Source organism: Streptomyces sp. NPDC029466, assembly GCF_055574515.1.
On sequence record NZ_JBVHZH010000059.1, the window covers coordinates 1 to 46,918 of the forward strand.

Consider the following 46,918-nt stretch of genomic DNA (forward strand, 5'->3'; position numbering starts at 1 on the left):
GGCCGGACGAACTCCCACTCAGCATCGGACAGTTCATGGCGACGTATCACCCGACCATGATCCACCACCCGAGATCATTTGAAGACACTCCCTAGTCGCCGCGGGCCGTCGTCGGGCACGCCTTTGCCGATCTGAAGAATGGGCAGGTCTGCACAAAGCTGCGGCTCCTTGCGATGCTGTGACAGCACGACCTTCGGGCCCTGCGTGAGCGAGTGCCGGCCCGCGCGGTCAGTCGTCAAAGAAACGGACTACAGGGCCCGTTACGCTGTCGAGTGCGGGCCCTGACCGCCGTCGGATCCCACGACGCTAGACGAAGCCAGCACCTCTTCGCTGTCTGCCGTCTACGGCTGCACCCAGGTGCCACAACTCGCCATAGGACCTGTATGGAGTCGCAGCAAGGCCGCGTCAACCACCACCTACCGGGCCCGCCCCCAAACGCAGGAGCCCCCGCCGGCGCCAGCCGACGGGGGCTCCTCACCTCTCACGCGGTATCACACGCATATCACCAACAGGGGCGACGCTCCTGGACTCCAAGCGTCTGACCTGCGCTTACGCGGCCTCGCGTGGACCAGCTGGACCCCACAGGACGCTATTTACCACCTGTGCCAGGTGGGACCGTCAGCTCGGAGCGGGCGGCTGCAGCCAATCCAACAGAGCCGCAGCCCTAAGGTCTGCATCAGCCAAGATCCGGACCATTCCCGGGCCAGCGGTCCCGGCAACGTCCCCACCGCTGCCGTACCCGCAGGTCAGCGAGCTGCATGCGCTGTACCACCAGCAGACGAAGAACCTGCTGGGTGTTCCGCACGCGTGGATCGGCGACACCACTTAAAGAGCGTTTGGTCCTGGCGAGGTTGTTTGGTGGCACTTTGGGCGGTGAGTGGGCCTGAGGCTGCTGAGGCGATAGTGCTCCACGCGGGCCGTGCGACAGGTGGCGCCGCACCTCGGCCCGTTTCGGTCGTGTCGCTCCCGTCTGATCCCAAGGCGCCCCTGATTGACGCCGTTTGCGCCCTGTGAACGTGCCGTGCCCGACGGTACTACCGAAACATGACGCGCCAACGCCCGTATCCCAGCGACCTGTCTGATGCCCGCTGGGAGTTGATCGGACCCACGCTCACCGCCTGGCGGGCCAAGCGCCGGGGCAAGGGCCTGGACATCGGCCGCCCGCCCGAGCACGACCTGCGCCGCATCATGAACGCCATCCTGTACGTTGACCGCACCGGCATCCCCTGGCGTTTCCTGCCACACGACTTCGCTCCATGGGAGACGGTCTACGGATACTTCGCCGCGTGGCAGAAGGAAGGCATTTTCGACCACCTCAACGGCCTGCTGCGACGTCTGGTACGCGAAGCCGAAGGCCGGGAGGCCAAGCCGAGTGCCTGCGTGCTCGACGCGCAAAGCGTCAAGACCTCCGCCAACGTGCCCGCAGCCGGCCAGGGCATCGACGCCGGCAAGAAAATCGCAGGCCGCAAGCGCCACCTCGGCGTCGACACCCTCGGCCTCCTCCTGGCCGTCTGGGTGACCGCGGCCGGCGTCTCCGACAACGCAGGCGGCATCCACCTGCTGTCCCAGATCTCCACCACAAGCCCTCGCGTGACCAAGGCTTGGACCGACACCGGCTACCGCACCAAGGCCATCGACCACGGCGCCCACCTCGGCATCGACGTCGAAGCCGTCCGCAAAGACCCCGGCGTCAAAGGGTTCAAGGTGATCCCGCGACGTTGGGTGGTGGAGCGGACCTTCGGCTGGCTCATGCACCACCGCCGGCTCGCTCGCGACTACGAGACCCACGCCCACCGCTCCGAAGCCATAATCCACATCGCGATGATCGACCTCATAAGCCGCAGACTCACCCGCGAATCCACTCCGAACTGGCGCGACACCTGAACCTCGAACCAAACAACCTCGCCAGGACCAAACGCTCTTTTAGATCCCGCCATGGCGCCCCTGTGCGCAGTCGGTACAGGACCTCGTTGATGACCCTGCGGTGTCCGGTCTCAACGGCCGCCCTATCTATTGGACTTCGGCAAATGCGGCTTCAGCCGGGCCCACTCCTGATGCGTTAAATCTCTCCGCCCCATGCTCATGCCAACGATCCAAAGTCACGACGGTCACAAGATCCGCCGGACAGGCCCTACTAGTCGTAATCGCCGTGGAGGGCAGCTTCTGCGACCTCTAGGGATATGTCCAGGTCGGCGTCCGATGCCTCTATCTCCGCAAGGCCGTTGAGATGAAGCTGGCACCACGGGCATGTCAGAGCCACAGCGATCGCGCCCTTGTCTGAGGAGGGCTCCACGGTCACCTGCGCCTCCCTGCCCCAGGCTGGGCAACCCGCACCACCGGTCACGGAAACGATGTCTCCGTCAGCATCGGGATCTACCGCTCCGAAGAAGAAGTTGAAGCCGGACATCTTGGGCCGCAGCCGGATCTCGTTTGGCAAGGGCAGTCCCTCAAGGCGATCCTCTAGACGGTGTCGAGCCTGACTGATGCGGAGCTGGACGTCCTGGAAGACCGCGTCCCTCTGCTCGTCCACTGCGTCCTTGACTGCCTTCGTCCACCGCCCCCAGAAGTCGTCCAGTGGCCTGCTGACATCGCTAAGCAGCGTCTCGATCGTCCGGGCGAGCGGAGAGATCATCCCCTTGGCCAGGGTGCTGTCCGGGGCGGCATGGGCCGCGCCGTTGCGCATCTCGATCAGCAGGTCGAGATCGGGATCGGCCTTGAGCACACCGATCTTCCGGAGCCGCTTGATGGCCTCTGTGGCCCCGACGGTGCGGACCTTCTCCTCGCCCAACTGAACATGCCCGCCGAGATGCATGACCACGTCCGCGCTGTTGTTGCGGATCTCCGCAACGTAGACCGGATTTTTCGCGGCGAGGGCCGCCTTGGCAAGCTTCTCGACCGCAACACCAGCGTGGAGCGCGAACTCTTCATACTCCGGGCGGCCATGGTCGTCCATAGCCTTGTGAGCCGCCTTCTTGGCCCCCTGGTAAAAGCTCTCATACGAGAGCGAGTCGTCCATGTACAGGACGGTAACCGCTTCTGTAGTGCAGGACGATCGATTTCGGAGAGCAACTGACCGCACTGGGCCACTACTCGGGGAGCGGTCGGCTCACTTGCCTGAGCGGATCGGCGAAGACGTTGAACTCCTTAAGTGTCTTCAGAGCACGAGGAGGCCAGGAGAACGTCTCCCGCACGGGCCACAATGGCTCGACGTAGGAGCCTTCGAATCCGAGTTCATACCGCAGTCCTTTCGGACCTGCGCTCACTAGTTGAACCACTGCGTAGCCGATCCGTATGGTGACCACTGTGGCCCAGGCCTCGTACGCCTGCCCATCCGCCCTTCGGTGGCGAATCGTGCGGGGGACGGAGCGGTTCTCCATGGGGCTCGGTCCGTTGAGGTACTGCGGCGGCATCATGTAACCGCAGAACACCTTCATCTCCTCGGCCGGCTGACGGTCCCGGTACAGATCCGTGAAGAGTTCAGCCGGTAGGTTCGGCTGGGCCTGCGGAAGCATAACTTGGCACATCAGGGCGGTCTTGAGAGTCCAGGTGGCCAGGATCTCCTGTGCCTCGGGCACCAATTCTACGATCTCGCCCTTGATCATCGGTAGCAGGTAGGGCTTGACTCGCCCTTCGAGGGCACTCATCCAGCCGCTGTTGCAGGGCTCGCATACCGCCTTGACCTGCGCCGTGAACATTCGCCCGGAGTGGCGTCGGAGGCTGCCTTTGTCAGAGTACGAGCCCATGATGGCTCGGCCGGTACGCATCTTCTCGGGGAACGCCTCGGCCAGCCACTGAGGGTAGACATGCTCGTTGGTGACCGGCGTACCGCCACAGAACACGCAAGATCGGGCCATGCAGCTGACGATAGCGCGACCTGCCCTGTAGAAAACCAGGGCTAGTGGAGCCCGCCTCTCGTCTAACAGGCAAGGTCCCGGCGGCGTGGCGCGGGCCGACGTTACATGCTGAGGCGCCTTCGGCATCCGGCCGGTCGCCGGGGGGCCAGAGCTGCTGCCGGATCAGGTAGAAGGCGAGGCCGACGAGGCCGGCGCCGGTGGTGTAGGCGGCGCCGCGCAGGGCACTGGAGAGCAGGGCGGTGCGGCGGCGGACGATCCACTGCCAGGTGCGACGGATTCGCGCGGTCCGGTCCACGAGGCGGGTGCGGCGGCTACTGTGCATGGTGGGCGCTCCGTTCTTCGGGGTGCTGTTGATGGTCCGGCGGGGGCTGGGCGGCGTAGGAACCCTCGGCCCCACGCCGGACCTGTTGTGTGTTCAGGGACGGCCGGCGAGTTCGTGGATGCGGGCGGCCAGGCGGGCGTCGGGGCAGACCAGGCCGTCGTCGGTGTGCTGGTCGGTCAGCCGGTCGAAGGCGGCCTCCATCCCTCCGGTGGGGACAGTCCGGCTGATGTGGTGGCGGGCGGAGTAGCCGGTGAAGCGCTCCAGGGCCCCCAGGAATTTCTCCGGGTCGAACTCGGAGCCCCGGCCGGGAGTCGAGCGGGCCACCAGGGAGGTGACCTGCCGCTTCCAAAACCGGGCGTCGCAGTCGTCGCCGAGGGAGAGGTGGTCGAGGTAGAGGCAGTAGGCCGCACCGCTGTTGCCTGCGCCGGCGGCGAACTTCCACCAGAAGCGGGCGCTTTCGGGGTGGTGGGCGAGGTAGAGCATGCACGCGAAGACCTGGACGCCCTCGATGTCGACGCCTTCGGTCCAGCCGTCGAACTGGGCGACGTCGCCGTCGCCCAGGAGCGCGATCAGGTCTTCCACGTGGGAGGCTGCCCCGGCCTGGGTGACCGTTACGCGGGCCATCGCTCCGAGCCGGTGACGGGCGCTGGGCCGCCTGGGCGATCCGACGGGGGGCGACTGCGCGTATCCGGCGTCCTGGGCGAGGCGGCGCAGGCCCGCTCCGACGTCGAATCTGCGGCGCGGTTCGTGGACGGCCGCATCGACGCCGGGGGCGCGGTGGAGTTCACAGACGGAGACCTCGGTGTCGGCATTGGCGTCGGCGAAGAGCTTCTCCCAGGTGCTCACCGGGTGTACTCCTTGTTGATGGGCCGCGTGGTGCGCTGGTAGACGGGAGCGAGACGCTCCTGGGCCTTGCGCAGGTGGTGGGTGACGGTGCTGGGGGTCAGGCCCATGTACCAGGCGATGTGCTTGGTGTCGTACTCGCCGATGTGGCGGAGGACGATCACGTCGAACTGCCGGGCGGGCAGGCGGGCGAGGGTCGCGTTCAGCTCGGTGTCGCTCTCTCTGGCCAGCAGTTCCTCGCGCAGGCCCCCGATCAGCTCGCCGATGATGACCCGGCGCATGATCTGCCAGGTCTGCTCCTGCAGGTTGGGGTCGGCGAGCAGGGCGTCCCAGTGCCGCAGTATCTCCAAGAAGCAGCGGTGGACGGCCTTCTCCGCCCGCTCGTTCGTACGCAGGATGAACAGGGCGTACTCGTGAAACGCCTCCTGGTTGGTGAGGTAGTGGGCCTCGAACTCCAGCGGGAGTGGGGCCTCGGCGGCCACGGGGGCGCGGCCGTCTTCCTCACGAACGTCGTCGTTCATGAATCCTCTTCGTTGAGGGCTGACAGAGTGTCCGGCACCTGGAGTGCCGTTGTGGGTCACTCAACCGGCCCAAACGGCCGAACACGCATGCGCGGCCGGACGAATATCACGCGACGAAACTAGATGGAAGCGGAAAGTAGTCGGATCGAGACCCTGACCTGCACCCTTTCGACACTCCAAGTACCCACGCATGTGCGATGCGTGACTGATGTCACAATTGTGGCCAGGGGTGCTATCGATTTCCCGCCACCATCGGGTGACCTCCCCCCTCCCCGCGATACAAGCCAGAGCGGGGACATCCCATGCCCCGCTCACACAGGTGAAGTTGAGGACGGCACGGACCACAACAGCGCCGTTGGGCCGATCATCGGCGCCTATCCGGACGAGTCCCACCTCGCCCTGCTCACCACCGTCAAGGCCCGCGAGGCGATCAGGCACCTCCAGCTCCTGGAACGCCTCGCCCCGGACGGGCGGGGCCCGGTGGCCGGGCAGCTCGCCGCCGACCCCGCCCGCCGCCTGCCCGCCCGTAACGGCGGCGGAATCCGACGGCCCGACTTAGGCGGAATACTCCGAGCCCTCCGTCGATTGGTCTTCATGCGGAGATCATGGGAGGGGTGCTGGTGGCTGAGCTGATGTTGTTCCGGCGGGACGCGGATGGGCGGGACGTGGAGTTGTCCGGTTCGACGGTGGCGCTGGAGGTGGAGCTGCAGCGGCGGGTGGAGGCCGGTCTGGCGCAGATGCTCGGCATCCGGTACCTGGCGTCGGAGTACCCGACCGGTCCGTGGCACCGGGGGCGGATCGACACCTTGGGGCTGGATGAGAACGGCAGCCCGGTGGTGATCGAGTACAAGAAGGGCTCCGACAGCGGCGTGTTGTCGCAGGCTGTCTCCTACATGTCCTGGCTGGATTCGGCGCACCACGAGTTCGAGGCGCTCGTCCGGAGGGTGCTGGGTGCGGAGGCTGCCGGGTCTATCGACTGGCGTCGTCCGCGGACGGTCTGCATCGCGGCCGGCTTCTCCCATCACGACCGCGTGGCCGTGCAGCGGTTGCCCGAGCGGATCGACCTGCTGCGCTATCGCGTCTTCGAGGGTGGCCTGCTGAGCCTGCTGCTGGTGGACTCCTCGCCCGGTTTGCCAAGCGCCGCTTCGTCTCGGCGGAACCGGGAGCGGGACGCGGCTATCGACAGCGCGCCGGCGGCACCGGATCTGGTGGGTCCTGGTCTCGTCCCGGAGTGTCTGCGGGACCTGTACGCGGAGTTGGACGACGCTCTGACGGCGTGGGGCGAGGTCGAGGTGGCGGTTCTGCGGCACTACATCGCCTACCGGCGGCTGGTGAACGTGGCGTCGGTGGTCTTCCGTCCGAAGCACGAGGCGATCCTGGTCTATCTCAGACTCGACCCGGACACCGTCACGCTGGAGGAAGGCTTTACTCGGGACATGCGCGGCATCGGGCACCTCGGGACCGGGGACTTGGAGGTGCGCCTTGCCTCGGCGGCCGGTCTGGAGAAGGCGGCGCCGGTGATCCGGCGGGCATTCGAGGCGGCCTGACGCAATGAGAAGGGCGGCTGGCGCATCGGTTACTCGATGCGCCAGCCGCCCTTTCGGCGTCTGCGGCGCGCTGAACCTGGGCTTTCCGCTCTCATGGTTACGCCTCCGGTCCGGCCAAGGTGAAGTCGTCCTGCGTCAGCTCGGCGTGGAGGCGCTGCTCGGCCACGTCGGCGTAGTGGGAGGACAGCTCGACGCCGACGAAGTGTCGGCCTTCGCGAAGGGCGGCAACGCCGGTGGACCCGCTTCCGGTGAAGGGGTCGAGGACGGTGCCGCCTTCGGGGCAGATCTGTACGAGCTGCTGCATGATCTCGACCGGCTTCTGGGTGATGTGCACCCGGTCCTTGCGGGGCTGGGAGGCGATGTAGTGGCCGGGCAGGTACAGGTCCCGGTCCTTGTCCAGGCTGCCCTTGACGCCCCACAGGATGTACTCCGAGTCCTGCTTGAACCCGCCCTTGCGGGGCCGGCTGGCGGGCTTGATCCACGGGATCGTGCCGCTCCAGGTCCACCCCGCCATCTGCAACGCGTCGGACGTGGTCGGGTCCTGGCGCCAGTCGGAGAAGACCATGACGACCGCGTGCTCGGTCGATGCCCGGTACGCCTCGGTGAGCAGTTCGGTCAGCCAGGCTCGGTAGGAGCGCTGGTCGCGGTTCTCTCCGGGGAAGTTGGCGAGGTCGTGCGCGGAGCCGCTGGTGACGTACTTGGCTCGCGCGGTGCGGCCGGTGCGGTCCGAGCTGGTACGTCCGCCGGAGTTGTACGGGGGGTCGGTGATCACGGCGTTGACGCTCTCGTCCGGGAGGGTCTTGAGCACGGTGAGGGCGTCGCCTCGATGCAGCGTGTAGCTCATGTGGAGGGCCTCTTTCAGGGCATGGCGGGGCGTGGAGCCGCTCCGGACAGCGTTCAACAACGCTCATCGGGGCGGGTGGTGCCGGATATTAGGCGTGATCTCCGGCCGGGCCTAACGAGGTGGGTCGTGATCCGGGCGCGGGTCCGGGAGTCGTTTGGTGCGGCCGGAATCCCGGTCTACCTTCTCGCCCTGTCACCGGGCCGAAGCCTCGCTTCACCCCGTTGACCTGTGCTTATCCGTGTCATCTCGTCCAAGCGAGCTGCGCGGAAGGCGCGTTTCCCCTCGTTACCCACGCCGTCAGGAGAGCCGGTGTACTGCCTGAGATTACGAGCGCGGCTGGCTGCCGCGCGTGACCTGAGACCGGCGTCCGGGAGCTACCAACTCCTCTGACCCGGGCCGCCCTTCAGGCGGATTTATATCGGCGCGGTGCCGACGGCTTTGCACGAGAAGTCGGCACCGCGTCTCCTGCGAACACCGAGGAGCCGCTGCGATGCAGCATGCCCTGACACCCCCACGCCCCGACCCTCCACCGACACCCGGCTGGCACCGACACCTCGGTGAATGGCGGCGGCGATGAAGAAGACCACCGGAGCCGTTGTCGGCCTCTGCGCAACCGGTCCGCTGCTGCTGGCCGTTCCCGTCCTCGCCTTCGGCGCCGAGACCGCTTCGGCCTCGTGCTCCACCGACGGTGCACAGCCTGCGGACACAGCAGCCGTCGCCTCTCAGGTGAAGGCCATCCTGGACGGCGGCGACAAGGGCTCGGTCCACGTGCCGGGGCTGAACGATCCGGCTGAGCAGGTGCCCAACGCCAAGACGATCCAGGCCACCGGCGTCGCGATGCACATTCCGGCCCGGGGGCAGGTCGTGGCCCTGGCGACCGCCCTGCAGGAAAGCGGCCTGCGGAACCTGACCTACGGCGACCGCGACAGCATGGGGTTGTTCCAACAGCGTCCGTCGCAGGGCTGGGGCACGGCCAACGAGATCCTCGATCCGGTGCATGCCTCGACCAAGTTCTACGAGGGGCTGAAGAAGGTCTCAGGCTGGCAGTCGTTGTCCGTCGCTCAGGCTGCTCAGGCGGTGCAGCGGTCGGGCTTCCCGGAGGCGTATGCCAAGTGGGAGCCCCTGGCCACCGCACTGCAGAAGGCCATCGAGCCCGTGCTGTTGAAGGCGGGTGACGCGTCACCGAGCCCTTCGCCGTCCGGCCCGACCGGCACCGGCACGGGCAGGCGTTCGCCCGGTACCGCGGGCAGCTGCACGGCCGACGGGGACGGGACCGGCTTCGGCGCCATTCCCCCCGGTGCGATGCCGGCCGGGTACAAGATCCCCGCTGATGCTCCGCCGAAGGTCCGGACGGCGATCCGGTGGGCGCTCGGCCAGCTCGGCACGCCGTATCAATGGGGCGGGCACTGTACTGCTCCGCACGGCAAGGTGCCGATGCGTCGGTGTGACTGCTCGTCCCTGATGCAGCAGTCGTACAAGGCCGCCGACGTCGCCCTGTCTCGGACGACGTACACGCAGGTCAAGGACGGCAAGCCGGTCTCGGTCGGCGCGCTGGAGCCGGGCGACCTGGTGTTCACCGAGGGCACTGCGTCCCGTCCGGAGCACGTCGGCATGGTCATCGGCCGCGGTCTGGTCATCAACGCCCCGCACACCGGCGACGTGGTCCGTATCGCGACCCTCGCGTCCTGGAGGCCGCAGATTCTCGCGGCCCGCCGAGTCGTCTGACCGGCGCTTCTCCCCCTCCCCCTCTCCCCTCATCTCGCACCGCCGCTCCGCCCTCGTGGGCTTTGGCGTGCGTTAAATCGTACTGGAGTTCGTAATGTATCTCGCTGACCAGGTCATCCAGCTCGCCTACGACCCGGGCATCAAGCCGAACGAGGGCGGGCTGCCCGGCCTGTCCGTCCTCAAGCACGTGATGGGCTCCATCAACCTCTACGGCATCATCGCCGCGGTCGGCTCGCTCGCCGTCAGCGCGGGCGTCTGGGCCTGGGGACACCACTCGGGCGGCCACCAGGCAGAGGCCAACGGCAAGAAGGGCGTGCTGGTGAGCGCCGGCGCGGCGCTCCTGCTGGGTGCCGCAAACGGTGTGGTGGCGTTCTTCAGCAGCCTGGGAACGCAGGTCCACTGATGCCTTCCCGCCCGATGAACCCCGGCGGCGACTCCCCCGTGCGCCGCCGGGCGCTGCTCGGCACCGCTGTCCTGGTGGTACTTGTCGCCCTCGCCGGCCTGGCCGCGTACCTCACCCGCGATGCCAGGAGCCCCTCCAAAGCCCCTGCTGTCCAAACGAGTTCGCCCACGGCCACCGCGACCACCCCGTCCACACCGCGCACCCAACCTCGTGCCCTGCCGGTTCCTCCGAAGACTCACGACCCGATCGCGTTCGGGAAGGCCGCCGCGGCAGCGCTGTGGTCCTACGACACCCGCGCGTACTCGCGGGCGGAGCTGCGGACCGCTCTGCGCGCGTGGCTGACCACCGAAGACAAGTACGCCGATCCGGCTTCGGCCGACAAGGTCGTTCCCTCGACCGTGCTGTGGAAGGAGATGGCCGCCAACCGACAGTTCGCCACCGCCAAGGTGTACGAGGGGCACTTCCCGGACTCCTTCACCCGGGCTCTTCAGGCCGATCCCGGGGCGATCACCCAGGCGTACATCTACGCCGTCACGGTCTCCGGCAAGCAGTCGATCGCCTGGAAGGGCTCGCACGCCGGCGGTGCGGAGAGCCGTACCACCACCCTCGCGGTCCAGTGCCGCCCCCACCAGCCCTGCGCCCTGGTCGGCGTCATGCCGTCCGTCGCGCCCTGACCCCAGGAAGGAGGTGCCACCATGGCAGTCTGCGACTTGCCGCTGATGGACAAGGTGTGCGGCGCCGTCGACTTCGCCGCCAACCCCGCAGGAGCCGTCACCGACGGCATCGGGGCATGGATCGCGAAATCGGCAGGTGAACTGGCCGCCAGCGCGGCGGACCTCGCCGCCAAGGCCGTCAACGAGACGACCGCCATCGACCTCAATGCCGGATGGTTCCGGGACAACTACGAACTGCTGCTGCCCATCGGGCTCGCGCTGACCGTCGGCACGTTCTGCCTCCAGCTCATGTTCGCGGCCTGGCGGCGAGACGAACGTGCCCTGGCGCAGGCCGCGATCGGCACCATGACCGGCGTCCTGTTCAGCTTCTGCGCCATCGCCTTCACCAGCGTCGCCATCACCGTGGTCGAAGCCTTGTCGAACGGCCTTTTCCAGGCAGCCAACACCTCGGTTGACGACGCGATCCGCCGCGTGATCAAGGTCAACGAGCTGGGGGCGATGTACGGTCTCGGCTGGGGCGTCCCCAGCCTGGTCGCACTCGGCTGCGCGATCGGGGCGTTCCTGTACTGGGGCGTGATGGTCGCCCGCAAGGTCGGCGTCCTGGTCCTGGTCGCACTCGCCGTCTTCGCCGGCGCCGGGGGCGGCTGGGAGGTGGCCAAGCGATGGCGGCGTGGCTGGATCGAGGCCACCGCCACCCTGGTCGTCTCCAAACTCCTGATGACCGTGGTCTTCCTCATCGGCGTCTCGGCGATGGGCAAGCCGGATGCCCACAACGGCATGGCCGCGCTCTCCGACGCGCTGGCCGGCATCGTCGTGATGGTGCTGGTCCTGTTGTGCCCGTACGCCACGTACAAGTTCGTCCGCTGGGCCAGCGATGGCGGCGGCCACGACGATCTGCACCGCACTGGTGTTGCTGGCATGGCGGTCGCCGCAGGGGCCGCGAAGACCGCGGGCACCCTGGCGATGCAGGCCGGCACCGGAACCCCCGCTCCACAGGGGCCGAATCAGGTTCCCGGCGCCGGTGCCGATGGCGTCGCCTCCGGCATCAACCCCTCCGGCGGCACTCTCAGCAAGGAGGGCATCGACGCCGGGCCGCCCCAGCAGCAGGCCCGGTTCCGGTACGACGAGGATCCGAACGCTCGGGGCGACAAGGGCCGGTCCCTGATTCAGCGACCCGGCATCCCACCGCTCATCACTCGCCCCCACGAGGACGAAGCAGGGCCTGCCGGCGTGCCTGTCCAGGGCACCGTCAGCGTCGCCGGCGCGTCGGCTCCGGGCGGCAGCGTGACCTACGTGGGCACGGGCGATCCGGCCGCACCGCCGCCTTCGGGCACCTGACCGATCACATCCGGGGGCGGGCTGCATACCCAGCCCGCCCCACCCCACCTGACCGACCATCAGAGGAGTCTCGCCATCACCTCCAGAAGAGCGCCGCACACCCCTTCCACCGCCCGCTCCCACCGTCTGGAACCACCATGTCCGGCAAGCACCAGGCCGAAGCCGCCACGGCCACGGCCACCGTGAAGTTCCCCCACCGCAGCAGGCGCGGCATCCTGCTCGGCCTGACAGCCCCACAACTGATCGTCGCGAGCCTGACCGGCCTCCTTCTGCTCGCCGTGGTCATCACCCGCGGCGTGGCCGGCGCCCTCGAACTCATCCCCCTGTGGGCCGCCACCGCCCTCCTCGTCTTCGTCCGCCACCGCGGCCGCGCCTTGGCCGACTGGGTTCCGATCGTCACCCGATACGCCCTGCGCCGGACGCGCGGCCAGCTCGTCTGGCTCACACGGCCCTCCCGCCGACCGTCTCGCGAAGGGCTCCTCCATCTGCCCGGCACCGCGGCCAGCCTGCGCGTGGTCACCGCTCCCGACCGTCGATACGGTGCGGTGCACGACCCCCATGCCGGCACGCTGACCGCCGTGGTCAAGGTCGCCTCCCGCGCCTACGCCCTGCTCGACCCGGGCACCCAGCAGGCCAACGTGGGCGGCTGGGGACGCGCGCTGGCCGCGCTCGCCCGGACCGGGCAGATCGCCCGCATGCAGGTGATCGAGCGCACCGTCCCGGACTCCGGCGACGCCCTGCGCCGCTACTGGAAGGAGCACGGCCAGCCCCATGCCCCTGCGGCCGGCGCGATCTACAGCGAGCTGGTCCGGAGCGCGGGCCCGGCCGCGGCGCCGCACGAGGCGTACGTGGCGGTGTCGCTCGACATCAAGGCGGCGCGACGTCTGATCAATCAGGCCGGAGGCGGTCTGACCGGGGCCTTCAGTGTTCTGGCACAGCTGACCTCCACCTTCGACCAGGCCGCGCGGACCGCCGGGCTCCACCCCGCCGGCTGGCTCACCGCCCGTGAGATCGCGGCTGTCGTGCGGACGGCGTACGACCCGAAGTCCCTCGCAGCGCTGGACCGTTGGTCCACCACTGGTCGCTCCGAGGCCGAGCCCGCTGCTGCCGGCCCCGTCGTGGTCGTCGAGAAGTCGGACCACATCGCGACCGATACGGCCGTCCACAAAACGTATTGGGTGGAGAACTGGCCCAGGACAGATACCAGCGCGGGCTTCCTGCATCAGCTCCTGTTCACCGGCGGGGTCCGGCGCACGCTGTCGCTCTCGTACGAGCCAAAGGGGCTGGACGCAGCCCTGCGCGACGTCCAGCGCAAGAAGGCCAGCGTGATCGCCGATGCCGCCGAGCGGGCCCGGCGCGGCCAGGTCGACTCCGAGGCGGACTCGATCGAGTACCAGGACATCAAGTCGCGGGAACGTCAGCTCATCGCGGGCCATGCGGATGTCGCCCTGACCGGCCTGTTGACCGTCTCGGCCGATTCCGAGGAAGAACTGCGTTCCGCCTGCGCGGTCGTGGAGACCGCCGCGGTCGGGGCACAGCTCGACCTCCGGCCGCTGACCTGGCAGCAGGCCGAGGCGTTCACCACCGCCGCCATGCCGCTCGCTCTCGCCGCCTGATCCCGGCCGTCCCTCCCCGAAAGAACACCCTCATGTCCCGCACCACCGTCCCGACCGCGGAGGACTTCGTGCCCTTCGCCACCGCCGCGCTCGACTTCCACCGCGCGCTCAACCTCCCGGGCGGTCCTCTCGTCACCACCCGGGCGGAGCTGGATGCCCTGCACTCCCACCTCGTCTCGCTGCACGGGCTGCTCGACGCCCATGCTGTTCGTGTCGGGCAGCTCGTCCCGGCCGAGAGCGACCCGCTCCGCGCCGCCCGCACCCGCATCTGGCAGGCCGCCGACCACGTCCACGCCGCCTACCACGCGGCCCCCCGGCCGGACTCCGGCGAGGTGCCCGATCGCGAAGCGTGCCAGGCCGGCCTGCCCGAAGGGGCTCCGGAGCTGACCATCTGCCAGCGCCACCAGCGCACCGCGCACCTGGTGCGCCGCCGCACCACCCCGGCCGACCTGCGCGCGCCGTTCACCGGCCTCGTCCGCCGCTGACCGCCTTCCGTTCTGGAGAAATGTCCATGCCCCGCACCCGCGCCAGCGCCTCCCCCCTGTTCGTCCCCCGCAAGGCACCGCGCGCCCGGCGGAGGGCCGCCCGCGCCAGCTTCGCCGAGGCCCGCCGCCAGGCCCGCCTCGCCGACACACCGCCCAAGCGCCGCGCCGAGGAGACCTTCGCCCCGGAACTGCGGCCGACCTACCCGCTCTCCGGACGCCCCGGCCCCTCCTCCGCCCGGGGCGGCAAGCTCAACCTGCCCGCTCACCGGATGACCACCGCGACGGCCTCCGGGGCCTATCCCTTCGTGGCCGAAGGGGGGCTGGGGGCGGAGGGCATCTTCATCGGTCGCGATGTCCACGCCGAGGCCGCGTTCTGTTTCGACCCGTTCTCGCTGTACGGGCGGATCGAGGGCTTCACGAACCCCAACGCGGTCCTCGCCGGAATCATCGGCATGGGGAAGTCGGCGTTGGCGAAGTCCATCGCCACCAGGTCGATCGCCCACGGCTACCGGGTCTATGTGCCGTCTGATCCCAAGGGCGAGTGGACGGCCGTGGCCCAGGCCCTCGGCGGCTACACCATCGCGCTGGGGCCGGGGCTGCCGGGCCGGTTGAACCCCCTGGACGCCCCGGCCCGGCCCGCCTCCGTCAGCGAGGACGACTGGGCGACCGAAGTCCGAAAGCGCCGCCTGCTGCTCCTGGCCAGCCTGGCTCGCACCGTGCTCAAGCGCGACCTCCAGCCGAGGGAGCACACCGCCCTGGACCTCGCCCTCGACCTGGTCGTCACCGAGGCGACCGCCAGCGGCACGGTGCCGCTGCTCGGCGACATCGCGCACGCCCTCGGCTCACCCGAGCGCCTCGACCGAGCCCTCGGCAACCAGACCGGACACCTGGGGCCGGCCGCCCAGGACCTCGCGCACGCCCTGCGCCGACTGGTGCACGGCGACCTGAGCGGCATGTTCGACGCCCCGAGCACCGTGGAGTTCGACCCGACCACGCCGATGCTGTCCATCGACCTCTCCCGCCTCGGCGGCTCCGGTGACGATACGGCCTTGGTGCTGGCGATGACCTGCGCGAGCGCGTGGATGGAGTCCGCCCTCGCCGACCCGGCCGGTGGCCGACGCTGGGTGATCTACGACGAAGCGTGGAGGTTGATGCGGCACGTCGGCCTCCTGGAACGGATGCAGAGCCAGTGGAAGCTCTCCCGCGGCCTCGGCACCGCGAACTTGATGATCATCCACCGGCTGTCGGACCTGCTCTCGGCAGGTGATGCCGGCTCGCGCGGCCGGGTACTGGCCGAGGGCCTCCTGGCCGACTGCTCCACCCGCATCATCTACCGCCAAGAGCCCGACCAGCTCACCGCCGCCGCTGCACTGCTCGGCCTGACCGGCGTCGAAACCCAAGCCGTCTCCGCCCTGACCAAGGGCCGGGGCCTGTGGAAGGTCGCGGGCCGCAGCTTCATCACGCAGCACATCCTGCACCCCGCCGAGCGCAAGCTGTTCGACACCGACGCCCGCATGTCCGCCTAGCCCAACCAACCTTCCTTTAAGGGGAGTTACCCCATGTCGTCCACCGTACCGCGGGCACAACGCCGCATGCTCGAAGAAGTCCGCATCTCGGCCGTGAGTCCGGGCGCCGGCGGCCCGACCATCTGCTGGCGCGACCGCCTTGCCGCCGCTCGACCCGAGGAGTTCGACGAGCTGTTCTCCTCGGCTGTCACGGGGGATTTCGGCAGGGTGGCCGGGCTGCACCAGATGCTCGAAACCGCCTCGCAGTGGTGCCGCGCTCACGGCGCCCGCAGCAGCGCCGCCGAGCTGGACGTCCTCTCAGGGCGCCTGGCCGACCTCGGAGAGGAGCTGCACCTCGTGAGGGAGGGCATGTCCCACGAGATCCACTCCGGCTCGCATCGAACGGCAGCGGCAGCCCGTGCCTCCCCGGCCGTCTCAACACGAGGGGCTTGCGTCGGTCCGACCGAGGCACCTGCTCCCCTGCCGTCGGCCCTCGTCCGTTCGCTGCCGTGTCCGCTGTGAAGACCGGCACAGAACAAGGAACGATCATGTCCACCTCTTCCAGTTCTCCCGCATCGGCTGCGAACCGGTCACCGGCGATCACCGATCACCTGGCGTGGCGACGGCACGTCCCGGCGCTGGCCTCGGCCGCTGCCGGCATCGAGCGGGCGTCCGACGCCTGGGACGCAGTCTCGGGCTCGTTCTGCGACCACGACGGCTGGTCCATCGACAAAGAGGGCTATGCGAACGGCATGGCGAAACGCGACTCCGAAGCGTGGCAGCACGTCGAGGTCTTCCTCGCCCACGGTCCCGAGGTGCTGGCCGGTGTCCGCGCCACCGCCAGCGGTGCCGACTACGTCGAGGGGCTGATCAGCGAAGACCTCCGACGGCTGCACGGGATCGACACCACGCTGGAGCGAGCAGGCCGGCTCCAGCACGAGTGGGACCAGATCATGGCGCTCATGGACGCCTCCCTTCCGGGCTCGCGGAAGATCTACGAGAGCCGAGCGGAGCGAATGCGAAATGCCGACGGCTGGCCGTACGCGGACGAGCTGTCATTCCAGGGTCCAGCGCTGGTTCGAGCTGCCGACTACCTTGCGAGCCGGGCGGATTCCGATCAGCCCTCGCAGACCGAACGTGCACGGGTGGCCCTCGCTCGATCCACCGCCGGCAACCGCGGGGCCCCACCCGCTTCGCCCTCTGCACCCCCGGCGCCGACTCCGATGACCCCAGGTCGTTCCCGCTGACGCGCGTATCACCGACTTGCGGCGCGGCCAAACCGGCCGATCCCCGGATCCTCATCTCAACGCGGCCGGATAGCTCTCGGCCTGCCAGCGGCTTCGGCCGCGCCCCTCGCTGCCGCCCGGCCCTCATTCCTTCTTCGGAGTACCCCATGTCCCGCACCAGCAGAACCATCCCGGCCCTCGACCGCCCCTCTGTACGAGCCAGCACCGGATGGATCCGCTATGCCCGCCCCCGATCACGATTCGCTTCCCGATGTCGCATTCGGCCGTCACCCCGACTACGGCATCGTCGCCGCGAACCCGAAGCACCTTGCGGCCAGCGCGTGGATGCTGAACGGGTTCGGCTTCCTCCCCGTCCCAGGTCACCCGAAGCTCTACGCACTGGCCGATCAACAGCGTGACGGACAGGTGCGCGTCTCCCAGGCCGTCGCGCTGCTGCGCAAGGCCGGCTACCAGGTCGACGTGGATGCAGCGTTCGACCCCTCACTGGCCCCCGAAGCGGCTCCTGCCCGTGACCGGCCATCGCTGATCGAACCCGACGTCGCGTTCGCCGAGCATCCGCAGCTCGGCATCGTCGCGGCCACCGATGACCGCTCCCGCGCGCTCGGCGGTCGGCTCCTGGAAGAGCACGGCTGGCGGCACGACCAGGCCCTGGACATCTACACGCTGCCCATCACCATCGACCGCAGCGACGCCCTGGGGAAGGTCGCCAACGCGACGGTGTCGATGCACCGATCCGGTCTCCAGGTCGCGGCCCAGCCCGCCCTCGCTCAGGACGCAGCAACGCGCCGCCTCCCGACGCCCGCAACGGCGGCGAACCACGGGCGCGACCAGGGCTTCACCACCCGCGCATCCCCCATCAGCGCCGCCGCGCTCGCCGCCGGCCCAGCCCGTGCCGGCCTCCCGGGCACGGCGCCAGTTCCCCAACCCGCCACCTCTGCTGCGGCGGCCAGGCCGGTCGACCCGCGCATCGCCTTCTCCCGCACCCGCTGAACCCAACTCCCGTAAGAAACAGTTCCCATGGCCGTGAAGACCATCTGGCAGATCACCCACCGCCCTGCGGCCACCAAGCCAAGCGCGACCTGTCCGACCGGGCGGCCGACCGTCGCGCTGGTTTCGCCGAGTGGCTCTCCAAGCAGGCGTGCACCGACTGCTGGCGGGCCTCCAAGGAGGACGACGAGCAGGACAAGGCCACCTGGCTGAAGGCCAAGCGGGCCGAAGAGCAGGCCAAATCCGAAGCCTGGTCGCAGCGGTACCGGAGGCCGCCTCTGGAGGGGACCGAGCGAGCCGTCGCCTGGGGTGTGTGCTGTCGCCATCAGGTCCTGGCCGCCGCCTACACCACCCTGGTCCTCGAAGGCGCGACCAGCGAGACGGAGTGGGAGGAGATCGAGGAGGCCGCTCGCACCGTCACCCGCGCCAGGTGGTGGTAGACCAGCGCTCCTCCGAGCCCGACGACCTCGCCGAGCTGCTCCAGGCCGCAACCAAGGTCGACCGGTCGACCGAGAACCCCCACTTCTGACCGCCCGGTGTCCCGCTGCGGCGGCACACCGACTCCACTTGCCGGCGTACTCGCGTATATGCAGAGGTGTGTACGGATGAACGTGCAGAGCAAGTAGCCGCCGCTGCGCTCACTGCCATGCGAGAGGAGGGGACGGTGGGCCTTCGTTACCTCAATCAGACCGGCTGGACCGCCATCTTCAATGGGACCGAAACCGAGACCGGCCGCATGGTGCGGGTGGAGGCATGGGACCCGGCAACTGGAACGGCATTTGTGGTCGACCCGAAGCTAGGAGCTATGCGTCCCGCCACGGCCTACGAAGGCTTCTCCCACCTTGAGAAGGCCGACCAGGTCGTAGCGGCAGTGCCTGGTGGCGGGCGACGGCGGGCCCACTGGAAAGACGCGGGCCGGGGGAATGCCGCGCCCCGGAACGGGTACTCGCGTGGTTGATCGACTCGCAGGGCCGGGCACCGGCCATCACGATCGACGCGCATGGGCATGGGCATGGGCATGGGCATGTTGACGATGCCGCAGTGGCGACGCCTTCATTCCCCCGGGCGAGGAGCTGGGTCACGATTGAGCCCCCGGATCAGGCGACTTTCCGTCTCACACTCGATGGCTTTGAGGCGGTTCTTCAGCAGGTGGCTGGGACCGTTGATGGCGACCCGTCCGGCCCGTGGGTGTCCTGCTTTCTGGTCGTCGAACCTCCGGCGCTCGCAGGCGCGTGCTGCGCGCGCCGGAGTCTTCATCCTCACGCCGCTGCCGGGTACGGGGCCGCCAACCAGCGGGCTCAACCCCCAAGGTGACGGAGACGCTCTCCAGCCAGCGGGCGGGACGGTTCCGCCGGGACGGATGCAGGGGTCAGTGCTCGGTGAGGTCCCGGACGTCCCAGCCCGCGTCGATCATCACCTCCGCGTACCGCTTGCCGCGGTCGCGGTGGGCGGCGAGCACCAGCAGGTGGGTGGGGCGCGTCGCCCCGACGAAGACGAGCTGCACAGCGGCCTGGATACTCTTCAGCTCCCGCTGGGGGTCGCTTCCCTCCGCGACCATGCGGAGCGCCTCGGTCACGTCGAACTTCTTGCCGTTCTTCTCAAGGCACTCCAGGATCAGCGTCGCCGCATGGGTCTCGCCCTTCGCGCTCTGAATGGTCCCGGGTACGGCCCGCACCGCCGGCACTGCTGCGGAGCTCCTGGGGACGTCACCCGCTGCTGCGGCCGCCTCGGCCGCGGGGGTGAACTCCAGGCCGACGGCCTTCAGCGGCCGGTCGGCGAGCAGCTTCATCTGGACGGTCAGCTGCTCGGTGATCATGCCCCAGCCCGCCTCGTCGAACGCGGCTCCGTGGACGAGGAGTTCGCGCAGCAGGATCCGCACCCTGCCGCCGGGGGTCGCCGCAGACCTCTCGAGGCGACCCAGCGCCGGTAGCCCTTCGCCGGTCAGGGGCGTAAAGGACGCGCGCAGGGCGTTCCACAACTCGGTGGCCGCTTCGTGGCTGTCCGCGCCGGACCTCCACTGGGTCCCTGCCGCGCGGGCCGCGTCGATCAGGGCGCGGTGGGCCGTCGGGCGGCCGGGCGGGGTGTAGCCGGGCACGTAGCAGGAGATCGACTGCGGGTAAGCCTGGGAGCCTCCCCGGCCCTGCCGCGCGCCCAACACACGCGGCGGACGCCTGAGGAGGACGTCCTCGGGGACGATCACGGCGGCCATGCGTTCGAAGGTCGGCACGACGTCGGTCGCTGTGGCCTCGTCGAACAGCAGGACCGCCACCTGGCCGTCGGGGCCGGCTCCATGGACTTGCTGGGGGCGCCGGACGGCCAGGCGGCTGGCCACTGCTGCGATCTGCGGTCCGAAGCGGCGGCTAACTGGCAGCTCCGCGGCGCCGGACAGCGGAAACGCCGAGGCGGGTCCGCTCATGGCGCCGGCGTCACTGTAGATGCCCTGGTTGGTGTCGCCTACCCGCTGCACCACAGTGGGCGAGGAGGCGAAGACGAGGTCTAGCAGTTCGTGCTGGGTGGCGCTGGTGTCCTGCATCTCGTCGAGGAGAAGGAACGGGAAGCGCGCGGAGACGGCCGGGACGATGCCGGGGTGCTCGGTGAGGTACTGCTGGGCGATGGCATACATGTCCTGGTAGCGGAAGACGCCTCGACGGGCCAGAGTCCACTTGAGGCTGGACAACTGCTTGCCGCTGGTTGTCTCGGCGCGGAAGGGGGGTTCCCTGGTCGCACCGGTGACAACGAGTTCGCCGTCCTTGTAGGTGAACGTCGCCCCGGTGACGATGCCGGTGCCGTCGCGCTGGCGTTCCACGTAGCTGCGCAGGGTGGAGTACTTGGGGTGTTGCAGGAGCCGGATTGCTGCGGTCTCGAAGGCCGCGTCGTCGACGGACCGGACCTCGACGCCTTTGGCCCGCACGGCCGGCAACGCGAGGAAAGTGTGCACGAAAGACTGGATGGTGCCGATGAAGTGCGGGTAGCGCAGCAGGCTCCGCCCCGCAGCAAGGGAGGCCACCCGGTCGGCTATCTCGTTCTTGGCCGTGTTGGTGTGGGACAGCACGCACACCCCGCACGTCACAGAGGTCCATGCGTCGGCCATGAGCGCGAGCTTGAGCCCGATCAAGGTGGTCTTGCCCGACCCCGGGGCGGCCTGGAGGTCCTGTGTGGTCTCGCTCTGCAGGAAGTCCCACTGCTCGGCGTCGAGCGGGTCGAGTCCGAGGAGCTTCACCATGGCCTCCACTTTGTGCGTGGCGAAGGCATCGGGCAGGCAGGTGCCGGTCACGGGGCCACCTCGCCGCACAGGTGCTTGAAGGCGTCGACCAGATAAGGTGGGACGTCGCTCTCCGTCAGCGAGGTGGAGGCGAGGAGCTCCGCGGCGAACTGCGCGGTGATCGACTTGCTGGCGCTGTTGAGCTTGAGCGGTCTGTAGATCTTCAGGGCAGCCTGTTCCAGAGTGAGGTCCTGGCCTTCCCACTCGTCGACATCCTTGTCGGCCCGGGCGATGACCTGATCGGTCTTGGCGGAATCCGGCCAGCACCGTTCTGCAACGGATGCGAGCTTGACCGCGCGGTGCATCAGCCTGGCCATGGTCCAGGAGGTGACGGCGAGGTCGTACTCCAGCGTCCACCAGTTCGACACGAACGTCTTCACCGGCCCGCCGTCGTCGCTGGCGAGTTCCGCGACGTGCGCGGCGATCTCCTGCTCCGTCATCTCGTCCCAGCACTTCAGGCCGCCGCGCATCTCCTCCGAGGTGCCGGCGGGGACGAGGTCGCGGTCGCGGATGCAGGCGACGGGGACGGGGATCTGCTCGCCGGAGCGCTGGAAGACGCGGCTGTACCGGAACAGGCCGACGTGGCCGACGTTGACCACGCTGACGCCGTGCTCGTTGAAGGGCATGCCCAGGGCGGCGGCGAGAGCGGGCAGGAAGATCGCCTCGGCGTCGCCCTCGACCATCGCCAGGCCCCGGGCGAAGAACATGTTGGCCTTGGTGACGTCCAGAAACCGAGTCAGGAACGCGTAGTCCTCGCCAGTCAGGCGCGTGATACCGCGCCGCAGCGGGAAGGTGCGGCCCCGGACGACGAGGGTCAGGAACTCGACGGACGTCGACGAGGCGAGGTTGGGGCTGTGGGTGGTGAGGATGACCTGGACCGGGGCCCTGCCGCCTTCCTGCGGCCCCTGGGCCTTGTCGCGAAGCAGGTCCATGATCCGGGTCTGGAGTTGGGGGTGGAGGTGCGCCTCGGGCTCCTCGATCAGCAGCAGGGGCGCCAGTTCGCTCTTGCCCAGCAGGAGGAGCTCGGCGGCCATGAACAAGGCATTGTTGTATCCGAGCCCGCGGCGCGTCCACTCGTCGGACTCAGCGAAGAGATTCAGTTCGAGCCGTTCCAGCGCGCGGGCCAGCGTCGCGTCGGTGGCGACGCTGATCTTGGCACGCAGGACGTCGTCGCCGATGGCGAACCGCTGCAGGTAAGCCGAGTTGATGTCCTGGCTCACAACAGAGACGGCATCGTTGCATCGGATGTCGTGCTCAGCGCGGCGCAGGATCCCCACCAGAGTGGACGGAGGCTCGTCGCCCTCGGGGTCGTAGTCATCGTTACCCTGGTGCTTCATCGCCGGGTAGCCGGCGAGGATCTGGGACAGCCGTGATCCGCGGCCCGAGCGCAGTTCAGCCTCCGCGTCGCGAAGGGGGCGCAGGTAGGTAGCGCGCAGGAGTTCGCGTGCGGCGCCGTCCAGGGCGGGGCCGTTGCCGTCCGGTCCAGTCCGGGTGGTGACCGAGACCCGGTTCCGGACCGGGTCCATCCGCTGGGCCTTGAACGTCACGCAGAGCCAGGCGGCGCCGCCGCGGTCGTGGGTGAGCAGTTCCAGGAAGACCGCCTGCTCCTCGGTCGACAGGGCGGTGAACCCGCACACGATGGTGAAGGTCTCCGCCCGCCCGTCCTTCCCGAGGTGGAAGTCATCCTGGGAGACCCGGTAGTAGTCCGTCGCCGCGGTCTGAAGGCACAGCCGGATCGCGTCGATGATCGCCGTCTTCCCGCTGTCGTTCTCGCCGACGAGCACGTTCGTCCCGGCCGTGAACGACAGGTCCAGCGACGCGTCCGTCTCGCCTTCGCTCTGCGCCGCGGCTCCGAAGACCCGGAAGTTCTCGACCCGAAGACGCGCCAAGTACATAGATTCCCCCGCCGACGGGGCCGCGCCGCCCTCTTCTCCGGGAAGGAGTCCCCCGGGCTGCGCGGCCCGTGATCGATATTTCCGGAATCCTAAGCTCTCCGGGGCCGCCGCCCGGGAGAATCCGGCAACTCTTTACGTTCATCGGTACGCGGCTGGGCGCGTTCACGTGTAGCCGACACCACTCTCCACGCCCGAGACCTGGATACCCCATGCCCAAGTACCCCTGCACTGCGATGTCCGGCGCACAGAAAGCACCACGGATCTAACCGCCTCCACAGCAACGATCCAGGCTTCGCCCCCTACCTGCACCGCGTGGTCCCCGGAGCTGACCGCCCAGGAGACCATCGTCCTGCCTCACCTGGCATCGATGCTCGACGAGCCGATCGCGCTGCGGAAACCGCGGCCGGCCACGCCGCGGCCCGACGGCTGACCTGGCACTGCTCCATCCGCAACACCACCGACGTGGAACTCGACGACGATGACTGGTTCGGCTGACGCGCGAGGTCCTCGACGCCACGGGCATCGAGCCGGACGCCGGCCCGGCGGCCTGCCGGTGGGTGGCCATGCGCAACCAGGCCGACGGGCTCGACATCGTCATCCGGCAGGACAGCCGCTGGGCCCGGTTTGCACCACGACGCTCACTTCGCCCGCGCCGCCTGCGCGAACTTCACCCACGACCACGGCTTGGACACCCCGGCGTGAGTGGCGGCATCTACCAGCATTCTCCGGCCGGGCCAAATCGCGGATTGTGCCGATCCTCTTTCCCACGCCCGATCCCCCGGGTTCCTGTTCGCCCTTCCCGAGGTAGACGCCGCGATGATCCCCCAGCTACACCGTGCCAGCAGCACCTCCGACGTACTCACGTACCTGCACAGGCCGGGCAAGGGCGACAACCACACCAACCCCCGGTCGATCGCTGGCGACGTCCACGGGCCCTCGATCGAACAGCTCGCCGGGCCCGACTCGTTGCCCGACTTGGTTCACGCCCTCGATGAGCCCGTCGAACGTCTGGGGGCCCGCGCACCCAAGCAGCCGGCTCGGTCCGCTCCGACAGTCGTCGGCCGGAGCTTGCCGACTCGCAGTGGGCCGCTGTGGCCCGTCGCCTGGTGGCCGCCGCCGGGATCGCTCCGGAGGGTGATCCGGTCGCCTGCCGGTGGGTCGTCGTGCGCAACCAGCCCCGGCAGTGGTACCTCGTGGCCACGCTCGCTCGTGAGGACGGCAGCGTTCACAACGCCTACCGCGACGCCTTCCGCCTGTACAGGGAGTGCCATGTCCTCTCCGGCGAGATGGGCCACCGGCTCACCGAGCCATACCCGAAACTCCACGCCCAGGAGACCAACGTGCCTGTCCCTCCGATCACCATCGCCCACGAGTTCAGCGGCAGCATCGTGGCAAAGGGTGCCAACGACGAGCTCTCCGCCAGCCTCCTCAAGCACGCCGGCTTCCAACTGACGAGGACTGGTATGGCCGACGCCATCGCGTTCCCACCACCACCCCGGTCACCGACAAAGTCGCCATCGCCACCCACGCGGCCGAAATGCTCCGCGCTGCCCGCTACGTCGTCGATCTCTCTCCCTCTCTGGACCGGCCCAGATGAGCTCCCCGGCGCAGCCCCTCGGGTCCTATGCCGTCGGGGCGAGCTTCTCCAGATCACGGAGCGGATCAGGGCGGCCGAGCACGGCGACGCCCTTGAGCGAGCGGTCGACCACCTCTTTCATCCCGAGTACGGCGCGCTGGAGTGCGTCCGGGAAGCGCTGGAAGCCGCAGGCGAGCACATCAACGACCTCGACGACGAAGCGCACCAGCTCGCCAACCGATTCGGCATCGCCGCAGAATTTGTCAGCTCGGCGCAGTCGGAGCTTGTCAGCTTGGACGCTGAGTTGCGTCGGGTGCGCCCCGGGCAGCACCCCCGGATCGAAACACGTTGGCGCTCTCCTAAATTCACCGACTCACGAGGCGCCACTTGCGCCACATCGCCCGCAGCGGCCAAGGCCAAGGTTTCCTCGACCCGCGGCGCCGGGACGACGGGCTCCAGCACGGCTGCACGCCCGGCACCCGTCCCCGAGCCTCGGACGCGGTGACGCGGTCCGTCCATCCGGCCGGGAGCAGGCAGCCGCGCGCCCCGCCGGCCCGCCGGCCCGCAAGTCCAGCACATCGACCGAGGAGCACCGTGCCCGAGTTCTACCCGAGCATCGGCGAGGCCGTCGGCGTCGCGATGCAGCACAACATCCAGCTCGCCCATGGCACCGAGACGTCGGGCTCCGACAAGCCACTGCTGGTCCGTTACCTGCCTCATCCGACCGCCGACGCGCACTCCGTGCCCGGGATGATCGCCCGAGTCACCGAGACCGCAATGCCCGAAGAAGTCGCCGGAGTCATCGAGGAGGTCAACGGGGCGCCTCTCGGGGCCCTGCCTCAGCTGATCGAACTCGTCGCTGCCACTGCCGACTGGACCCGCGCCCGCCTGGCGTTCGACGACCCGCACCACCACCCCGCCTTCGACATCTGGACGCGGCTGGCCGCCGCTCACGGCATGCTCCGGGACGTTCAGGAGCAGTTGGAGATCGCTGCGGACGGGATCGCCGCGTGTCCTGCCGAGCGCATCGACCCCAGGCACCACGAGATGGTCAACGTCCTTCTGACGCGGGAGCTGCTCGGCGACGTCCTCGGTCCCGGCGCGCCACCCGCCGACCGGAATCCAGAGACGGACCAACAGCGCGCTGCCCGCACCTCGTCGCCACAGGCCACCGCCCAACGATCAGCGCCCTCGACCAGTACCGCGGAGGGGCGGGCGAGCACTCCGCCTCCCCGCGCCCCCCGCACCCCATAGCCCCGACGGCCCGCTGCCTCGGAGAGGAACCGCCCCGATGACCAGCAGAAGAGCGCCGTGCTCCCCGCCCCATCTATCGCCTGCGCTCACTCCCAGGAACCACCCTCATGCCCGCACCGCGTACCAGCGCGCCTTCGACCACCACCGGGTCGGACGCGCTCCTCTACCTCCTCTTCGGCATACTCGGCCTCGCGTTCACCTTCGGTTCGCTTGCCTGGTTGACCGGCAACATCATCAACTTCGCCCTTGGCAGCGGGCCTTGGACCCCGTTTGCGGTCACCGACGCGCTACTTCGCCCCGAGGCGCTGTGGCCGCACCTGGGCCCGACGGCCCTGCTGGTCGGCGCGCGAATCATCCCCGGCCTGCTGTCCGTCTGCCTCGCCGTCCTCGGCCTGGTGCTGTGGGTGCGGCTGCGTGGCGGCGCACAGAACGGTCTGGCCGGGAAGGCCGACCTCGCCCCGCTGCTGGACAAGCAGATCACAGCCAAGGCCAGGAGCCTGCGGCCGTCCCTGAGCGGCCGGGAGTGTAAAAGAGGTCGCTCCCGCCGACCGCGGCGTCCTGCTCGGCACCCTCTCCCGGGGGCGGGCCAGGGTCCGCGCGTCCTGGGAGGACGTGATCGTCGCGATCATGGCTCCGCGCAGCGGTAAGACCTCCACACTGGCCATCCCCGCGATCCTCGCGGCGCCCGGCCCGGTCCTGCTCACCAGCAACAAGGCGGCCAACGACGCTTTCACTGCGACGGTGGACGCGCGCGCCGAGGTCGGCACGATCTGGGTCCTCGACCCCCAGCAGATCGCCCACCACCCGCGCGAGATGTGGTGGGACATCCTGGCCGACGCCCGCGACCTGGCCGGGGCGAAGCGACTGGCCGGACACTTCGTCGCCGCGAGCGTGGACGAGTCGAACGGCACCGACTTCTGGTCCACCGCCGCGAGCAACACCCTCGGTGCCCTGTTCCTGGCGGCCGCCAGCCACCGGCGGCCGATCACCGACGTCCTGGCCTGGCTCGCCTCGCCCGCCGACCGCACCCCGGTGGACCTACTCACCGAGGCCGGCCACGAAGCGGTCGCCGCCCAGCTCCAGGGAACCGTCTCCGGCGCGACCGAGACCCGCGACGGCATCTTCGAGACGGCGAGGCAGTACGCGAGCTGCCTGCTCGACCCGGAGGTCGCTGCCTGGGTCACCCCCAGCCCGGACCTTCCCGAGTTCAAGCCCGCTCGCTTCGCCACCTCCCGCGACACGCTGTACCTGCTCAGCAAAGACGGCGGCGGCAGCGCGAGCGCGATCATCGCCGCTGCGGCCGACGCCGTGATGCGCGCCGCGGTGGTCGTCGCCGAGCGCTCCGGCGGACGGCTCGACCCGCCCGCCCTGTGCGTGCTCGACGAGGCCGCCAACGTCTGCAAAATTTCTGATCTCCCGGACCTGTACAGCCACTTGGGCTCCCGGGGCGTGATCCCGATGACGATCCTGCAGTCCTACCGTCAGGGGCAGCGGTGCTGGGGCGATGCCGGGATGGACGCTCTCTGGTCCGCCGCCACGATCAAGATCGTCGGGTCCGGTGTCGATGACGCCGACTTCGCCGACCGCATCAGCAGGCAGGCCGGTGATCACGAGGTCCAGACCACGTCGGTGTCGATGAGCGACGGCGGCAAGTCCACCACGGTGAGCATGCGTACCGAGCGGATTCTGCCACCCGATGCGATCCGTGCCCTCCCCAAGGGCAAGGCGCTGCTCCTGGCCACCGGCATGCGAGTTGCCATGCTCGACCTGAAGCCCTGGTACAAGGAGCGCTTCACCAAGGCGATCGGTCCGGCCTCGGTCCGCGCGACGAAGGCCATCACCGAACGGGCCCAGGCCAAGACCCGTGACGGCTTCGGGCAGGCGGCATGAGTGCCCTCGCGTCCTCGCCCGGTCCCCTCCTGTCCTCGGCGCGCTCCGAACGCCTCGCGCAATCACCGGCCGTCCGGCGCGACGGCCGGTGGTGGCTGGTCGCCGCGTCCGGCTCCGTCGGCCTCACGGACCCGGTGTTCACCGGCCAACTGCACCGCTTCGCCACCGCGATGGCGGCGGCTGACCGCGCCGTCGCCGGTCTCCTCGTTCTGCAAGACCAGCCTCCGGCCCGTACTGGCGGGAGGCGGCGATGAGCCCGCTGTTGGAAGCCGAGCAGGCGGTGCTCGGCGCGGTTCTGCTCGACCCCGGCCAGCTTCGACAGCTGGGCTGGCTCGCCCCTGAGCATTTCCACCGCCCTGTAAACCGGGCCCTGTTCGCGGCGATGCGCAAGCTGCATGCCGACCGCCACCCGGCATCGGCGGCCGAGCGTGCTGTGCCGCTGTCGTGGGTGACCGATGTGGTGGAAGAGGCAGGACGGCACGTCCGAGGGTTGACCGCGTCGTACGCCCACACCGTGATCTCCGCCTGTCCGCGCCCCGGACATGCTCCCGTGTACGGGCGCATGGTGCTGGAGGGCGCGATCCACCGCAGCGTCACCGCGCACGCGATCCGCCTGCACCAGGCTGCCCGCGCGGACGCGATGCAAGGAGAGGTCGAGGGAGCGCTGCGCTGCGCGGACGTGCTCCGCGAAGTGCTCAACGATCTCGCGCGACGCTGGGGCAGCGAACCACGCCCGGTCGCCCCTGGCACCCCGCCGGCACCCGGTCCGCCCGCCCCGCCGCCCAGTTGGGCAAACCAGGTCGCCGAGGACGAGCAGATCCTTCTCGGCGTCCTGGCCGAGCGGCCGAAAAGCATGGACGAGGTGGTCGGCTGGCTGCGGCCCGATGACTTCGTCGACCCCGCCCGCGGGGAGATCTACCGCTGTCTCGGCGCACTGCACCACCGGGGCGAACCCATCGACCGGATCACCCTGCTCTGGGAGGCCCAGCGACGCGGCCTGCTGGCCAACGGCACACTGTCGCCCAACCAGATCGCCACCATCTGCGACGGCGTGGGCCCTGGCAGCGCCGAATGGCTCGGCGAGCAGGTAATGCGCTCCTCCGTCACCCGCACCGCAGCCGCCTCCGCCCGTTCCATCCGAGCGCTGGCGGAGGACGAGGCCCTGGCCCCAGGGCGGCTCATCAACCATGCCCTCAACGCGCTCGGTCCACTCGACGAAGTGCGCACCCGCTGGCAGGCCGCGAACGGCCGCCCCGCTCCGACACCCTCAGCTCCTTCGCCGAACGGGCCTCCCCCTGCGCAGGTGCATGCCGCCCGCGCCCGCAGCACGCCACGCCCGGTCTCGCCGCCGATGCCCCGTCCTGGCTCTGCACCCAGCCCAGCCGTCGTGCGACCGCCCTCTCGTGGCCACGGCTGAAGCTCCCTGAACGTTGCTCGTCCTCTTCATTGGATTCACCGTGACCAACACCCCCGTATCCGACGCCCTGGCCCTGCGTGCCACGGCCTCAGCCTTCGATGCCCAGCGCGGCAAACTGCCGGTACCCGGAGACCCCCACCGCTCGCCGGACAGCGTCGCCGTCGCCAGGCGTATCTCCGAACTCGGACAAATGATGACCGACTTGGGCGACGAGATCCTCTTCCGTGCCGCCAGCCAGGACCGGGAGGCCCACACTGCGCGGGTCATCACCAGCTTCGCCGCCGCTGTCGGCCCTGTCGGCGAGGCGGCTTCCGCTCTCGGGTCAGTGGCCCATCAGCTCTCCTTCCTGGACCAGACCGAGCACCTCCGCGACCAGCCCGACGCCCGAGAAGTGGCCACACTGGTGATAGGGGACACGCTCGGCGTGGCGGACATAGCCCTACGCGACGCCGCCGACTCCCTTCACGCCGCTTCGGCGACGGTTTCGCCGCCCTCCGTGCGGCTTCAGGCCGCCCGCAGCCGTTCCACAACCGCAGCTCCCTCTCAGAGAGGATGAGCGGGGGCCACGGGCCGAACCTGGCGGACGAGGTGGAGTGGCTTCTCCTGCCGACCCCGAAGGCGTCGGACGGGATCAAGGGGGCGCCCAACCAGCGGCACGGCAACGGGACTTGAGCCTGCCGAGTGCAGCGGCAGCGCTGCTGCCCACACCAGGGGCCAGCAACACGGGCACTCCGGGCCGCCGCCCCGGCAAGGGGTGGCGGCCTCCCTTGTCGGCGGTGGTCCTGCCGCTCTGGACGGACTCGGCTCCGGGAGCCGAGGAGCAGACCGGCGATGGGGCGCATACGCAGCCGTCATCACCCGATGGGAGACACTCACCCGCCCCGCGCCCCGAGCCCTCCGACACGGGCGGTCGGCCCCGTGCCGACTTCGTCGAGTGGATGCAGAGCCTCGATGACGGCTGGGTCACCGCCCCCCGGGGCTCGGACGCCCGGCTCAGCTCACCGCGCTCGGCAACGGCGTTGTTCCCCAACAGGCGGCACGAGCCCGTGCAGTTGCTGGCATCCCCTTCCCGCGGTGCCCGCGCTGCACGGCCGTGTAGCGCCCCACTACCGGGTTTTTCCGGCCGGGCCAAACCGCGGATTCTCCGCATCCTCTGGGGCATGTCGCCGTCTCACAGATGGAGCAAGCCCCGATGTCCGATATCAGCCCGACCACCCCCGACTCGGAGCCGTTCCGAGTCCCCGACGGGGACCTCGACGACCTCGCCAGCACCCTCGCCAAGACCATGGCCGAGGTCAGGCAGCACGGCGTCATCCTCGACCGCCTCGGCTCCGAGCCCGATCCCGCACCCGCTGCCGGCCACCCCACGGACGACGCTCCGGAAGTCGAGGCGGCGGACCCTGAGCGGGCAAACGAACCCACCTCGGTGTTCATCCTCGCCTTGGGCGGGGAGGCATACGCCGTCGAACTCGCCGCCCTCACCGACTGGGTGAACCACCTCTTTCTCCCCGTGTACGGCAGGGAGGTCAGCACGAATCGTCCGTGGTGCGCGCAGTGGCACGAACACCCCGAGGCCGTCGCCCGACTGCACGCCCTCTGGCTGGCCTGGCAGCAGTTCACTGATGCGGAGGCTGGCCTGTCCGGTCCTTCGACCTGGCACCGCGACCACCTGGACCAGGCCCTGGTTCACCTCCGTGCCCCCGACGGCCCCTTCGGCGCGTGCACAACGAGCCCCATCCGCCCCAACCATCGCGTGCTGGCCACCCCCGCGCCCGAGCAGGCTGGGGCTGGCGGCATGAGCGACGTACGCGACACGCCGCCGGCAGAAACGGTCCACCGGCCGAACCCCGGGAGGCCGATGTGAGCCGCGCCCGCTTCGCCTTCGCCGCGCATCCCGACGCCATCGCAGATCTACGACAACTTCCGGACGAAATTCGTGACTTGGCGCTGCTGGAACTGCAGAACCTGGTCCACGGAAGTGACGACTGCCTGCCGTTGAAGGGCCGTCTCGCAGGTTTCCACAAGGTCTACGTCGACCGTTCCGTCTCCTACCGGATGGTCATCCAGTTCCGCGCGGCGCCGCCGACCTCGGACCACAAGCGCGAGGTCTATCTCGTTGCCGCCGGAAGCCGGCAGGACTACGCGGTCTACCGCTCTGCCCACCTCCGCACCGGACTCCGGCAGGACCCCGGGACGATCTCCGCCACCGAGGCTCGGGTGCAGGCCGCCCGTTCCCGCTCTTCCCTCGTGGCCGACCGGTCGACGAATGCCCCCGCAACTCCAGAAGCAGCCCGACCCGCGGCCGCTGCCCCCCGAAAGGCCGCCCAGCGATGACCGCCGAACGTACCCCTCTGCCCCGTACCGAACTGGCGGAACTTCTCACCGACGCCGCGCAGAGCGTCTCCGGAATCCTCACCGCCGAATACCCGACGGCCGCCAACCGCTCCTACCTACACCCCGTGCTGGGCGCGCTCTCCGCCGGGCCCCGGGTAGCCTGCGAGCTGAACGACCGGCTCGAAGGATTCGTGGCCGACGAGCCGCGCCCCGCCACACCGGCGGGCCTCTTCACCCTGGCCTCCTACGCCGCAGCGCTGGGGTGGCTCACCGAGTCCCTCGCCGAGCTGACCACCTCGGTCGACCAGATCTGCACGCGCGCGGGCATCCCCGCAGAGCCCCAGGACCCGGCCGTCGCTGCACCCAGCGGTGCCGATCGGGACGGCGAGTTCGACTTCGCCTTCAGTGCGCTGGAGGTGGCGGCGATCCGCACCGCTGCCGAGGCCGCCGGCCTCGCACCGGGCGACTACGTCGAGGTGCTCTCCGAGTCGCTGCTCGCAGCCTCCCGAATCACCGACGCCTGCATGGAGATCTCCAGCGGCCTGCTCGAAGACGCCGCGTACGTCCGCGGCGCGGCGTCCGATCACGTCTGGATCGGTGACGGCCCAGACAGCCTGCCCACCCTGGTGCGTTCGCTGCTTGCCCGGCTGGAGTCGGCCGGGTGAACCCCCATGACCCGCCCTGTTGACCATCGCCCGGTAGGTCGCCGTCGTGCTGTAGCGCTCACCGCGAGGCGCTGCGCTGGGGCCGGCGCGACTGCGGCATCCGCGTCAGCAACCGCCACCTCGGCATGGCGCTCCAGAGGCTCCGTGCTGAGCCCGCCCCGCCGCTCGGCCGCCCAGCGCACACCTAACCCCCTTCTCCCTAACGGAGTTCGCCCCATGTCTCCCCCCATACGTCCCTCTGCCCGCTCCATCGGTTCGGTCGATGCCCAGCGCGTCGAGGACGCGCTGGCCCTGATAGCGCCGAAGTGGACTACCTGGACAGCGCAGACCCTGGCACAACAAGGCAGCCCCATGCGCGTTCGCGACGTCTCCGCCAGGCTCCCCTTCATCAGCGAGCAACTCGTCGCCAAGCGGCTGGCCGCGATGCACACGGACGGGCTGATCACCCGCGCCGGCTACCGCCACGGGGCGCCGTACCAACTCAGCGCACTCGGCGAGTCGCTGGCTCCGGTGCACCGCGCATTGTCGGACTGGTCCCACGCCCACCTGCCGCTCGGCAAGGTGGCCGGAGCCGAACGGGTCGAAGACGCCGTGCGGCGTCTGCACCTTCGGCATTCGACCGCCGTGATCCAGCTCCTCGACACGCATGGCCCCATGCGGTTCGTCCACATCGCCAAGGAGGCCGGTCTGGACAACGGCTACACCCGGCATCGACTCAACCGACTCCAGGCCGACGGCCTCGTCACCCGCACAGGCCCGCGCCACGGCGCCCCCTACGCCCTGACCGTTGCCGGGCGTGCCCTGGGCCCCTTCTACGCGACCGTCTCACATTGGAGCAACCCCGCCGCCACATGGAGGAACTCGTCGACTCCGATGCCCGTCGCAAAGGCCACACGGACCCACGCCAGCGTCCCGCTGGGGTCGGACGGCGGCCGGACCGCGGCGGCCCTGCGCCGGAGCGCCGCCGCGCCGAGTTCCCTCTTCAGCCACGCCCCGCAGCCGCAACCACGGGTGCCGGCGGCCGTGACCACCCAGTCAGCCCCAGGTCGGGGTCGGTGACCGATGACGCTGAGAGCCAGCCGCCTCTCCCCCGTTGACCGGCGCCCGCGTGCAGTCCAGTAGTCCGTTCCGCTGCACGCGGGCGCGTTCTCCCCCACCCGGAGCTTCGACTATGAGCACCCGCACTGCCTACGATCCGCATCTCCACCAAGGGGTACGGGTCAGCCCCATGTACCTGGCCGGCTCCGACGGAACCGGGGATGCCGGCTTCGCCCCCGTGGCCCACTGGCCGCACCACTACCTCGACGATGGGCCTTGTCAGCTCCTCGTCACCTCGCCCGACCAGCGGATCCGGATCGGCTGGTTCGGCGATGACTTCGAGCTGTGGAAGATCAGCGCGGCCACGGAGGCCGCCTCCGCAACCCGCTGGACGGCCACCTTCAACCACGTCACCCCGGCCGAGATCGTCGCCGGCCTCACCACCGCCCTGGCCCACGACCACGCCGAGGCCGACACCTACGACAGCAACGGACGCTTCCTGGCGTACCCGTCGATCTACTGGTCAGACGCCGTTCGGCCGCTGACCGACGCCGGCTGGAAACGCGGCGTCCCCACCAAGCCCGGCACCGTTGAGATCGTCGCCCCCGACGGCCAGGCCGGCGCCGTAATCGACAGGCGCAGCTACGGCCCGGACGACGAGACCGTCACCTTGTGGGCCGGTCCACCGGGTTGGGGCACTCGGGCGGAAGCGGTGTTCACCGCCCGCACCCCGTCCCATCTGATCGCCGCGACCGCGGCCGTCATGGCGGATTCGGCCCCGGTGATCCGTGAACGGCACCAGATCGACCGACGGATGGAGCACCTGGTCACGCTGACCCCGGCTGCGCCGGCCGCCGACCCCTCGGTCTCCCGCGCTCCGACCCCGCTCGACGTGCGGCGCACCGCTGTCACCCAGGCTGTCCGCCGCGCCGCATGCGCACCGCGGACTGCCGCAGACCTCCGCGTCATGGCCGCCCGCAGTCGCACTGCGAGTTCGACACGGACCGGGGCGCCCAGCCCTGAGCCCGCAGCCGTGGCCAAGCCACTGCTCAGCCCGTCGGCTCCTCGCCGCAGCCGCTGACTCCCGGCCCGCACCGTCCGGGACCTCGCCCAGGCTGAACAGCACCTCCGAATACGGGAGTTCCGCCATGCCCGACGCCACCGCACTCGACCAGGCCACCGCCATGATCGAGAAAGCCTGGCGCCGTCCGATCGAAGCCCTGGAAACCCTCTCGGCCCGCCGCCCCGGCGACGACCGCTCCTGCGTGCGGCCCTGCACATCCGCTCGGCCCTGGTCATCACCACCACCGCGGTGGCCGTCCACCAGGACCGGCTGCACGCCCTGACCCGGCCCGGTCACGTCCCGGCTTTCTACGACCTGGAACGGGTCACCAGCTCAGCGACGGACCTTCGAATCGCCCAAGCGGAGAGCCGTTCCTTCCGACAGGCGCTCGGCCACATGATCGAAGCGCGTGAAGCCGCCGCGACCGCGGACCGGGCACCGGCCGTCCGGCTTGCCCAGGCCGCTGTCGCCCGCTCCGGGCACTCCCCGCCCACCCTGGGCCAGTTGCCCGAACAGCCCGCTCCTTCGCCCGCTGTCGGCCCGTCGGCGGCCGGACGGGGGCCGCACCGCTGAGCGGTCCGGTCAGGCGAGGTCTTCGTCGCAGTGGGCGTCCGCGATGCGGGAGTCCACCGCGCGGGCCAGGTCCTCCACCGTCAACTCGACGCGATGCCCCTCCGCGATCCGGTCCTCCAGCACGTCCTCGTCCCGCCGCCCGTCGGACTGCGTACCGACGGGCCACTGGCCGTCGGCGACCATCGCGATGTCACCCACCGTCCAAGGCCGCTCGGCGGCACGGATCTTGCGTTCCAACCCGGCTCCGTCCCAGTGTCCGCTCGGCTCCCCCACTCCTGCTCCCCCTTCGGTTCCGTGCGACCCGTTGCCACAACCCTGTTCGGACAACCGCGTCCACCGATCCATTCCCGGGCCACCGGCCATCTGCCGAAGGCCGCCAGTTCGCCCACGGCAGACGCCACTTGCCGGGAACGGACTACGCACTTCGGCACACCGCATGTCAACGTACGGGTATTGGGAAAAACCGCAGGTCAACGAAGGGACCGTGCAACCGTGAACGCCTCCACCACCCTCCTTCCCGCCGTCGTCCGCCCCACCGTGGAAGACCGCCGCTGGCTCTCCTCCGACCACTGCGCCAGCCCGGTGCTCGAACTCCTCGACAACCTCGGCTGGGCACTCGTCGACACCCCGGAGGCCAACGTCCACGCGATAAGCCCGGACGGCCGGGTCTACGTCGGCTGGCTCCCCGAGGCCCCCACCGCCTGGAAGCGCAACATCGCCTGGCAGATCCGGGTGCAGCCCATCGACGGCGAGCCGTGGGTGCCGGAGTTTGGCCACCACACCCCCTCCCAAGGCGTCGCCGGATTCATCGCCGCCCTCGTCGCCCACTCCTCCCGCTGAACCACTGTGCGGGCCGGTGGCGGCCGGCCCGGTTCACCGGCACTTGTCCGGGGCCAGACCTTGCCGGACCGGCCCATTTCCCCCTTGGCCGAAAGGGCACGCACTGCACATGACCATCTACTCCGACGACTTGGTCCGGATCACGCACTGGGCCACCGGCCTGAGCGCCTGCGCGTTCGGCGTCTACGACGCTTTCGCTGGTTCCGGCTCGGATGTGCACGGCCTCGTCATGACCTACTGAGGGGCGGTGCTGGCGTACACCACAGGCAGCTTCCAGGACTACCTGCGTCTCAACGATTCCTGACATCCCCCGGCTCCGCCGTCCCGCACCACTCTCGGAGGTTCCCGTGCCCCATTGCCTGACCGTCGGCCACCTGCTCCGCCAGTTCCAGAACATCGACCCCAGTCTTCCGGTCCGGCTCGCCATCAACCCGGACTTTCCCTTCGCCCACTACATGGGGACCGAGGTCGTCGTCCGGGACGGCAAGGCGTTCATCGCCGAGGACGGACAGGAGGACTACCTCCCGCCCCCGGTCAGCGATGCCCTCGCCTGGGCCTGACCACACTCCGGAGGCTCCTATCTCGTCTCGATCCCGCCCGTCCCACGTCCTTCCGCTGCACGGCCTCGCCGTGCGCCCCATGCCGAACGGGGTACGCGGCGCGCTGGTCCAGCGCGTCTCCGCCCGGCTCGACGGACCGCTCGACGTCACCTGGCTCTCCGCCGAATCCCCGAGAATCGCCCTTGGCCGCATTCGCCTGCGCTGGGAGCCCGCCTCCCTCGCAGGGTGGGACGTCACCGCCCACCTGGGCCTGGCCACCGCCGAGGTGCATCTCGCCTCCTGGCCTGCTGCCCCGGACGACTGGACGCGCCTGGTCCGCCCGACGCTCCACGAGGTGCTCGGTCTGAGCGCCGCCCTCGCGGTCGCAACCGCAGCCCTCGACCTCTCGAATCGCCTCGCCCAGGTCTGACCGAAACCGCAGAAGGCCGCTCCGCGCCGATCAGGCAGGGGCGGCCTTGCCGTACGTCCGGCCGCGTTGCGTCTTCCGAGGTGGGCTGCCGAAGAACGCCAACCGCAGCTGCCCGGCCTACAACGCCGAGGAGCGCCACCGACATGTTGGTGGCGCTCCTCGGCGTTTGGTACTTCGCTCGTCTACTGCAGGTAGGTGCCGGCGAAGACCCCGTCGAAGCCGAGCGCGGCGAGGCCCTGCTCGACGCTGGGATAGGTGGTCCCGTCCGGGATGGCGATCAGGGCGTCGAAGTCGGTGCGGCTGATCTCGGGTTCGAGCCACTGGTTGCTGCACCGGCAGACGATCCAGACGTTGCGGCCGTGGTTGATGAGCAGCCAGTCGCGCCGGGCGCGGCAGGCCGAGCACCGTACGGGGATCCCGCGCAGGGCCAGCTCGGCCGGGTGGCTGAGGCAGCGCGTCGCGCCGGGACCGCTGGGCGGCTGCATCTCGTGCTCAAGTTGCAGCAGGGGATCGGGGCCGGCAGGGAGGGTGGGCAGCACGGGCGCCGGCTCTGCGGTGCGGTCGGTGGTTCTGAGCACGAGCGTCATCTCCCGATTGAGTCCTTCTGGTTCATCCGTAACAGCCGGGGAACCGGCTGTCCAGGGGTTTCGTGGTGATCGCCCTGCCGGTCAGTGGTCAGCGGCGCGGGGGTCGGGTGCGCGGGTCGGTGCCGGGGCGCGCTGCCGCCGTGGGGGCCGTCCGGTTGCTGGTGCGGTCGTTGGCCGAGGTCTTGGGCTGATGGGTTCCGGCCTGCGGGTGAGGAGTCGCTTCTCCCGGGTGTGCGGGGAGCTGGGCGAGGCGGCGCAGGCGCCAGACCAGGACGTCGTTCACGTCCTCGGCGGTGTCGAGTTCGCGCATGGCGATGGCTTGTTGCAGGAGGGTCTTGGTGTCGTGGCCCGCCTGTTCGGCCTGGGCGAGGGTGGCGGCCAGGGCATCAGTCTTCGGCGTGCCGTCTGCTCGTAGCGCCTGCTGCGGCAGGGCTGCGCGGATGGTGGCCTCGTGGGTTCGGCGTACGGCTTCGGGGAGGGCGCGGCCTTGGTCGCGCAGTGCTCGCATGGGTGTGGCGGCGGCCTGGCGGTAGGCGGTTCGCAGGTGCTCGGCGGTCTGTCGGGAGGCGTGGGCCTGCTGGGCGTGGCCGCGGGCGGAGTGCCAGCGGGCGGCGGCGAGGGTGACCAGGACCAGGGTCGAGACGAGCATGGCGGTGGTGCCGCCGTCTTCGCCCCGGCCGAGTGCGCTTCCGGCCTGGATGATGCCCCGGGCAGCCGAGCGGATCGCCCGGGTGTCGGCGCGCTCCGCTCGGACGTGGCTGCGGGTCGCCCGCTCGAATTCTCGGGCGGCGGCAGCCAGCTCGGCGCGGGTGGCGGCCGGGGAGGTCTGGGCGACCGCATCCAGGAGTTCTCCGACGCCGACGAGCTGGGCGGCGGCTTCGTCGCCGCCGTCGAGGAGGACGGCGGCACGCTCAGCGATGCCGGCGGCGCTCCGCCGTGCCCTGGCGGGCGGGGACCAGTCCGGTCGGCCGCTGGTGGCAGCCGACGACGTCGTCTGGTCGACCGTGTCGTCGCCGAGTCGGAGGCGGATCTTCGGCAGGGACAGGTCGGGGGCGAGCTTGGAGCCGGGGAACCAGATCGGCTCACGGTGGTGGTTGCGGTCGCCGGGGAGTGCCACGTTGTAGCCGAGCGCGTCACCGGACGGGGCGGTCCGTACCTTCACGCGCAGCCCGGCCTCGCGCAGCCGGGTGAAGAACTCCTCTTCGGTGGCCGCTCCGGCGAGAGCCTGCCGGACGGCTTCGCGCAGCGTCTCGCGCGAGGGCTCAGGTCGCCCGGTGCGCTCGGCCTTGAAGCGTTCGGCGCTGGTGGGCGCCTTGGAGCCGGTGCCGTCGCCCGGATTGAGGCGGCGCAGGTTCCACTCCTTCTCGATGCGGCGGCATTCGGCCTGGGCCTTCTTGAAGTCGTAGTTCATCCGGGGGCGGCGCAGGTCGCCTCGGACCATGGTGGCCAGGATGTGGATGTGGTCGTCCGCGTGGCGTACTGCGATCCAGCGGCAGCCGTCCGGGTCGCCCTCGGGGGCGATCCCGGTTGCCGCGACCAGGCGTCGGGCGACGGTGTTCCACTCGGCATCGGTCAGCATCCGGTCGCCGGGGTCGGTGCGGACCGAGCAGTGCCACACGTGCTTGGCGGGCGCGCGGTCGCCTGCCTGTTTGACCCGGAGGTCGAGGGTGGCGGCGAGGCGGGCGAGGGTGACCTTGGGGTCCGGGTCAGGGCTGGTGTCGCGGCCCGGGTCGGGGGCGAAGCCGTCCCAGCTCCCAACAAGGTGAGGATCGACGTGCTCGTCGCGTTTGCCGGGGCCGTAGAGGTAGACGAGCAGGCCGTGGGTGCGTGAACCTCGGCGGATCTTGGGGACCATCAGAGTCGCTTCTTCACCAGGGTGTTGGCCGTGTCGTCGATGCAGGGCAGCAGACGAGTCAAGGCCGCGAGGGCGTAATCGAGTTCGCCGGGCCGGGGTTGCCCCCCGGCGTTGTAGACGAAGGCGATCTGGTTGATGTTGTTGCCGACCCGGGCCAGGGCGGTGCGCAGGGCGGCAAGCTCGTCTATGGCGGCGTCGAGCTGCTCGTTGGAGTGCAGGGTGGTGGAACCGCGGGCGGCGGCGAGGCCGGCGGCTGCGATGAATCGGGCAACGGTGACGCCGCGTTGCGCGGCAGCGGTGACGATCTCGGCGTGCTCGGTGCCGGAGAGGCGGGTGGTCGTCTTGCGGGTGCGCTCGCTCGGGTTGCGGCTGCGGCGGCGCGGTGCTCGATCGGGGAAGGCGGGCGTGCTCGGGCTCGGCTGCTCGCGGTGGTCGGCGCGGTCGGCTTCTCCCCCGGTGACCGGCGCCCCCTGGTGCCGGTTGCCCGGTTGGCCCCCGTGCGCCCTCGCTCGGGAACCAACCGGGCCTCCCCCGCCCTCCTGGGCGGGGGCAAGTGTGTGCGACGGGCCATAGGACCGTCGTATGCGACAACTTGCTCCGCCAGGAACCGTCGTGGGCTCACGCTGCTGTCCGGCCGTGGTGACCACCGGGTCGTTGGCGGTTGTCACCGGCTCGTCTCCGGATCCTGCTGATGGATTTCGCGGACGAGGTCCTCGATCCAGTCCATGGCCAGGACCGGGTGGTGCAGGGTCCAGGGGCGGCTGTGGCGCTCTCGTTGCACGGTCCAGGTGGTGTCGGGGCCGGACTGGGCGCGGTGGAGGTGGCCGCGTTGGTGCAGGACGGTCAGCCAGGAATCGACCTCGGCAGGTGTGGCCGGGTGAGTGCGCATGGGATGTTCTCCGCTTCGTTTCGCCAGGGCGTGGGGTTGTGTCCGGGGGCGGGTGACCGGCCGAGGCATCCGGCTCGGCCACCCGCTCCGTGGTGTCCGGTCAGGTCCGGACGGACGTGACCGGCTGCCCGTGCTGCTCGCGGAGCTGGGCCATCAGGGCGGTCAGGGTGTCGCTGGACAGGGGGATCTGCTGACCGCGGATCGCCTGGGCGACCACCTTGCGGGTCAGCTTGTCCTCGGCCCTGACCGCTGACCGGGCGATTTCCAGCAGCTCCTGGGTGTCCGGGTCGGGCCGCCGGGCACCGGTGGTCCGGGCGTCCCAGTCAGTGACCGGCGGCGGAGTGACCGGCCGTTCGGTGCTCGGCACAGGGCTGTCCTGGTGTCCGGTGACCGGCTCGGTGGTCTCCGGGCGGTCAGTGACCGGCGGTGCGGTGTCCGGTTGTCCGGGCAGGTCAGCGGCCTCGTGCGGTTGACCGTGGTGAGCGGTGACCGGGTTGCTGCTGTCCGCCGGGGCCCTGTTCCCGGTCAATGACCGAGGGTTGGGGGTCTGCCTGTCCAGGGACAGAGGCGGCCGGTCGGTCAGGGCAGTGACCGGCGGCCCGGCCGTGGCCTGACCGGGCTCCGGCTGCTGACCGACCTGGTCGGCCCGGGTGACCGCGATGCTGTCGGGCTTGTCGGCCTGACCGCGGTCCTCGCGGGCACTGTCCTTGACCGGCCCTCGGGCGATGAGGATGTAGAGGTGGACCGCTCCGGCCAGCGCGAGCGGGGCGACGGTGGACAGCACCGCGACCACTGAGTCTCCGAGGCGGAGCCCGGTGTCCGGTGCCGCTTCCTCATTGAGCCGCACTGCGTGGAGCGCGTTGGCCCAGATGCTGGCGGCGGTGGCCGTGCCGACGAGCATCCAGACGTAGAGCCGGGCACGCAGCGGCGCGTCGCGCAGGACCATGAGGGCCCGGATGCCGTAGGCGATGAATCCGTCGATCACCAGTGGGAAGAGGTAGCTGAGGAAGCCTCGGACGTGGATGGCGACAGCCATCTGCTGAAGGGCGTCCCAGCTCAGGGCGCATGCCACGCTGCCCAGGGCCATGATGACCGCGCGGTCCCAGTCGGTGATGTGCGCCGCCTTGGGCGTGCTCGCGATGCTCACGCCGCCGTCCCGAAGTCGTCGCGGCCCAGGCATTCGCCGTTGGCCTTGAGGGACGGGGTGGTTTCCGTGTTCTGTTCCAGGTCGCGGTTGCGCAGGGCCCGGCGAAGCTCGCGGTACTTCTTCTGGGCGTGTTCCTCGGTGATCTTCAGGAGCCAGGCCAGGCGCTGTTCGGACAGGCCGTGGCGGTGGGCGGCGTGGACAACTGCGCGGCGCTCGGCCTTGGTGAGGTGGACGTCGCGCCCGGCGACGGTGGCGTTGACGCGGCTGTAGTCCAGGCGGTTGGCGAGCTTCCCGTGCAGCGGGCCGCGTTCCTCCTCGGTCATGCCGCCCCGGATGCCGTTGGTGTCACCGCCTTCGAGGGCGGCGTCCAAACAGGTACGGCGCACTGGGCACTGCCCGCACAGCGACTTGGCGGTAGCGATCTTGTCGGTCTCGTCGGGCTCCGGGAAGAAGAGTTCGGGGTCCACCGGGTTGTACTCGGTGCTCTGGCAGACGGCGTCGTCCTGCCAGGTGTGGTCGCCGAGCGACCGGTGGCGGGCAGGGGTGATCGTCGTGGTGGTCATGCGGGTTGCTCCGATCGCTCTCCGCGCGCAGGGCGTCGGCGGAGGAGGCGCTGGGTCGTGAGAGGTAGATGAGGCGGCGCGCCAAGGGCACGGCCGGCCTGCGGAAGGTCAGGCGGCAGCGCGGAAGCGTCTGCGGTCGACCGGCTCGAACTCGACGCGGGTGGTCATCTGCGCGAGCCTGCTGGCGACGCGGTCGCCGAGGTAGGCCCGGAGATCCTTGATCGTCAGGTTGGTGGTGATCAGCGTCGGGAGTTCGAGGTTGTACCGGCGGTTGATCAGCCGGTAGGTGACTTCCTCGACCCACTCGGAGGACTTGGCCGCGCCGAGGTCGTCGATGATCAGCAGCGGGCATCGGCTGACGGCGGCCAGCTCCCGCTCGCTGTCAACGCCGGGCCGGGGGCGCAGGTCGGCGTAGAGGTCGGCTGCGGTGGTCGCGCGCCAGCGGACACCGATCCCTCTCTGCGCCAGCAGCCGGACCGCGCCGTACGCCTGGTGCGTCTTGCCTGCGCCGACGACCCCGGCCAGCAGCAGACTGGGGCCGGTGGTGACCTGCCGCCGGGCTCCCCGGCTGGGGGCGACGGCCGCCTCGGCGACGTCCCGGGCCCAGGCCAGGACGTTGGGGTGGTCGGCGACGGCAGCCCGGTAGCGCGGTGGCATCGCGGCCGACAGGGCGTCCAGCGGGGAGAACGGCTCGGGCTCGTCGACCACCGCGGCGGCTGCAGCCGGGTCGATGTTGCGGGCGGCCAGGATCCGCGCCATGCGGTCCAGGGTGCCCTCGCTGCCGAGGAGCTGCGGTTCGCGGTTACGGGTGCGCATCACAGCTCCTCGGCGTAGGCGGCGGCAGCGTCGCCCGGGTTGGTCCACGCCTGGTGAGCGCGGACGTTAGGCCGGGATCCCGGCCGCGCCAAGCCGCCGGGGCGGGTGTTCATGGCCTCGTTGACCATGCTGGTCAGCACGCTCGGGTGCTTGGGGTTGGCCGCGAAGTTCTGCAATCCGGCTCGGATGTGCTCCGGGGCGATGCCCTCACCCAGCAGCTTCTTGGTGATCCGCCCGAGGTGTCCGATCACGTCGCTGGGCGGGCGCTCGTCGCAGGCAGCGGTGTACTCGCCGATGAGCTGGTTGGCCGAGACGGTGGCTGCGGGCGCTGTGCGCCCCGTAGGAACAGAAGATCCAGGATCCAAGATCCTAGATCCAGGCGCCGAGCCCTCCCCGAGGCTTCGGGGAAGGTTCGGGGAGGGCTCGGCGAACGTGCCTTGACCTGCGCTTTTCATGTCCCCGTGGCCAGGGATGCCAGCCATGCCGTCGAAGGCGTCCTGCTGGGCGACGGGAGCCTGGTCGGCGTGGCCGCGAGGCGTCGTGGCCGGCTGCGCGGGCAGATCGAGGGCACGGGGAGTATTCGGCGAGCCCTCGGGGAGTCCTCCGGGACGGGTCGTCGGCTCCTCGGCCCGCTGGGTGCAGGTGCCCTTGCAGGGGGCGCACCGGTCGGCGGCCTGGTGTTGCGGGCAGGAAGGCAGACGGGACTGGCTCGGCTTGTCGATCTTCTGGTGCTCAGCCCAGGTGACGATGTGCAGGTAACGGCGCCCGTCGCAACCGGTGTACCGACAGACCAGCGCCGCGTCGGCCAGCTGCTGCAGGTCGTCCTCGACGTGGACCGGAGTGCGCTCGGCGCGCAGCGGCCAGAGCAGCCCCGCGATGATCGCGGCGTTGTCACGGAAGCGACCATGATCGTCAGCCTGGGTGAGGAGGCCGAAGAACGTCCGCTCGGCGTGGACGGTCACCTCGGCGAGCGACTCGCTGGTGAAGGCTTCGGGCTTGATGGTGCGGATCCTGGCCATGGTCAGCGCTCCTTGCCGACGCCGGCGTACACCTCGGCGGGGGGCCGTAGGCTCCCGGTGGTCAGGTTGAGGTCGTATGCCTCGCCCCACATCAGCTCAGCGTGGGCGCGGATCACCCAGCGGGCGAGCGTCACGCGCTGGGCTCGGTTGAGGGCTATGGGCTCCCCCTGGCCGTCGTACGCGCGGGCGCAGGGGCTCGGCCAGCTCTGGCCAGGCTGTCGCTGCGAAACGCGGAGGGCGGAGGCTCCAGGCACCATTTGCGCAAACAGGCGGGCCAGGCGCTGCTGGCGAGCGCTGGTGAGAAGCGCATCATGCACCACCCCCCAACGTTGCTGGAGCTGTGCCGGGGAGCAGGAAGTGCGGAAGGCTGCCATGCCGGCCGGGCGCTCCGGCCTTTTGCGCAGGGCAATCGACATGCAACACTCTCCTTCGTAGTGAACCCGCGCCGGTGTGCCTCGTGGAAAAGGGCCGGTGCGGCGATGGGTGAATCTCCAGCCCTTGCCGGGGCAGGAGTGCCATTTGGCGTCCGGCGTCTGGGAGTTACCGCTCTCAGGCGCCGTCGCTGTCTTACGGGCTGATGGAACCGCCCCGATCATGTGCCCCGCATATGTTTCCTACCTGCTGTCTGTCGCTGAGCGGGGTGCCCGGCGAGGGACGACGAACATACGCAAGGACGGCCTCAAGATCCAGACTTAGCTACAGGACTCGCTGCAACTCGCAGTGGAGGCGACGGCCGACTGCAGATGCGGGGCGTGGAGAGTTCGAGTTGGACTGCGGACTCCGAAATTGATCTCCACGTGACCTCCTGTGTCTGATGCCGCAACGCTCTGTCGAATCGGCTGGTCATAAGGATTTAAGCCAAGACCGAGAAGCTCCGTCAAAGCAGACCGTATGCCCGTTTTAGCTGCATAGGTCGCGAGCTTACGGACGGTCCACCTGGGTGACCCCTAGCGCACAACTCCCTTGCAGGTTAGGGGATATACGGAATTCTGACGGAGCAGAAGAGGTGACTGCACTGCCGGTCTAGACCAACACTGAAGGGCAGCAGCGAAAATCGGCAAACATTTGCCGGTTTCGCAGATCAGACGTAAGCGCGAGGGTGGGATGTCCGGTTCGCTGGCGATCGAGAGCGCGATCACCGGGAGCCTTAATTTAATACTCGACAGTCACATTCTCGCGAGTATGTGGCTGCCACCACACGTGGTCAAGATCGTTCAAATACCGCGTATGGTCTTAGTGGGGAGACGTTAAGGGCGGGGGACGGCGGCTACGTTGTCCCTCTTTTTGCATGCCCAAAAGCGAGTGTCTCCTGTCACGCCAACGCAATGACAGGGAGAGGCTGATGGCCGCCAGGCAGCAGGCCGAAAGTGACGACGCGGCTGCCAAGAAGGGCACATCTGCGGCGCCCGTCGCAGTAGCCGGGCAATACATGGGCTTCGGCGGGATGTTGAAGCGGTGGCGGAAGGCCGCCGGCGTCAACCAGATTGTCCTAGCTCGCGCCCTGGGAATCGGTGAGCGCACGTACCGCAACATCGAGCGCGGCGCGACCCCGCGGTTCTCGCAGCCCCAGTGCGATGCCCTGGCAGACCTGCTGAAGCTGGACGCCGACGAACGCCACGCACTACTGCTCTACAACGTCGGCACCTACCTGCGAGCCTCGACATCTGACGGTCGGCCCGAGCTCGGGCCTGCCTTGAGACTGCTCATCGACCGCCAGATGCCCTCGCCGACCTACCTGTCCGACCGCAACTGGAACATCCTCGCCTACAACAAGGCCATGGCCGAGCTGTGGCCGTGGGTCATGGAGCCGCGCGCCAACATCATCAGGTGGGCGCTGACCACTCCGGAAGGGCGTGCCACCTACCACGACTGGCACAAGCACGCCGCGGTTTTCGTCCGGATGCTGCGCTTCGCGCTGACCACCCACGGCGGTGACACTGATCTTCAGGAACTGATCGCGGACGTTAAGAAGAATCCCGAGATCCAGAAGATCTGGGATGCGGACGCCGACCTCGTCGAGCATCGCGATGGCCACGTGTTCCTTGCCAGCGTCCCCACCCTCGGCTGGAAGACGATCGAGATCGTCAGCCACGTGGCATACCCGGCGATCATGCCGGACTGCCGCTTCGTGGTGATGACCTGGGTGGAAGCGGAACCGGATGCCCAACGGGATGCGTTGGGCGGCCCACGCAACGCATGGGCAGAGGAAACGCACAACACGGCTTATGAACGCAGCCGCGCCCAAGCGCGCATCGCGGAAGCCGATCGCCTCCGCGACATGGACCTCCACACTGCGCGTCTGGTGGTCGACAGCGCAGAGAAGGCCGCGGCCACGGCCGGCAAGGACGGAATTCCCCTGCCCGCGCTCAGCCGCCTCATGGGGCCGGCCTCCCAGCTGACTCTGTCGCCATCGACTCGCAATGTGGTCTGGGCAGTTGAGGAAGCACCCGGCGAATGGGGGGTCTCGCAAGTATCGCCTTCTACTCTGATCGCCCGCGTGCCGCCCGCCGCCATACACGGTGACGCACGAGCCGAGTTGAAGTTGCTCACGCGGATCGCCTTGCCATCTGCCCCCGAGGCTGCCGCCGACCGAGTCCAACAGCTCCTCAGCGAACTCGACCAGCAGCAAAGTCTCTTGCGCGAAATCCAGCGAGACCTGGACGGGCACAAGCCAGTGCTGCGTACTCCCCGAGGCATAGCCCGCGAAGTCCAAGCCGAACTCGTCTCGTGACACAAGGCATAGGGCGGGCAGGGGAAAGGCGTGCTGTTCTGCACCGAGTCACCTGCCCTGATGCCCTCTGTCTGCTCTTCCAATCTGAAGCCTGAGGAAAGATCCGATCCCGTGCACCAGTACACCTATGCCTGCCCGCTGCGCTGGAGCGACGCTGATGCCTACGGTCACGTCAACAACGCGCAATTCCTCCGCTACATGGAGGAAGCCCGCACGCGCATGTTCCAAGAAATAGTCGCCACGAACGAAGAAGGGCACCGCTCAAACGCCTTCGTCGTGAGCCGAACCATCATCGACTACCGCGCCCCACTGTTCTACGGGCCCGAACCCGTCAATGTGCATGTCTGGGTCACGAAGGCTTCCGCCGCCACCTTTGAACTCGCCTATGAGATCAGGGATGCCGAGAAACTGTACGTCGAAGCCACCACCAAGATTGTCGCCTATAACCTCGACACGGAGTCTCCGCGGCGCCTCTCTGAGACGGAACGGGCTTTCGTCGCTCGCTATGCCAAGCGCTGATCCGATCGGCCTAGGGAGTGTCTTCAAATGATCTCGGGTGGTGGATCATGGTCGGGTGATACGTCGCCATGAACTGTCCGATGCTGAGTGGGAGTTCGTCCGGCC

Annotated in this window: 48 protein-coding genes and 2 pseudogenes; 31 read left to right on the top strand and 19 right to left on the bottom strand. The window is 69.5% G+C overall.

The annotated features are described in order from the left end of the window. The first annotated feature begins 1,044 nt into the window (after positions 1-1,044). Positions 1,045-1,884 carry an IS5 family transposase gene (locus ACZ4XD_RS32730; protein ID WP_468048129.1) on the top strand — a complete coding sequence of 280 codons (840 nt, stop codon included), beginning with the start codon at positions 1,045-1,047 and terminating at the stop codon, positions 1,882-1,884. 40 nt (positions 1,885-1,924) lie between these two features. Here the strand turns inward: ACZ4XD_RS32730 and ACZ4XD_RS32735 are convergent. The 5 genes and pseudogenes from ACZ4XD_RS32735 to ACZ4XD_RS32755 all read right to left on the bottom strand — a co-directional run. Next, positions 1,925-2,078: pseudogene (locus tag ACZ4XD_RS32735) on the bottom strand (transposase); the annotation flags it as partial. Between the two features lie 56 nt (positions 2,079-2,134). Next, the gene (locus tag ACZ4XD_RS32740; RefSeq protein ID WP_468048131.1) at positions 2,135-3,016 is read right to left on the bottom strand and encodes a hypothetical protein; all 882 of its coding nucleotides are present in this window, start codon (positions 3,014-3,016) and stop codon (positions 2,135-2,137) included. A 70-nt stretch (positions 3,017-3,086) separates the two neighbouring features. After that, positions 3,087-3,854, bottom strand: coding sequence for a hypothetical protein (locus ACZ4XD_RS32745; protein WP_468048133.1), 768 nt, complete (start codon positions 3,852-3,854; stop codon positions 3,087-3,089). A gap of 415 nt (positions 3,855-4,269) precedes the next feature. After that, complete coding sequence (locus tag ACZ4XD_RS32750; protein ID WP_468048135.1) at positions 4,270-5,022, bottom strand: hypothetical protein; 753 nt, start codon at positions 5,020-5,022, stop codon at positions 4,270-4,272. Further along, entirely contained in the window at positions 5,019-5,540 is a 522-nt protein-coding gene (locus tag ACZ4XD_RS32755) for an RNA polymerase sigma factor (RefSeq protein WP_468048137.1), read from the bottom strand. The genes ACZ4XD_RS32750 and ACZ4XD_RS32755 overlap by 4 nt, the downstream gene beginning before the upstream one ends. A 620-nt stretch (positions 5,541-6,160) precedes the next feature. On the opposite strand from ACZ4XD_RS32755, the gene ACZ4XD_RS32760 reads away from it, so the two are divergent. Beyond that, positions 6,161-7,087: a DUF5655 domain-containing protein gene (locus ACZ4XD_RS32760; RefSeq protein WP_468048139.1), complete on the top strand. Its 927-nt coding sequence runs from the start codon at positions 6,161-6,163 to the stop codon at positions 7,085-7,087. Positions 7,088-7,184: 97 nt separating this feature from the next. Here the strand turns inward: ACZ4XD_RS32760 and ACZ4XD_RS32765 are convergent, their stop codons facing one another. Beyond that, complete coding sequence (locus ACZ4XD_RS32765; protein ID WP_468048141.1) at positions 7,185-7,931, bottom strand: DNA-methyltransferase; 747 nt, start codon at positions 7,929-7,931, stop codon at positions 7,185-7,187. Positions 7,932-8,504: 573 nt separating this feature from the next. Here ACZ4XD_RS32765 and ACZ4XD_RS32770 point away from each other — a divergent pair. The 11 genes from ACZ4XD_RS32770 to ACZ4XD_RS32820 all read left to right on the top strand — a co-directional run bounded on the left by ACZ4XD_RS32770 (position 8,505) and on the right by ACZ4XD_RS32820 (position 18,351). Continuing rightward, positions 8,505-9,656, top strand: a complete 1,152-nt coding sequence (locus ACZ4XD_RS32770) for a C40 family peptidase (RefSeq protein WP_468048143.1) — start codon at positions 8,505-8,507, stop codon at positions 9,654-9,656. Between the two features lie 94 nt (positions 9,657-9,750). Next, entirely contained in the window at positions 9,751-10,059 is a 309-nt protein-coding gene (locus ACZ4XD_RS32775; RefSeq protein ID WP_468048145.1) for a DUF6112 family protein, read from the top strand. Next, positions 10,059-10,733, top strand: coding sequence for a hypothetical protein (locus ACZ4XD_RS32780; RefSeq protein ID WP_468048147.1), 675 nt, complete (start codon positions 10,059-10,061; stop codon positions 10,731-10,733). Before ACZ4XD_RS32775 ends, ACZ4XD_RS32780 begins: the two co-directional genes overlap by 1 nt. A gap of 21 nt (positions 10,734-10,754) precedes the next feature. Next, positions 10,755-12,071 carry an SCO6881 family protein gene (locus ACZ4XD_RS32785; protein ID WP_468048149.1) on the top strand — a complete coding sequence of 439 codons (1,317 nt, stop codon included), beginning with the start codon at positions 10,755-10,757 and terminating at the stop codon, positions 12,069-12,071. Between the two features lie 137 nt (positions 12,072-12,208). After that, the gene (locus tag ACZ4XD_RS32790) at positions 12,209-13,687 is read left to right on the top strand and encodes an SCO6880 family protein (RefSeq protein ID WP_468048151.1); all 1,479 of its coding nucleotides are present in this window, start codon (positions 12,209-12,211) and stop codon (positions 13,685-13,687) included. A 32-nt stretch (positions 13,688-13,719) separates the two neighbouring features. Further along, on the top strand, positions 13,720-14,172 hold the full coding sequence (locus tag ACZ4XD_RS32795) for a DUF6238 family protein (RefSeq protein WP_468048153.1): 453 nt from the start codon (positions 13,720-13,722) through the stop codon (positions 14,170-14,172). Positions 14,173-14,198: 26 nt separating this feature from the next. Then, positions 14,199-15,698 carry an ATP-binding protein gene (locus ACZ4XD_RS32800; RefSeq protein WP_468048155.1) on the top strand — a complete coding sequence of 500 codons (1,500 nt, stop codon included), beginning with the start codon at positions 14,199-14,201 and terminating at the stop codon, positions 15,696-15,698. A 33-nt stretch (positions 15,699-15,731) separates the two neighbouring features. Continuing rightward, positions 15,732-16,199, top strand: coding sequence for a hypothetical protein (locus ACZ4XD_RS32805; RefSeq protein WP_468048156.1), 468 nt, complete (start codon positions 15,732-15,734; stop codon positions 16,197-16,199). Between the two features lie 26 nt (positions 16,200-16,225). Then, positions 16,226-16,924 (top strand): hypothetical protein, encoded by a 699-nt coding sequence (locus tag ACZ4XD_RS32810; protein WP_468048158.1) that lies wholly within the window; start codon positions 16,226-16,228, stop codon positions 16,922-16,924. Positions 16,925-17,143: 219 nt separating this feature from the next. Then, positions 17,144-17,914 carry a hypothetical protein gene (locus ACZ4XD_RS32815; protein WP_468048160.1) on the top strand — a complete coding sequence of 257 codons (771 nt, stop codon included), beginning with the start codon at positions 17,144-17,146 and terminating at the stop codon, positions 17,912-17,914. A 308-nt stretch (positions 17,915-18,222) separates the two neighbouring features. Then, positions 18,223-18,351, top strand: coding sequence for a hypothetical protein (locus tag ACZ4XD_RS32820; protein WP_468048162.1), 129 nt, complete (start codon positions 18,223-18,225; stop codon positions 18,349-18,351). A gap of 929 nt (positions 18,352-19,280) precedes the next feature. On the opposite strand, the gene ACZ4XD_RS32825 is transcribed toward ACZ4XD_RS32820, so the two are convergent. Both ACZ4XD_RS32825 and ACZ4XD_RS32830 read right to left on the bottom strand, forming a co-directional pair. Beyond that, positions 19,281-21,185, bottom strand: a complete 1,905-nt coding sequence (locus ACZ4XD_RS32825) for a UvrD-helicase domain-containing protein (protein ID WP_468048164.1) — start codon at positions 21,183-21,185, stop codon at positions 19,281-19,283. Further along, positions 21,182-23,062, bottom strand: coding sequence for an ATP-dependent nuclease (locus tag ACZ4XD_RS32830; protein ID WP_468048166.1), 1,881 nt, complete (start codon positions 23,060-23,062; stop codon positions 21,182-21,184). Before ACZ4XD_RS32830 ends, ACZ4XD_RS32825 begins: the two co-directional genes overlap by 4 nt. 1,112 nt (positions 23,063-24,174) lie before the next feature. Here ACZ4XD_RS32830 and ACZ4XD_RS32835 point away from each other — a divergent pair. The 3 genes and pseudogenes from ACZ4XD_RS32835 (at position 24,175) to ACZ4XD_RS32845 (ending at position 27,788) form a co-directional block, all read left to right on the top strand. Next, complete coding sequence (locus ACZ4XD_RS32835; protein WP_468048168.1) at positions 24,175-25,149, top strand: hypothetical protein; 975 nt, start codon at positions 24,175-24,177, stop codon at positions 25,147-25,149. Positions 25,150-25,238: 89 nt separating this feature from the next. Then, positions 25,239-25,898: a hypothetical protein gene (locus ACZ4XD_RS32840; RefSeq protein WP_468048170.1), complete on the top strand. Its 660-nt coding sequence runs from the start codon at positions 25,239-25,241 to the stop codon at positions 25,896-25,898. Between the two features lie 107 nt (positions 25,899-26,005). Next, positions 26,006-27,788, top strand: a pseudogene (locus ACZ4XD_RS32845) (type IV secretory system conjugative DNA transfer family protein). A 62-nt stretch (positions 27,789-27,850) separates the two neighbouring features. Here the strand turns inward: ACZ4XD_RS32845 and ACZ4XD_RS32850 are convergent. Next, on the bottom strand, positions 27,851-28,003 hold the full coding sequence (locus ACZ4XD_RS32850) for a hypothetical protein (RefSeq protein WP_468048172.1): 153 nt from the start codon (positions 28,001-28,003) through the stop codon (positions 27,851-27,853). Positions 28,004-28,038: 35 nt separating this feature from the next. Here ACZ4XD_RS32850 and ACZ4XD_RS32855 point away from each other — a divergent pair, with 35 nt between their 5' ends. The 9 genes from ACZ4XD_RS32855 to ACZ4XD_RS32895 all read left to right on the top strand — a co-directional run bounded on the left by ACZ4XD_RS32855 (position 28,039) and on the right by ACZ4XD_RS32895 (position 34,878). Beyond that, positions 28,039-29,205, top strand: coding sequence for a DnaB-like helicase N-terminal domain-containing protein (locus ACZ4XD_RS32855; RefSeq protein WP_468048174.1), 1,167 nt, complete (start codon positions 28,039-28,041; stop codon positions 29,203-29,205). 40 nt (positions 29,206-29,245) lie between these two features. Continuing rightward, positions 29,246-29,761, top strand: a complete 516-nt coding sequence (locus ACZ4XD_RS32860) for a hypothetical protein (RefSeq protein ID WP_468048176.1) — start codon at positions 29,246-29,248, stop codon at positions 29,759-29,761. A gap of 636 nt (positions 29,762-30,397) precedes the next feature. After that, the gene (locus ACZ4XD_RS32865; RefSeq protein ID WP_468048178.1) at positions 30,398-31,069 is read left to right on the top strand and encodes a DUF4913 domain-containing protein; all 672 of its coding nucleotides are present in this window, start codon (positions 30,398-30,400) and stop codon (positions 31,067-31,069) included. Beyond that, positions 31,066-31,539 carry a hypothetical protein gene (locus ACZ4XD_RS32870; protein ID WP_468048180.1) on the top strand — a complete coding sequence of 158 codons (474 nt, stop codon included), beginning with the start codon at positions 31,066-31,068 and terminating at the stop codon, positions 31,537-31,539. The genes ACZ4XD_RS32865 and ACZ4XD_RS32870 overlap by 4 nt, the downstream gene beginning before the upstream one ends. Further along, the gene (locus ACZ4XD_RS32875) at positions 31,536-32,204 is read left to right on the top strand and encodes a hypothetical protein (RefSeq protein ID WP_468048182.1); all 669 of its coding nucleotides are present in this window, start codon (positions 31,536-31,538) and stop codon (positions 32,202-32,204) included. Before ACZ4XD_RS32870 ends, ACZ4XD_RS32875 begins: the two co-directional genes overlap by 4 nt. 216 nt (positions 32,205-32,420) lie before the next feature. After that, entirely contained in the window at positions 32,421-33,263 is an 843-nt protein-coding gene (locus tag ACZ4XD_RS32880) for a winged helix-turn-helix transcriptional regulator (RefSeq protein WP_468048184.1), read from the top strand. Between the two features lie 112 nt (positions 33,264-33,375). Next, entirely contained in the window at positions 33,376-34,323 is a 948-nt protein-coding gene (locus ACZ4XD_RS32885) for an SPDY domain-containing protein (protein ID WP_468048186.1), read from the top strand. 67 nt (positions 34,324-34,390) lie between these two features. Next, positions 34,391-34,588, top strand: coding sequence for a hypothetical protein (locus ACZ4XD_RS32890; RefSeq protein ID WP_468048188.1), 198 nt, complete (start codon positions 34,391-34,393; stop codon positions 34,586-34,588). Then, entirely contained in the window at positions 34,555-34,878 is a 324-nt protein-coding gene (locus ACZ4XD_RS32895) for a hypothetical protein (RefSeq protein ID WP_468048190.1), read from the top strand. The genes ACZ4XD_RS32890 and ACZ4XD_RS32895 overlap by 34 nt, the downstream gene beginning before the upstream one ends. Positions 34,879-34,887: 9 nt before the next feature. On the opposite strand, the gene ACZ4XD_RS32900 is transcribed toward ACZ4XD_RS32895, so the two are convergent. Next, positions 34,888-35,151, bottom strand: a complete 264-nt coding sequence (locus ACZ4XD_RS32900; RefSeq protein WP_468048192.1) for a hypothetical protein — start codon at positions 35,149-35,151, stop codon at positions 34,888-34,890. 219 nt (positions 35,152-35,370) lie between these two features. Here ACZ4XD_RS32900 and ACZ4XD_RS32905 point away from each other — a divergent pair, with 219 nt between their 5' ends. The 4 genes from ACZ4XD_RS32905 to ACZ4XD_RS32920 all read left to right on the top strand — a co-directional run bounded on the left by ACZ4XD_RS32905 (position 35,371) and on the right by ACZ4XD_RS32920 (position 36,687). Next, on the top strand, positions 35,371-35,718 hold the full coding sequence (locus ACZ4XD_RS32905) for an SPDY domain-containing protein (RefSeq protein WP_468048194.1): 348 nt from the start codon (positions 35,371-35,373) through the stop codon (positions 35,716-35,718). 109 nt (positions 35,719-35,827) lie between these two features. After that, positions 35,828-35,959 carry a hypothetical protein gene (locus ACZ4XD_RS32910; protein WP_468048196.1) on the top strand — a complete coding sequence of 44 codons (132 nt, stop codon included), beginning with the start codon at positions 35,828-35,830 and terminating at the stop codon, positions 35,957-35,959. A 106-nt stretch (positions 35,960-36,065) separates the two neighbouring features. Next, positions 36,066-36,278 (top strand): hypothetical protein, encoded by a 213-nt coding sequence (locus tag ACZ4XD_RS32915; RefSeq protein WP_468048198.1) that lies wholly within the window; start codon positions 36,066-36,068, stop codon positions 36,276-36,278. A 79-nt stretch (positions 36,279-36,357) separates the two neighbouring features. After that, positions 36,358-36,687, top strand: a complete 330-nt coding sequence (locus ACZ4XD_RS32920; protein ID WP_468048200.1) for an esterase — start codon at positions 36,358-36,360, stop codon at positions 36,685-36,687. Positions 36,688-36,869: 182 nt separating this feature from the next. On the opposite strand, the gene ACZ4XD_RS32925 is transcribed toward ACZ4XD_RS32920, so the two are convergent. The 9 genes from ACZ4XD_RS32925 to ACZ4XD_RS32965 form a co-directional block, all read right to left on the bottom strand. After that, a complete protein-coding gene (locus ACZ4XD_RS32925; protein ID WP_468048202.1) occupies positions 36,870-37,274 on the bottom strand; it encodes a hypothetical protein in 405 nt (134 codons plus the stop codon). An 88-nt stretch (positions 37,275-37,362) separates the two neighbouring features. Then, entirely contained in the window at positions 37,363-39,129 is a 1,767-nt protein-coding gene (locus ACZ4XD_RS32930) for a relaxase/mobilization nuclease domain-containing protein (protein ID WP_468048204.1), read from the bottom strand. Beyond that, positions 39,129-39,797, bottom strand: coding sequence for a plasmid mobilization protein (locus tag ACZ4XD_RS32935; RefSeq protein ID WP_468048206.1), 669 nt, complete (start codon positions 39,795-39,797; stop codon positions 39,129-39,131). The genes ACZ4XD_RS32930 and ACZ4XD_RS32935 overlap by 1 nt, the downstream gene beginning before the upstream one ends. Further along, entirely contained in the window at positions 39,794-40,018 is a 225-nt protein-coding gene (locus ACZ4XD_RS32940; RefSeq protein WP_468048208.1) for a hypothetical protein, read from the bottom strand. The genes ACZ4XD_RS32935 and ACZ4XD_RS32940 overlap by 4 nt, the downstream gene beginning before the upstream one ends. A gap of 100 nt (positions 40,019-40,118) precedes the next feature. Then, the gene (locus tag ACZ4XD_RS32945; RefSeq protein ID WP_468048210.1) at positions 40,119-41,165 is read right to left on the bottom strand and encodes a DUF2637 domain-containing protein; all 1,047 of its coding nucleotides are present in this window, start codon (positions 41,163-41,165) and stop codon (positions 40,119-40,121) included. Beyond that, positions 41,162-41,728 (bottom strand): WhiB family transcriptional regulator, encoded by a 567-nt coding sequence (locus ACZ4XD_RS32950; protein ID WP_468048212.1) that lies wholly within the window; start codon positions 41,726-41,728, stop codon positions 41,162-41,164. The genes ACZ4XD_RS32945 and ACZ4XD_RS32950 overlap by 4 nt, the downstream gene beginning before the upstream one ends. A gap of 108 nt (positions 41,729-41,836) precedes the next feature. Beyond that, on the bottom strand, positions 41,837-42,544 hold the full coding sequence (locus ACZ4XD_RS32955) for an ATP-binding protein (RefSeq protein WP_468048214.1): 708 nt from the start codon (positions 42,542-42,544) through the stop codon (positions 41,837-41,839). Continuing rightward, positions 42,544-43,563 carry a hypothetical protein gene (locus ACZ4XD_RS32960; protein WP_468048216.1) on the bottom strand — a complete coding sequence of 340 codons (1,020 nt, stop codon included), beginning with the start codon at positions 43,561-43,563 and terminating at the stop codon, positions 42,544-42,546. The genes ACZ4XD_RS32955 and ACZ4XD_RS32960 overlap by 1 nt, the downstream gene beginning before the upstream one ends. A gap of 2 nt (positions 43,564-43,565) precedes the next feature. Continuing rightward, complete coding sequence (locus ACZ4XD_RS32965) at positions 43,566-43,979, bottom strand: hypothetical protein (RefSeq protein WP_468048218.1); 414 nt, start codon at positions 43,977-43,979, stop codon at positions 43,566-43,568. A gap of 926 nt (positions 43,980-44,905) precedes the next feature. Here ACZ4XD_RS32965 and ACZ4XD_RS32970 point away from each other — a divergent pair. Then, entirely contained in the window at positions 44,906-46,294 is a 1,389-nt protein-coding gene (locus ACZ4XD_RS32970; protein WP_468048220.1) for an MmyB family transcriptional regulator, read from the top strand. Between the two features lie 111 nt (positions 46,295-46,405). Beyond that, on the top strand, positions 46,406-46,813 hold the full coding sequence (locus ACZ4XD_RS32975) for an acyl-CoA thioesterase (RefSeq protein WP_468048222.1): 408 nt from the start codon (positions 46,406-46,408) through the stop codon (positions 46,811-46,813). Positions 46,814-46,918 lie beyond the last annotated feature (105 nt).

Excerpts from the sequence above, each read along its gene's own strand:
- ACZ4XD_RS32730 (WP_468048129.1), top strand. The coding sequence starts at position 1,045 with ATGACGCGCCAACGCCCGTATCCCAGCGACCTGTCTGATGCCCGCTGG.
- ACZ4XD_RS32740 (WP_468048131.1), bottom strand. The coding sequence starts at position 3,016 with ATGGACGACTCGCTCTCGTATGAGAGCTTTTACCAGGGGGCCAAGAAG.
- ACZ4XD_RS32745 (WP_468048133.1), bottom strand. The coding sequence starts at position 3,854 with ATGGCCCGATCTTGCGTGTTCTGTGGCGGTACGCCGGTCACCAACGAG.
- ACZ4XD_RS32755 (WP_468048137.1), bottom strand. The coding sequence starts at position 5,540 with ATGAACGACGACGTTCGTGAGGAAGACGGCCGCGCCCCCGTGGCCGCC.
- ACZ4XD_RS32765 (WP_468048141.1), bottom strand. The coding sequence starts at position 7,931 with ATGAGCTACACGCTGCATCGAGGCGACGCCCTCACCGTGCTCAAGACC.
- ACZ4XD_RS32770 (WP_468048143.1), top strand. The coding sequence starts at position 8,505 with ATGAAGAAGACCACCGGAGCCGTTGTCGGCCTCTGCGCAACCGGTCCG.
- ACZ4XD_RS32775 (WP_468048145.1), top strand. The coding sequence starts at position 9,751 with ATGTATCTCGCTGACCAGGTCATCCAGCTCGCCTACGACCCGGGCATC.
- ACZ4XD_RS32780 (WP_468048147.1), top strand. The coding sequence starts at position 10,059 with ATGCCTTCCCGCCCGATGAACCCCGGCGGCGACTCCCCCGTGCGCCGC.
- ACZ4XD_RS32785 (WP_468048149.1), top strand. The coding sequence starts at position 10,755 with ATGGCAGTCTGCGACTTGCCGCTGATGGACAAGGTGTGCGGCGCCGTC.
- ACZ4XD_RS32790 (WP_468048151.1), top strand. The coding sequence starts at position 12,209 with ATGTCCGGCAAGCACCAGGCCGAAGCCGCCACGGCCACGGCCACCGTG.
- ACZ4XD_RS32795 (WP_468048153.1), top strand. The coding sequence starts at position 13,720 with ATGTCCCGCACCACCGTCCCGACCGCGGAGGACTTCGTGCCCTTCGCC.
- ACZ4XD_RS32800 (WP_468048155.1), top strand. The coding sequence starts at position 14,199 with ATGCCCCGCACCCGCGCCAGCGCCTCCCCCCTGTTCGTCCCCCGCAAG.
- ACZ4XD_RS32805 (WP_468048156.1), top strand. The coding sequence starts at position 15,732 with ATGTCGTCCACCGTACCGCGGGCACAACGCCGCATGCTCGAAGAAGTC.
- ACZ4XD_RS32810 (WP_468048158.1), top strand. The coding sequence starts at position 16,226 with ATGTCCACCTCTTCCAGTTCTCCCGCATCGGCTGCGAACCGGTCACCG.
- ACZ4XD_RS32815 (WP_468048160.1), top strand. The coding sequence starts at position 17,144 with ATGCCCGCCCCCGATCACGATTCGCTTCCCGATGTCGCATTCGGCCGT.
- ACZ4XD_RS32855 (WP_468048174.1), top strand. The coding sequence starts at position 28,039 with ATGAGCCCGCTGTTGGAAGCCGAGCAGGCGGTGCTCGGCGCGGTTCTG.
- ACZ4XD_RS32865 (WP_468048178.1), top strand. The coding sequence starts at position 30,398 with ATGTCCGATATCAGCCCGACCACCCCCGACTCGGAGCCGTTCCGAGTC.
- ACZ4XD_RS32875 (WP_468048182.1), top strand. The coding sequence starts at position 31,536 with ATGACCGCCGAACGTACCCCTCTGCCCCGTACCGAACTGGCGGAACTT.
- ACZ4XD_RS32880 (WP_468048184.1), top strand. The coding sequence starts at position 32,421 with ATGTCTCCCCCCATACGTCCCTCTGCCCGCTCCATCGGTTCGGTCGAT.
- ACZ4XD_RS32885 (WP_468048186.1), top strand. The coding sequence starts at position 33,376 with ATGAGCACCCGCACTGCCTACGATCCGCATCTCCACCAAGGGGTACGG.
- ACZ4XD_RS32890 (WP_468048188.1), top strand. The coding sequence starts at position 34,391 with ATGCCCGACGCCACCGCACTCGACCAGGCCACCGCCATGATCGAGAAA.
- ACZ4XD_RS32910 (WP_468048196.1), top strand. The coding sequence starts at position 35,828 with ATGACCATCTACTCCGACGACTTGGTCCGGATCACGCACTGGGCCACC.
- ACZ4XD_RS32920 (WP_468048200.1), top strand. The coding sequence starts at position 36,358 with ATGCCGAACGGGGTACGCGGCGCGCTGGTCCAGCGCGTCTCCGCCCGG.
- ACZ4XD_RS32925 (WP_468048202.1), bottom strand. The coding sequence starts at position 37,274 with ATGACGCTCGTGCTCAGAACCACCGACCGCACCGCAGAGCCGGCGCCC.
- ACZ4XD_RS32930 (WP_468048204.1), bottom strand. The coding sequence starts at position 39,129 with ATGGTCCCCAAGATCCGCCGAGGTTCACGCACCCACGGCCTGCTCGTC.
- ACZ4XD_RS32940 (WP_468048208.1), bottom strand. The coding sequence starts at position 40,018 with ATGCGCACTCACCCGGCCACACCTGCCGAGGTCGATTCCTGGCTGACC.
- ACZ4XD_RS32950 (WP_468048212.1), bottom strand. The coding sequence starts at position 41,728 with ATGACCACCACGACGATCACCCCTGCCCGCCACCGGTCGCTCGGCGAC.
- ACZ4XD_RS32955 (WP_468048214.1), bottom strand. The coding sequence starts at position 42,544 with ATGCGCACCCGTAACCGCGAACCGCAGCTCCTCGGCAGCGAGGGCACC.
- ACZ4XD_RS32960 (WP_468048216.1), bottom strand. The coding sequence starts at position 43,563 with ATGGCCAGGATCCGCACCATCAAGCCCGAAGCCTTCACCAGCGAGTCG.
- ACZ4XD_RS32965 (WP_468048218.1), bottom strand. The coding sequence starts at position 43,979 with ATGTCGATTGCCCTGCGCAAAAGGCCGGAGCGCCCGGCCGGCATGGCA.
- ACZ4XD_RS32970 (WP_468048220.1), top strand. The coding sequence starts at position 44,906 with ATGGCCGCCAGGCAGCAGGCCGAAAGTGACGACGCGGCTGCCAAGAAG.